Origin of the sequence: Sulfurospirillum cavolei, from assembly GCF_001548055.1 — a bacterium.
Taxonomy (GTDB): Bacteria; Campylobacterota; Campylobacteria; order Campylobacterales; family Sulfurospirillaceae; genus Sulfurospirillum.
The window spans coordinates 2,589,330-2,645,376 of sequence record NZ_AP014724.1; the positions used below are offsets into that span (position 1 = coordinate 2,589,330).

The 56,047-nt window shown below is 43.2% G+C and carries 64 protein-coding genes (1 of these 64 running past the window's edge); 23 read left to right on the forward strand and 41 right to left on the reverse strand.

Features of this window, described 5'->3' with window-relative positions; all coding sequences use genetic code 11:
• The 15 genes from nuoI to UCH003_RS13050 all read right to left on the reverse strand — a co-directional run.
• Positions 1-257, reverse strand: the 5' portion of a protein-coding gene (gene nuoI / locus UCH003_RS12980; protein ID WP_060826816.1) for an NADH-quinone oxidoreductase subunit NuoI. The gene continues 358 nt to the left of window position 1, outside the view; the window shows 257 of its 615 coding nt (coding positions 1-257); the start codon lies at positions 255-257; the stop codon falls past the left edge of the window.
• A 9-nt stretch (positions 258-266) separates the two neighbouring features.
• Positions 267-1,259: an NADH-quinone oxidoreductase subunit NuoH gene (gene nuoH, locus UCH003_RS12985; protein ID WP_039671904.1), complete on the reverse strand. Its 993-nt coding sequence runs from the start codon at positions 1,257-1,259 to the stop codon at positions 267-269.
• Positions 1,252-3,729 carry an NADH-quinone oxidoreductase subunit G gene (locus UCH003_RS12990; RefSeq protein WP_060826817.1) on the reverse strand — a complete coding sequence of 826 codons (2,478 nt, stop codon included), beginning with the start codon at positions 3,727-3,729 and terminating at the stop codon, positions 1,252-1,254. Before UCH003_RS12990 ends, nuoH begins: the two co-directional genes overlap by 8 nt.
• 7 nt (positions 3,730-3,736) lie before the next feature.
• Entirely contained in the window at positions 3,737-4,573 is an 837-nt protein-coding gene (locus UCH003_RS12995) for a hypothetical protein (protein ID WP_144441018.1), read from the reverse strand.
• Complete coding sequence (locus tag UCH003_RS13000) at positions 4,566-4,808, reverse strand: NADH-ubiquinone oxidoreductase subunit E family protein (protein WP_060826819.1); 243 nt, start codon at positions 4,806-4,808, stop codon at positions 4,566-4,568. The genes UCH003_RS12995 and UCH003_RS13000 overlap by 8 nt, the downstream gene beginning before the upstream one ends.
• Before the next feature lie 8 nt (positions 4,809-4,816).
• Positions 4,817-6,043 (reverse strand): NADH dehydrogenase (quinone) subunit D, encoded by a 1,227-nt coding sequence (nuoD, locus tag UCH003_RS13005; protein ID WP_039671900.1) that lies wholly within the window; start codon positions 6,041-6,043, stop codon positions 4,817-4,819.
• Positions 6,044-6,045: 2 nt separating this feature from the next.
• Positions 6,046-6,843 carry an NADH-quinone oxidoreductase subunit C gene (locus UCH003_RS13010; protein ID WP_060826820.1) on the reverse strand — a complete coding sequence of 266 codons (798 nt, stop codon included), beginning with the start codon at positions 6,841-6,843 and terminating at the stop codon, positions 6,046-6,048.
• Entirely contained in the window at positions 6,843-7,352 is a 510-nt protein-coding gene (locus UCH003_RS13015) for a NuoB/complex I 20 kDa subunit family protein (protein WP_039671898.1), read from the reverse strand. The genes UCH003_RS13010 and UCH003_RS13015 overlap by 1 nt, the downstream gene beginning before the upstream one ends.
• Positions 7,334-7,723 carry an NAD(P)H-quinone oxidoreductase subunit 3 gene (locus UCH003_RS13020; protein ID WP_039671896.1) on the reverse strand — a complete coding sequence of 130 codons (390 nt, stop codon included), beginning with the start codon at positions 7,721-7,723 and terminating at the stop codon, positions 7,334-7,336. The genes UCH003_RS13015 and UCH003_RS13020 overlap by 19 nt, the downstream gene beginning before the upstream one ends.
• A gap of 81 nt (positions 7,724-7,804) precedes the next feature.
• Positions 7,805-9,538, reverse strand: a complete 1,734-nt coding sequence (locus UCH003_RS13025; protein ID WP_039671895.1) for an ATP-binding protein — start codon at positions 9,536-9,538, stop codon at positions 7,805-7,807.
• A 96-nt stretch (positions 9,539-9,634) separates the two neighbouring features.
• Positions 9,635-11,206, reverse strand: a complete 1,572-nt coding sequence (locus UCH003_RS13030) for a fatty acid--CoA ligase (RefSeq protein ID WP_039671894.1) — start codon at positions 11,204-11,206, stop codon at positions 9,635-9,637.
• Positions 11,207-11,208: 2 nt separating this feature from the next.
• Positions 11,209-12,450: an OmpP1/FadL family transporter gene (locus tag UCH003_RS13035; protein WP_060826821.1), complete on the reverse strand. Its 1,242-nt coding sequence runs from the start codon at positions 12,448-12,450 to the stop codon at positions 11,209-11,211.
• Positions 12,447-13,310 (reverse strand): deoxyribonuclease IV, encoded by an 864-nt coding sequence (gene nfo, locus UCH003_RS13040; protein ID WP_060826822.1) that lies wholly within the window; start codon positions 13,308-13,310, stop codon positions 12,447-12,449. Before nfo ends, UCH003_RS13035 begins: the two co-directional genes overlap by 4 nt.
• A gap of 10 nt (positions 13,311-13,320) precedes the next feature.
• The gene (locus UCH003_RS13045) at positions 13,321-13,803 is read right to left on the reverse strand and encodes a hypothetical protein (RefSeq protein WP_039671891.1); all 483 of its coding nucleotides are present in this window, start codon (positions 13,801-13,803) and stop codon (positions 13,321-13,323) included.
• Entirely contained in the window at positions 13,800-14,171 is a 372-nt protein-coding gene (locus UCH003_RS13050; RefSeq protein WP_060826823.1) for a Fur family transcriptional regulator, read from the reverse strand. The genes UCH003_RS13045 and UCH003_RS13050 overlap by 4 nt, the downstream gene beginning before the upstream one ends.
• Before the next feature lie 194 nt (positions 14,172-14,365).
• Between UCH003_RS13050 and UCH003_RS13055 the strand changes: the two genes are divergently transcribed.
• The 3 genes from UCH003_RS13055 to UCH003_RS13065 are packed head-to-tail and all read left to right on the forward strand — an operon-like array spanning position 14,366 to position 16,817.
• Positions 14,366-15,250, forward strand: a complete 885-nt coding sequence (locus UCH003_RS13055) for a metal ABC transporter solute-binding protein, Zn/Mn family (protein ID WP_060826824.1) — start codon at positions 14,366-14,368, stop codon at positions 15,248-15,250.
• Between the two features lie 11 nt (positions 15,251-15,261).
• Complete coding sequence (locus UCH003_RS13060) at positions 15,262-16,023, forward strand: metal ABC transporter ATP-binding protein (protein WP_060826825.1); 762 nt, start codon at positions 15,262-15,264, stop codon at positions 16,021-16,023.
• On the forward strand, positions 16,020-16,817 hold the full coding sequence (locus tag UCH003_RS13065; RefSeq protein ID WP_039671887.1) for a metal ABC transporter permease: 798 nt from the start codon (positions 16,020-16,022) through the stop codon (positions 16,815-16,817). The genes UCH003_RS13060 and UCH003_RS13065 overlap by 4 nt, the downstream gene beginning before the upstream one ends.
• Here UCH003_RS13065 and UCH003_RS13070 read toward each other — a convergent pair.
• Entirely contained in the window at positions 16,804-17,715 is a 912-nt protein-coding gene (locus tag UCH003_RS13070; protein ID WP_039671886.1) for a DMT family transporter, read from the reverse strand. The genes UCH003_RS13065 and UCH003_RS13070 overlap by 14 nt on opposite strands.
• 182 nt (positions 17,716-17,897) lie before the next feature.
• Between UCH003_RS13070 and UCH003_RS13075 the strand changes: the two genes are divergently transcribed.
• The 5 genes from UCH003_RS13075 to UCH003_RS13095 all read left to right on the forward strand — a co-directional run bounded on the left by UCH003_RS13075 (position 17,898) and on the right by UCH003_RS13095 (position 21,202).
• Positions 17,898-18,224 (forward strand): c-type cytochrome, encoded by a 327-nt coding sequence (locus UCH003_RS13075; RefSeq protein ID WP_060826826.1) that lies wholly within the window; start codon positions 17,898-17,900, stop codon positions 18,222-18,224.
• Positions 18,225-18,249: 25 nt separating this feature from the next.
• Positions 18,250-18,570, forward strand: coding sequence for a hypothetical protein (locus UCH003_RS13080; RefSeq protein ID WP_060826827.1), 321 nt, complete (start codon positions 18,250-18,252; stop codon positions 18,568-18,570).
• Positions 18,571-18,657: 87 nt separating this feature from the next.
• The gene (locus tag UCH003_RS13085; protein ID WP_039671884.1) at positions 18,658-19,398 is read left to right on the forward strand and encodes an amino acid ABC transporter ATP-binding protein; all 741 of its coding nucleotides are present in this window, start codon (positions 18,658-18,660) and stop codon (positions 19,396-19,398) included.
• A gap of 34 nt (positions 19,399-19,432) precedes the next feature.
• Entirely contained in the window at positions 19,433-20,233 is an 801-nt protein-coding gene (locus tag UCH003_RS13090) for a transporter substrate-binding domain-containing protein (RefSeq protein ID WP_039671883.1), read from the forward strand.
• A 3-nt stretch (positions 20,234-20,236) separates the two neighbouring features.
• Positions 20,237-21,202 (forward strand): amino acid ABC transporter permease, encoded by a 966-nt coding sequence (locus tag UCH003_RS13095; protein WP_060826828.1) that lies wholly within the window; start codon positions 20,237-20,239, stop codon positions 21,200-21,202.
• Between the two features lie 28 nt (positions 21,203-21,230).
• Here the strand turns inward: UCH003_RS13095 and UCH003_RS13100 are convergent, their stop codons facing one another.
• From UCH003_RS13100 to pyrC, 4 genes are read right to left on the reverse strand one after another with little or no spacing between them, the layout of a single operon-like run.
• Positions 21,231-22,379: a PilZ domain-containing protein gene (locus UCH003_RS13100; RefSeq protein WP_060826829.1), complete on the reverse strand. Its 1,149-nt coding sequence runs from the start codon at positions 22,377-22,379 to the stop codon at positions 21,231-21,233.
• Between the two features lie 36 nt (positions 22,380-22,415).
• A complete protein-coding gene (locus tag UCH003_RS13105) occupies positions 22,416-23,216 on the reverse strand; it encodes a sensor histidine kinase (RefSeq protein ID WP_231964784.1) in 801 nt (266 codons plus the stop codon).
• Between the two features lie 34 nt (positions 23,217-23,250).
• Positions 23,251-23,916, reverse strand: a complete 666-nt coding sequence (locus tag UCH003_RS13110; RefSeq protein WP_039671879.1) for a response regulator transcription factor — start codon at positions 23,914-23,916, stop codon at positions 23,251-23,253.
• Positions 23,906-24,913: a dihydroorotase gene (pyrC, locus tag UCH003_RS13115; RefSeq protein WP_060826831.1), complete on the reverse strand. Its 1,008-nt coding sequence runs from the start codon at positions 24,911-24,913 to the stop codon at positions 23,906-23,908. The genes UCH003_RS13110 and pyrC overlap by 11 nt, the downstream gene beginning before the upstream one ends.
• Before the next feature lie 81 nt (positions 24,914-24,994).
• On the opposite strand from pyrC, the gene UCH003_RS13120 reads away from it, so the two are divergent.
• Positions 24,995-26,014 (forward strand): aldo/keto reductase, encoded by a 1,020-nt coding sequence (locus UCH003_RS13120; protein WP_060826832.1) that lies wholly within the window; start codon positions 24,995-24,997, stop codon positions 26,012-26,014.
• A 49-nt stretch (positions 26,015-26,063) separates the two neighbouring features.
• Here the strand turns inward: UCH003_RS13120 and UCH003_RS13125 are convergent, their stop codons facing one another.
• From UCH003_RS13125 to UCH003_RS13150, 6 genes are all read right to left on the reverse strand, one after another.
• The gene (locus UCH003_RS13125) at positions 26,064-27,248 is read right to left on the reverse strand and encodes an ammonium transporter (RefSeq protein ID WP_060826833.1); all 1,185 of its coding nucleotides are present in this window, start codon (positions 27,246-27,248) and stop codon (positions 26,064-26,066) included.
• A 90-nt stretch (positions 27,249-27,338) separates the two neighbouring features.
• Complete coding sequence (locus tag UCH003_RS13130) at positions 27,339-27,677, reverse strand: P-II family nitrogen regulator (RefSeq protein WP_039671875.1); 339 nt, start codon at positions 27,675-27,677, stop codon at positions 27,339-27,341.
• A 47-nt stretch (positions 27,678-27,724) separates the two neighbouring features.
• Positions 27,725-28,249, reverse strand: coding sequence for a peptidylprolyl isomerase (locus UCH003_RS13135; RefSeq protein WP_060827003.1), 525 nt, complete (start codon positions 28,247-28,249; stop codon positions 27,725-27,727).
• Complete coding sequence (locus tag UCH003_RS13140) at positions 28,249-28,911, reverse strand: response regulator (RefSeq protein ID WP_060826834.1); 663 nt, start codon at positions 28,909-28,911, stop codon at positions 28,249-28,251. The genes UCH003_RS13135 and UCH003_RS13140 overlap by 1 nt, the downstream gene beginning before the upstream one ends.
• Positions 28,912-30,534, reverse strand: coding sequence for an ATP-binding protein (locus UCH003_RS13145; RefSeq protein ID WP_039671873.1), 1,623 nt, complete (start codon positions 30,532-30,534; stop codon positions 28,912-28,914). It lies immediately after the preceding gene.
• Complete coding sequence (locus tag UCH003_RS13150; RefSeq protein WP_060826835.1) at positions 30,527-31,687, reverse strand: ABC transporter substrate-binding protein; 1,161 nt, start codon at positions 31,685-31,687, stop codon at positions 30,527-30,529. Before UCH003_RS13150 ends, UCH003_RS13145 begins: the two co-directional genes overlap by 8 nt.
• A gap of 128 nt (positions 31,688-31,815) precedes the next feature.
• Between UCH003_RS13150 and UCH003_RS13155 the strand changes: the two genes are divergently transcribed.
• Positions 31,816-32,454 (forward strand): class I SAM-dependent methyltransferase, encoded by a 639-nt coding sequence (locus tag UCH003_RS13155; RefSeq protein WP_060826836.1) that lies wholly within the window; start codon positions 31,816-31,818, stop codon positions 32,452-32,454.
• A gap of 37 nt (positions 32,455-32,491) precedes the next feature.
• Here the strand turns inward: UCH003_RS13155 and UCH003_RS13160 are convergent, their stop codons facing one another.
• Together UCH003_RS13160 and UCH003_RS13165 are read right to left on the reverse strand one after the other, a co-directional pair.
• Positions 32,492-32,812 (reverse strand): hypothetical protein, encoded by a 321-nt coding sequence (locus UCH003_RS13160; RefSeq protein ID WP_060826837.1) that lies wholly within the window; start codon positions 32,810-32,812, stop codon positions 32,492-32,494.
• Positions 32,813-32,882: 70 nt separating this feature from the next.
• Positions 32,883-34,067: an MFS transporter gene (locus UCH003_RS13165; RefSeq protein WP_060826838.1), complete on the reverse strand. Its 1,185-nt coding sequence runs from the start codon at positions 34,065-34,067 to the stop codon at positions 32,883-32,885.
• 108 nt (positions 34,068-34,175) lie between these two features.
• Between UCH003_RS13165 and UCH003_RS13170 the strand changes: the two genes are divergently transcribed.
• Both UCH003_RS13170 and UCH003_RS13175 read left to right on the forward strand, forming a co-directional pair.
• Positions 34,176-35,867, forward strand: coding sequence for a methyl-accepting chemotaxis protein (locus UCH003_RS13170; protein WP_060826839.1), 1,692 nt, complete (start codon positions 34,176-34,178; stop codon positions 35,865-35,867).
• Between the two features lie 11 nt (positions 35,868-35,878).
• Positions 35,879-36,487, forward strand: coding sequence for a MarC family protein (locus tag UCH003_RS13175; RefSeq protein ID WP_197653520.1), 609 nt, complete (start codon positions 35,879-35,881; stop codon positions 36,485-36,487).
• A gap of 71 nt (positions 36,488-36,558) precedes the next feature.
• On the opposite strand, the gene UCH003_RS13180 is transcribed toward UCH003_RS13175, so the two are convergent.
• Entirely contained in the window at positions 36,559-37,371 is an 813-nt protein-coding gene (locus UCH003_RS13180) for a hypothetical protein (RefSeq protein WP_060826840.1), read from the reverse strand.
• Positions 37,372-37,516: 145 nt separating this feature from the next.
• Here UCH003_RS13180 and UCH003_RS13185 point away from each other — a divergent pair, with 145 nt between their 5' ends.
• Entirely contained in the window at positions 37,517-37,864 is a 348-nt protein-coding gene (locus UCH003_RS13185; protein ID WP_060826841.1) for a hypothetical protein, read from the forward strand.
• 456 nt (positions 37,865-38,320) lie between these two features.
• Here the strand turns inward: UCH003_RS13185 and msrA are convergent, their stop codons facing one another.
• A complete protein-coding gene (msrA, locus tag UCH003_RS13195; protein ID WP_060827005.1) occupies positions 38,321-38,881 on the reverse strand; it encodes a peptide-methionine (S)-S-oxide reductase MsrA in 561 nt (186 codons plus the stop codon).
• A gap of 140 nt (positions 38,882-39,021) precedes the next feature.
• Here msrA and UCH003_RS13200 point away from each other — a divergent pair, with 140 nt between their 5' ends.
• The 9 genes from UCH003_RS13200 to UCH003_RS13240 all read left to right on the forward strand — a co-directional run bounded on the left by UCH003_RS13200 (position 39,022) and on the right by UCH003_RS13240 (position 45,189).
• On the forward strand, positions 39,022-40,155 hold the full coding sequence (locus tag UCH003_RS13200; protein WP_060826843.1) for an ABC transporter permease: 1,134 nt from the start codon (positions 39,022-39,024) through the stop codon (positions 40,153-40,155).
• Positions 40,156-40,163: 8 nt separating this feature from the next.
• On the forward strand, positions 40,164-40,886 hold the full coding sequence (locus tag UCH003_RS13205) for an ABC transporter ATP-binding protein (RefSeq protein ID WP_060827006.1): 723 nt from the start codon (positions 40,164-40,166) through the stop codon (positions 40,884-40,886).
• A 7-nt stretch (positions 40,887-40,893) separates the two neighbouring features.
• Positions 40,894-41,835 (forward strand): MlaD family protein, encoded by a 942-nt coding sequence (locus UCH003_RS13210; protein ID WP_060826844.1) that lies wholly within the window; start codon positions 40,894-40,896, stop codon positions 41,833-41,835.
• A gap of 15 nt (positions 41,836-41,850) precedes the next feature.
• Positions 41,851-42,450: an ABC-type transport auxiliary lipoprotein family protein gene (locus UCH003_RS13215; RefSeq protein WP_039671867.1), complete on the forward strand. Its 600-nt coding sequence runs from the start codon at positions 41,851-41,853 to the stop codon at positions 42,448-42,450.
• Positions 42,451-42,455: 5 nt separating this feature from the next.
• On the forward strand, positions 42,456-42,701 hold the full coding sequence (locus UCH003_RS13220; RefSeq protein ID WP_039672430.1) for a DUF1104 domain-containing protein: 246 nt from the start codon (positions 42,456-42,458) through the stop codon (positions 42,699-42,701).
• A complete protein-coding gene (locus UCH003_RS13225; protein WP_060826845.1) occupies positions 42,673-43,347 on the forward strand; it encodes a response regulator transcription factor in 675 nt (224 codons plus the stop codon). Before UCH003_RS13220 ends, UCH003_RS13225 begins: the two co-directional genes overlap by 29 nt.
• Positions 43,304-44,491 carry a sensor histidine kinase gene (locus UCH003_RS13230; RefSeq protein ID WP_060826846.1) on the forward strand — a complete coding sequence of 396 codons (1,188 nt, stop codon included), beginning with the start codon at positions 43,304-43,306 and terminating at the stop codon, positions 44,489-44,491. Before UCH003_RS13225 ends, UCH003_RS13230 begins: the two co-directional genes overlap by 44 nt.
• Positions 44,485-44,820 carry a hypothetical protein gene (locus UCH003_RS13235; RefSeq protein ID WP_060826847.1) on the forward strand — a complete coding sequence of 112 codons (336 nt, stop codon included), beginning with the start codon at positions 44,485-44,487 and terminating at the stop codon, positions 44,818-44,820. The genes UCH003_RS13230 and UCH003_RS13235 overlap by 7 nt, the downstream gene beginning before the upstream one ends.
• 72 nt (positions 44,821-44,892) lie before the next feature.
• Entirely contained in the window at positions 44,893-45,189 is a 297-nt protein-coding gene (locus UCH003_RS13240) for a c-type cytochrome (RefSeq protein ID WP_060826848.1), read from the forward strand.
• Between the two features lie 90 nt (positions 45,190-45,279).
• Here the strand turns inward: UCH003_RS13240 and UCH003_RS13245 are convergent, their stop codons facing one another.
• The 4 genes from UCH003_RS13245 to UCH003_RS13260 all read right to left on the reverse strand — a co-directional run bounded on the left by UCH003_RS13245 (position 45,280) and on the right by UCH003_RS13260 (position 50,652).
• The gene (locus UCH003_RS13245; RefSeq protein WP_060826849.1) at positions 45,280-46,473 is read right to left on the reverse strand and encodes a hypothetical protein; all 1,194 of its coding nucleotides are present in this window, start codon (positions 46,471-46,473) and stop codon (positions 45,280-45,282) included.
• Between the two features lie 9 nt (positions 46,474-46,482).
• Entirely contained in the window at positions 46,483-47,820 is a 1,338-nt protein-coding gene (locus UCH003_RS13250) for a cytochrome ubiquinol oxidase subunit I (protein ID WP_060826850.1), read from the reverse strand.
• 230 nt (positions 47,821-48,050) lie between these two features.
• Positions 48,051-50,222 (reverse strand): malate synthase G, encoded by a 2,172-nt coding sequence (locus UCH003_RS13255; RefSeq protein WP_060826851.1) that lies wholly within the window; start codon positions 50,220-50,222, stop codon positions 48,051-48,053.
• Positions 50,223-50,286: 64 nt separating this feature from the next.
• Positions 50,287-50,652, reverse strand: a complete 366-nt coding sequence (locus UCH003_RS13260) for a diacylglycerol kinase (RefSeq protein WP_060826852.1) — start codon at positions 50,650-50,652, stop codon at positions 50,287-50,289.
• A 118-nt stretch (positions 50,653-50,770) separates the two neighbouring features.
• On the opposite strand from UCH003_RS13260, the gene UCH003_RS13265 reads away from it, so the two are divergent.
• Positions 50,771-51,208, forward strand: coding sequence for a hypothetical protein (locus tag UCH003_RS13265; protein ID WP_060826853.1), 438 nt, complete (start codon positions 50,771-50,773; stop codon positions 51,206-51,208).
• A 32-nt stretch (positions 51,209-51,240) separates the two neighbouring features.
• Here UCH003_RS13265 and UCH003_RS13270 read toward each other — a convergent pair whose 3' ends face one another.
• The 7 genes from UCH003_RS13270 to rpsU all read right to left on the reverse strand — a co-directional run bounded on the left by UCH003_RS13270 (position 51,241) and on the right by rpsU (position 55,883).
• Positions 51,241-51,483 (reverse strand): hypothetical protein, encoded by a 243-nt coding sequence (locus UCH003_RS13270; protein ID WP_231964785.1) that lies wholly within the window; start codon positions 51,481-51,483, stop codon positions 51,241-51,243.
• 72 nt (positions 51,484-51,555) lie between these two features.
• Positions 51,556-52,053 carry a YajQ family cyclic di-GMP-binding protein gene (locus tag UCH003_RS13275; RefSeq protein ID WP_060826855.1) on the reverse strand — a complete coding sequence of 166 codons (498 nt, stop codon included), beginning with the start codon at positions 52,051-52,053 and terminating at the stop codon, positions 51,556-51,558.
• 9 nt (positions 52,054-52,062) lie between these two features.
• Entirely contained in the window at positions 52,063-52,995 is a 933-nt protein-coding gene (locus UCH003_RS13280; RefSeq protein ID WP_060826856.1) for a D-2-hydroxyacid dehydrogenase, read from the reverse strand.
• Between the two features lie 3 nt (positions 52,996-52,998).
• On the reverse strand, positions 52,999-54,180 hold the full coding sequence (locus tag UCH003_RS13285; protein ID WP_060826857.1) for a glutathionylspermidine synthase family protein: 1,182 nt from the start codon (positions 54,178-54,180) through the stop codon (positions 52,999-53,001).
• 2 nt (positions 54,181-54,182) lie between these two features.
• Positions 54,183-54,821, reverse strand: a complete 639-nt coding sequence (locus UCH003_RS13290; RefSeq protein WP_060826858.1) for a UPF0323 family lipoprotein — start codon at positions 54,819-54,821, stop codon at positions 54,183-54,185.
• 7 nt (positions 54,822-54,828) lie between these two features.
• Entirely contained in the window at positions 54,829-55,536 is a 708-nt protein-coding gene (locus UCH003_RS13295; protein WP_060826859.1) for a helix-turn-helix domain-containing protein, read from the reverse strand.
• A 134-nt stretch (positions 55,537-55,670) separates the two neighbouring features.
• Positions 55,671-55,883: a 30S ribosomal protein S21 gene (rpsU, locus tag UCH003_RS13300; protein WP_039671852.1), complete on the reverse strand. Its 213-nt coding sequence runs from the start codon at positions 55,881-55,883 to the stop codon at positions 55,671-55,673.
• Positions 55,884-56,047 lie beyond the last annotated feature (164 nt).

Below are 56,047 nucleotides of genomic sequence, written 5' to 3' on the forward strand. Positions count from 1 at the left end.
TCAAACAAACGTAACAAACGATGAATCGCACGGTATCTCGGGCTCATCTCGATCTTTTCCAAAGGATACTGCAAGGTGTGAATATCAAAACGGATCATCTCTCGTAAAACGATCCAAAGACCGACGAAAAGCTCGCCTTTGAGCGTTCGCTTAACAAAACGTTTGAACGCTTGCCAGCCGTCGGTAGGCGTCGCTTCGGTTTTTAAAAAAATATACGCGGAACCGACATCCCTGCGTTTGAAATCTTTAAGCTCCATCATCGCCTCCTAAAGTAGCGCAAAGCCGGTAATGACAATATTGACGACCGATAAAGGCATCAACACTTTCCAGCATACCCACATCAATTGATCGGGACGTACATGCGGCCATGCGGCTCTAACCCACAAGAACAGAAAAATCCAAAACGAGACCTTAAGAAGCATCATAAGACCGCCGGGGATAAACCAAAACGCATTGTATCCGCCCATAAAAATGATGCTGACTAACACCGAAATCGTAATCATATTGGCATATTCGCCGATAAAAAAGAGCCCCCAACGCATACCCGAATACTCCGTCGCATATCCGGCGACGATTTCGGCTTCAAACTCGACCGTATCGAAAGGTGCGCGGTTAGTCTCCATAAAACCCGCAATTGCAAATAGCACAAACGCCAACGGTTGCTTCCAAATCAACCAATCGCCGATACCGCCCGTTTGCGCATCGTTAATATCGATCAAGGAGAGCGAACCTATCATCATAATCGGAGCTAAAACGGAGAGTCCGCTGACCACTTCAAACGACAACATCTGCACCACGGCACGTGCCGCACCCAAAAGAGACCATTTATTGGCACTGCTCATGCCCGCAAGCAACGGCCCGTAAATACCGACCGACGCTACGCCCATAACGTAAAGCAACGCAACGTTGATGTCGGAGATAATCGGATGAATCGTGTATCCAAAAAGCGTAAATTCCGGAAAATAAGGAACCGCCGCCATTGCGACGAATGCCGTCGTTGCGGCAATAACCGGAGCGATCATAAAAATCGGCTTGATGGCATTTTGAGGAATAATATCTTCTTTCGTAAACAGTTTAATTCCGTCCGCCGCCAATTGCAATAATCCGTAAGGTCCGACGTGCATCGGGCCTAAACGACGCTGCATAAAGGCCAAGACTTTACGTTCGATAAACGTCGCAAACCCCGCCAATGCCGCGATAACGGCAACGACGATAACGGCTTTTACGACGGTTTCAATGATAACGGCCGTATCAAACATGACTGACTCCTTTGATCGTTACGTCGGCAAATCGATACCCCGTTTTGAAAAACGGCGTCGTATCGATTTTCGTATCAAAACTCGGCAAATAAGGGATCATTCCGCCGAGTGTTTTATCTTCTTTCACGGCGATTACCAAACGATCGCCTTCTTTATTTTCCAGAACGACCGTATCGTTATTTTTTAAATCTTTTGCTTCTAAAAACGCCGCCGAAGCATACAATGCTCCCGCTTCGTTAAGTTGGTGCGCTCGGTTCGTAAAAGCACTAAATTGGTGTACGGGATTGGCGTTATACACAAAATCGCTTCCCTGACATATAAGGTTTTCGATCGGCTCGACCTCATCGTGACATGTAAGATCGTGCGTCGTTAAAAGATACCCTCTTTGTTCCGTTCCGTCGTTTTCGAAACGATTGGGTAAAGCATCGAATTTTTCGGCTTTGAAGCCTTTCTCGCTCGGTAAAAGAGGCGTATAATCGATCGTCCATTCCGCCTCCAGCCCCAACGCGTTGGCTACGTCGTTCAGACAATATCCGTTAAACGCCAACGCGGCATTGGTCGGAACGACGCGCTTGTTCATCGACGTAAACGTACCTTCTTGCTGATTTAACGCGGGCATCGCCAAATCGCCTTTTCCCAAAGCACTCAACGTGACGTCGCCTTGAACGTTGTAGCCGAGCGTAAAGTTACCCTTTACGTCTTCAAGCTCACATGTCAAGGCAACGCCTAACGTGTTGGTGCGTGAAGGAACGATTAAAACCTCAAACGGCGTCAATCGCTCGATCAGTCCGAGCAGTGCGGCAATATTGTTTGCACGCGGATGCGTGTACAAGTCGGCTCCCGCAATCAAACTGAAACGATCTTTCTTATCCGACAACTTTGTTATCGCCTCAAGAAGATCGTCTTGCGCTCCGATCATAGCGACCAAAGCGTTGGTATCGACTTCGATCTCTTTTTCGATCGTTTTCGTCACGCTTTTGACAACCTCTTTTTCTTCGCCGCTCTCTTCGTCTTTGAGTATCTCTTTGATCTCTTCTTTGACGCTCTCTTGAACTTTCTTCTTTTCTACCGTGTGAAAGGAATCCAAATAGGTCTTCAAGCCCTGCGGCATACGCTCTTTATCGCCGAAAAGATCGAGTAACAGATAGGCGATTGCTTCTTCGGTGCCGATCTTGTGCGTAATACTCAGAAGGTTTTTTGAATAGCCCGCAACGATAGGGTCGAAAATCGGATGAAAATAAAGCCCCGCTCCTTTGTTCATCACGAGTGCATTGTTCATCGCATAACCGGCATTGGGACTGTCGGTTTTGATCGCACCGCCGAAACTAACAACGAAATTGCTTGCTTTAACGCTCTCTAAATCTCCGCCGTAGAGGCTTTTCCCCGAAGTGCTAGCATACGCTTTTAAAAAATCTTGATAGGCTTTAGCGTCTTTGTTGACGAGTTGGTATCCGTACTTTTCTTTGAGTTTTTGTAAAATCAACGCTTCTTCGTTGGTAATGTAACTGTCAAAGGCAATCGTATCGACTTTTGTTTTGAGCAACTCGACGACCTTGCAAAATGCCGCTTCGTCTTTACCTTCCGCTTCGTTTTGAAAATCAAACCCGTAACGTGCCGCAGCATGAAGCGGTGCATAATTGTGTTCGCTGCTCACGCGGTAAATTTTCGGTTTTGCATCGTGAATGCCGGTATGTTTGACGTCGTAATATAAAAGCGAACAATCCGAACTGTGCGGATTTGCCGCAGGGATTTTTTTCAGCTCCCACGCATTGGAAGTGTATTGAAAATCCGTTCCGACCAAAGCACCCACCGGACAGACCGCCGTACATTCGCCGCACTGCGTACAGTCCAAGCTCTCTGCACCGCTGGCAACGCCGATAATGGATTTTTGCAGTTTGTTCCACATCGCGTATGCGTCTTTTTCGGTTTTATCTTTCCATGCCTTATCGAGTTCCGCTCCGCCTCTTGGCGTCGTTTTCAAAGCCGATTCGCCGATCATGTCTTTACAGACGGTCACACAGCGTTCACATACGATGCATAACGAAGCATCGTAATGAATTTTACCCCAGTTTTTAGTCGGTCGATGCGTATCGGCGATACAATGGCGTTGGCTATCGACGCCCATATGCAAAGTATAATTTTGCAATTCACACTCACCGCTTTGATCGCATACGCCGCACTCTAGAGGATGGTTAATATCGTAAATCTCCATGATCGCGCGACGCTCTTTTTCGATCTCTTCGCTAGAGGTCATAATTTGCATACCCTCTTTGGCTCGGGCGTTACAGCTATAGGCTCTTTTGCCGTCGATATCGACCAAGCATAAACGACATGCAAGCGTAGGGGAACATCCCGTCACATAGCATAAAGCGGGAATAAAAATCCCGTTTCGGCGCGCGACACCTAAAACATACTCTCCCTCTTGGGCTTTGCACTCTTTCCCGTCAATCGTAATGACTACTTCGCTCATGGCACTCTCACTTCACTATTTTTGTTACATGGTAAGGATAAGCGTTGTTCGCTTTGACTAAAGGCAATAAAGCGATGACGCCTTTTAGACGCTCGTCGCGTACGAAAACGCGAGGATACGTTTCGCGCTCGAAAACGACGTGAATCGCATCGTCGTGTTGAACTTTAGCGGCCACTTGAAATTGAGAAGAGCCGATTAAAAAACGCTCTTCTTCCGTATCGAGGCACGGACATTCATACACGACGACGCCGTCAAAGCTGGCAATATCTTCCACCTCTTCGACCATCGTCTCTTCCGCAGCGATCCAATCGTGTTGCGTTGTACCCGAAATTTGAAGCTTTATCGGCGTATGGCGAGCGATTAATCCCGCAAAACGTGCGATCTGCTCGGCTCTTGGATGGTAAAAAAGGTCTTCTCCCAAAATCAAAACGCCCTTTGTGACACCGGCGCATAACGTTTCGATCTCTTCGATCTCTTCTTCTCCGATATTACTCTCGGCACTGACATAACCGTCGTCCAAGGTTGAAAAGTAGGTTCGATAGGCTTCAGAAAGGCTATTCTCGGCTAAAAAGCTTTTGGCAAGCAAGGCCAAAACACCCTCTTCCGAACCGACTTCGTAACGGCTAAAAAATGTGCTTTTCGGGCTTAAAATCGGATCTTCCATCGTAAAAAGATAGATCAATTTTGCACCCGAGTCGACGCACGAAACAATCTCTTGGGCTAAAGCAAGATTATGACGCGAAGGCAAAGAGCCGATCAGTAAAATAACGTCACAATCTTTACATGTCGTTGTAAAACGGGATAAATCGCTTTGACCTAAAGCGCTTAAAAATGCTCTATTCACCGTTTGCGACCTTGACTTTTTTGACCACGATCGTCCAATCGGTCTCATTAAATTTCAACGAATTTAAAAGCGTCCAACCCGCTTCCTTAATCACGTCGGCACTCTTTTGTACCGCAGAAAAATCGCCGATTTCAAACATGAAGATAGACACTTCGCCTTCACTCGTTTCATCGATAATTTCGAGCATTCGCCCGTAAAAATCATCTCCTAAATGACGTAAATCGTAACGTTGCATCCTCTCTCCTATCTGTCGATTTCGCCGAAGACGATATTGGCGTTACCGATAATCGCCACCACGTCTGCTAAATACTCTCCTACAAGCATCTCTTGCAAGAGGGCCGTATGAAAAAAGCTCGGCGCGCGAAGTTTTAAACGGTACGGATACGGATCGCCTTGTGAATTGATATAAAAACCGAGTTCCCCTTTGGGCGATTCGGTCGGTACGTATACTTCTCCTACCGGCGGTCTCATACCTTGCGTTACTAAAACGAAATGTTGCATTAGCGAATAATTTTGCGTCATAATCTGCTCTTTGGGAGCCGAAACATACTGCGGCGCATGCGCGATAATTTCCGGTGCAGTTTCGTCGTACATCGGCATCAATTGTTTTAAGATACGAATACTTTGACGCATCTCTTCCATATGCAGTTTATACCTTCCGTAGCTATCGCATGTCGTACTGACGGGTACGTCGAACTCCACTTCGTCGTACAACTCGTAAGGCTCTTCTTTTCGAATATCCCACGCAATGCCGCTTCCGCGAAGCATCGGACCGGAACAACCCCAACTTTGCGCTTGTTCGGGCGTTACGATACCGACACCCTCCAAACGCATTTTCCAAATACGGTTTTGATCCAGCAAACCTTCGTAATCTTCGATGTCGTACGGTAAACGGTTAACGTAGGCGTTGAGTTTTTCGAGCCAACCCTTAGGCAAATCAAGCGGTACGCCGCCGATACGAACGGAAGAATGCGTTAAACGTGCTCCGCAATAGTCCTCAATCAAATCAAGCGCATACTCTCTTTCTCTAAACGCATACAAGAAAATCGTCATCGCTCCGACGTCTAGGGCATGCGTCGCAAGCCAAAACAGATGCGAGGTAATGCGGTTGAGCTCTAACAACAACATACGAATGACTTTTGCACGTCTTGGCACTTCCAAACCGATCAGCGTTTCGACCGCCAACGCAAAGCCGTAGTTATTAGACGTCGCCGCGATGTAATCCATACGGTCCGTCGTCGGTAAAAATTCGTTGTAAATCATATTTTCCGCCATTTTCTCCATACCGCGGTGCAAATAGCCGATGTCGGGAGTGGCTTTGGAGACTTTCTCGCCGTCCAATTCTAAAATCAACCGCAACTGTCCGTGCGCGCTGGGGTGTTGCGGACCAAAGTTGACGATCATATGATTGTCTTCGCGTTCAAACGCGATGTTTTCGAAAAAGGGCTTTAAACGATTAACTTTTTGCATATTTAGGGCCTCTCTTTCACAATTTTACTCTCGCTTTTCTTGAGCGACTTCACGATCGTTACGCCGCCTTCTTCTTGGTAATCATGGAAGGTTTTTTCACGGCTCGGTTCGGCACCGAAAGGCACTTCATGTCCCAAACGCGCAAAGCGATACGTATCGTTTTCGTCCACACGGGCACTATCGCGCTCTTCAGGACCGATAATATCGCGATACTCTTTACCGAAAATCTTATCGATTTCATACCAGCGCGCCGCTTCGTCGCCGTGTAAAGGATAGGTTTTTAAGAGCGGATACCCGAACCAATCGTCCGGCATTAAAAGACGTTTCATGTACGGGTGTCCGCTGATGACGATACCGAACATATCGTACATCTCGCGTTCCGCCCAATCGGCACTTTTATACACGCCGTAAACACTTTGAAGCACCTCTTTTTCGTGAATGAAACATTTGACGCGAAGGCGTTTACGTTTGGAGGTTGAAAGCAGTTGATAAAAAAGTTCGAATTCGTTACTTTTTGCCAACCAATCAATCGCACTGTGTTCGCTCAGAATATTGTAGGCACACTCGTCTTTCAACGTCTGTAAGAGCGCGACATTGTCCCTCGCATCGATATAAACGACCAATTGTCCGCGTTGAATATACGCCTCTTTAATTTCGAATTTCGATTGGAGCACTGCAAGGTCTTGTGCAAAAACTGCGTCGCCCTCTACCGCTTCTTTGGGTATTTGCGGTGCTACGAAATAGCGATCCGAATAGTAAGGTTTTTTTTGTACGTTTTGTTTATCGCTGTACGGTCTCATTACACTAACCTTTTGGGAGCTAATTTGCGTGATGCTTTTTCGGAGCGAATTTTCTTTTGTAACAACATCAACGCATATTGAAGGGTTTCGGGGCGTGGAGCACATCCGGGTAAATAAATATCGACCGGAACGATACGATCGGCACCTTGAACGGTAGCGTACGTATTGAACATACCGCCGGTATTGGCGCAACTGCCCATACTAATAACCCATTTGGGATCGGGCATTTGATCGTACAAACGGCGCATAAACGGCGCGTGTTTTTTGGTCAGTGTTCCGGCAATAATCAAAACGTCCGACTGTCTCGGACTCGCTCTAAAAATCGTTCCGAAACGATCGAAGTCGTAACGGCTTGCACCCGTCGCCATCATTTCGATCGCACAACAGGCAAGTCCGTACGTAAGCGGCCAAAGCGAGTTACTACGACCCCATTGCACCAGTTTGTCAACCGTCGTTAAGGCAACGGGAAGACCTGCTTCTTGAAGGTAATTTATTTTATGCTGTGCCATTCAAGCGCTCCTTTTTTCCATGCATAGACAAATCCGATCGTTAAAATAACGACGAAAAGAATCATTTCGATAAATCCGAACATTCCTAAAACCTTAAAGTCGACCGCCCACGGAAACATAAAAATAATTTCCACGTCAAACAAAATAAAAAGCACGGCAAAAAGGTAAAAATGCGCCGAGATTTTATTGGGTTGTTTGGTGACCTCAGGGCCGCATTCGTAAATCGTCAGTTTCAATTTTTCCGTATCGAGACGTGCCATATTGCGACTGACGCGACGCGCTAAAACCGTAATGCCGTAAAAGACGACCGCACCGAAAACAAAGAGGAAAAACGCTCCGAAATAGGGATGCGCAAAATCCATATGGGTCATACCAAATCCTTCGATAATTTTTCAAAACAACGCTGTTGCCAAACTTACATGTAAGCTTCGCAATAGCACGTTTGACGTGCCTTAACTCATAAAACCGACCGACTTCGTGTCGCCGAAAGCTCCTTTGGTTTCACGATCGATCGAGAGTTTAAAATCTTCATAAGTAAAAAGCGGCTCTTTTTTGATCGCAACGCGCAAAGCCGTATTTTTGAGCACCACGCGAATTTGTCCGCCCGTCAGTGAAAAAGTCGCCAATTTCTCGACATCAAAGCCCTCTTCGTAAGGGGCATTGTCCGGCAAAAGTTTTTTCCATAACAAAACGCGTTGAGCAAAATCGGGTTTTTCAAACGCGATCTTGTAATCAAAACGCCTTGAAAACGCGGGGTCGATCGTTTCCAAAAGATTGGTCGTTGCAATAAGTAGTCCGTCGAAACGCTCAATCTGCTCTAGAAAAATATTTTGCATTTGATTGTGCATTTTATCGGCACTCGCCCCGCTATCGGTAGAACGCGCGCTTAAAAACTGATCGGCTTCGTTGAGAAGCAACAAAGGTTCGCTTTTCGTTTTTTTACACAACTCTTTATAGGTGTCAAAAATATTGCGTACGTTTTTTTCACTTTCTCCGACGTATTTGGAAAGAATTTTTGAACAATCAAAACTCAAAACTCTCTTTTTCATCGATTTTGCCAAAGAAAGTGCCGTCATGGTTTTACCCGTACCCGGCGGGCCGTATAAAATGACTTTGGCATCGATACCGCTACGTCGCTCTTTGATGCCCCACTCTCGCAACAGTTTTACGACGCTTTTATCGATTTGCTTGAGTAAATTATCGAGCACTTCCTTGGTTTTAGGATGCAAAATCACGTCGTCTAAATTGGTTTTAGGATCGATCAATTCAAAAAGCTCTTGCTCGCCGATGAGCATATCCAGTTTAATTTTCTTGCTTTTCTTTTCTTTATTAGGGTGCATAATTTTTTGCAAAATTTCTTCGGAAATGAAAAAACTTCGCGTTACGCCGCCGAAAGTACTCAGCATCTCGTCGTAATCGATGATCATATTTTCGATAAGTTTGGAACCCTCTTCCAGTAACGAGCGATTTTTGATCTTTTCGTAATCGTCCATACTAATCAAGCTAATCAGCGTATTCATATCGCGCAAACTCTCAAATTCGCCCGCATACTCCTCTTTTAAAAGTGCTAAAAAAATTAACTGTTCTTTGGGGTTTAACTCGTTCTCTTTGAAAATCGACTCGACGATAATGTCGTTTTGCGTTACTTTTAAGCGCTCGCTGATACGGCTTTCCAAAAGTTCCAATTTATTTTTGAGTCGCCCGAGACTCGGAGAACTCTCCGTCGCACCGTGTTTGGTTTGCGTAAACTTTTGATACAGTTCGATTCGGTAAAATTGATCTTTCAAATATTCAAGATGATCGGCATAAGGCGTAACGTCAGGTAACACTACCTCGAGCGTTCCCTCTTCCAACAACTTTAAAAAAGCGGAACTTAACGTAACGCTACTGTTTAGAAGCTCTAAATTCGAAACGTCGACGATCTTTGAGTTTAAAAAACTATTTTGAACGATCCATCCTTGTTCGATTAATTCCTTGACCACGGAAAGATGGTGTAAATGTGCATAGTTTTTATCGCCGAACAGTTTAATCAAAATATCCGAAACAACGATGTCTACGTTACCTATAACGTACTCTTTCGTCATCATTTTTAAGAAATTTAATTCGTCGGGAGAACATTTTAAATGTTCATAAATCTGACACGCTTGTACCTCTTTGTTTTCAAGAAAATCAACCAAATACTGCAATGAATACCCTTTTGAGCCTATGGAAAAAGTGTCGTACTTTTATATAAGGTTTATATAATGACAAGATGATAATAAAATAACCCTTTGACGAGAAAGTTAATTTGGGTGTTTACGTATGAATCCGCCGGCTTCGATTTTCTCTTTTAACACACGTTTTAGGACTTTTCCCGTCGCATTTTTAGGAAGCTCTTCTACGAAATAGATCTGTTTTGGGAGTTTAAAATTTGCCAAATGCGTTTTCAAATAAGCACGTAATTCATTCTCTTTTAAGCTTATACCGTCTTTAGGCTGAATAAAAGCAATGACCTCTTCGTCTTTGGTTTCATCTTTCAGTCCGATAACCGCGACGGCATCCACGCCTTCAAATTTGTAAATTAATTCTTCGATTTCTCTTGGATAAATATTGATTCCTTTGGAGATAATCAAATCTTTTTTACGATCGACGATGTAAATAAATCCGTCATCGTCCTTTTTACCCAAATCACCCGTTAAAAGCCATCCGTTCATAATCGTTTCGTCGGTGGCGTCGGGATGATTCAAGTAGCCTTGCATAACGCAATCGCCTTTGACCATAATCTCGCCGACCGTGCCGTTTTTCACTTCTAAGCGCTCTTCGTTGACGATTTTTACATCATAACTCGGAAGCGGCAAACCGACTGAAAGCGGCTTTTGACGATCCAAACGATTGACACACACCGCAGGCGAGCACTCGCTGAGTCCGTAACCCTCCAAAAGTTTTGCTTTTTTAAATTTAGCGTTAAACTCGTTGAGCGACTGTTCGCTTAACGGGGCACTTCCCGAGATAAAAATACGTACTTTATTAAACCACATAAAATACCACGGAATTTTTGCCTTTAAAAGCGCGTTGTAAAGGGTAGGTACGCCTAAGAAAATGGTCACTTGTTTGAGCAAGGTTTGTTTTAAAACTTTAGCAAACGGAAAAACGGAGCGGACGATCACGATCGAAGAACATGTATACATCGGCAAAAGAACCATGATGGAAAGCGTAAATGAGTGAAACATCGGTAAAAAGACGATAAAACGATCTTTATCGGTAATCTGAAACGACTCCGCTCCGCCGATCGCGTTGGAGAAAATATTGCGGTACGAGAGTTGTGCACCTTTGGGTTTTCCCGTTGTGCCCGAAGTATAGACGATACACGCGATATTGTCCAAAACGGGTCGCTTGGAAAAACGCTCCAATGCTTCCAAAGAGCTATCGATTTCCGCAAAGCTGTAATTACGCTCGTCCAAACCGTCGTTTTTATCGGTCCAAACGATTTTCTGGATCTTCGTCGTATCCAAAAGGGTTTGCGTCTCTTTGGCATACGCCGAAGAACACACCAGCATTTTCGCACCGCAATCGTTTAAGATGTACTCGAACTCTTCTTTTTTCAAAAATGTGTTGAGCGGAACGGCGATCGCACCGATTTTGGTAATCGCAAAGAGTGCGATGAGAAAATCCTCAGAGTTGCCGACGATCATGGCAACTCTGTCTTGGTGCTGAATACCGCTAAATTCTAAAAAGCGCGAAAACGTATCGATGCTTTGTTTGAGCTTCAGGTACGAAATTTTGTGATCTTCGATAAAAATAGCCGTTTTTTTAGGCGCATTTTTTGCATTCGCTTCGATAATCTCGTAAAAATTTTGATACGTATACTGTAACATCGCTAAAACTTATACTTAAACGATGCCGTTAAAAGATGTGCGGAAGAATCGGTAAACGTTCCGTTGACCGTACCGTTTGAAACCGTTCTTTCTTCTTTATCGTCATACAAATAGGCCAAACCGACACTTGTTTTTTCATTGACTTTGTATTCAAAACCGATCGAATAGAGCTTGGCATCGGAATCTGGAAGTTCAAATCCTAAAGTCGAATCGGGCGTCGGGCTTTTATCGATCGCAAAACCGAGCATCATTTTAAGATTATCGGTGCATTGATGCGTCACGCCGATACGATACGCATTGGCGTCTTTCCAATTTTTAGGCTTTGCCGTACCGAAAACCGCGTTGGTAATACTATCGCCGTAATCAAAATCCAACTCTTTATAGCTTGACCAATACGTTCGCTCAAAGACAAACTCGACCGTCGTTTTTTCATACGTATACGCCGTTGCCAACGCAAGCGATGCGGGAAGCGGAATTTCGACCGAAGCATTCGTACTAAAAGGAATGCGTGTCGCCATATCCGCAAGGGAATGCGTTAAAAGGTATCGGCTAATGTAACCGCTTGCATCGCCTTTAACCGTTAAGTCGACTTTAGAGCGATACGTTGCGGCAAAAGTGAGATCTTGAATCGGTTTATAACTCAATGCTAAATTGTAACCGAAGTCAATCGAATCTCCCGTTAATTCTTGCGAATATACGGGATTTTGGATTGCTGCAACCTTACCGTCGGTGTAAACACCCCTTAATCCAAAACCGAGTGCAAACTGATCGTTCACTTTATAGCTTGCCGTCGGATTAATTTCGATGACTTTGAGCGTAAACTCTTCGGCACTGCGCATCTGGTAAGCTTCATTCCAACGTTTCGACAACCCTGCCGGTGCCGTGATGGAAAGACCGTAACGCCAATTACCGACGCTTGGGGAGACATAATGCAAGTTAGGCATTAAAAAATTTTCTTCTTTCGAATCGCCGTCCGCATTGCCGCTTGGCGTCGTTGATGCGGCATCATAGTTGACTTGCGGCAAATTAATATAGGTTAATGCAACTTCGCTGTAAGCACCTTGTGCCATAAACGCCATATTAGCGGGGTTATAATAACTCGCATCCGCACCGTTTGCGCTAGCAACGTATGCCGCGCTCAAAGAGACGGAATTGAGTGATTGCTCGGGAATGCGGTATCCGGAAGCAAGAAGGCTCGCCGCACAAAGGCTTAGAGTCGTAGCGATTCGTAAAGAGTGTATCATGCATGTTCCTTAAGAGGTGATTTCATTAGACGATAAAGCATAGCAATTTCGTTTTCCCAAAGCGATTCGTCAATGGTTTCAAGTACCAAAGGTATATCATCCATCCGCGGATCGTTCATGATAAACGCAAAGGGATCGAGTCCCAATTTACCCTTACCGAGACTCTCATGGCGATCGACGCGCGTCCCAAGATCGGGCTTGGAATCGTTGAGATGCATTCCTTTGAGGTACTTAAATCCGACGATTGTATCAAATTTTTCCATCGTTTCGCTATAGCACTCCTCGGTTCGGATATCGTAACCCGACGTAAAAAGATGACATGTATCGATGCAAACCCCGACACGCTCTTTGTCGATCGAATGTTCCATCAAATAGCCCAAGTGTTCCATTTTGTAACCTAGATTGCTACCTTGACCCGCCGTATTTTCTACAACCAGCGTGACGGACTCGCTTTGGCGCAATACGTTGTTCATCGCGGCACTGATGTATTCCAAACAGGCTTCTTCACTGATTTGTTTTAAATGGCTACCGGGATGAAAATTGAGCTTGTCAAGACCCAAAGCTTCGCATCGCTTGACTTCGTCCAAAAACGCCTGCAACGATTTTTCACGCGCTTCACGTTCGGGATGACCGAGATTGATTAAATAGCTATCGTGAGGCAAGACGTATTTGGGTAAAATCTCCGCCTTGTCCAATTCGTTTTTAAACCGCAAAATCTCTTCTTTTGATAAGGCTTTACCTTCCCATTGGCGTTGATTTTTCGTAAAAAGGGCAAAGGCTTTCGCATGGATCGCTTTAGCGTTAATCGGTGCGTTAAAAACCCCGCCGCTGGCACTGACATGTGCACCGACGTATTTCATTGAAATTCCTTTAAGGTAGTGGTTTGAGGCGAAACAAAACGCCGTTTTTCGTATCTTTAAACAGTACGGAATCGTGATCGACCGCATAAAAAATATCCGCCGAATCGAGTTTAAGGGATTGTTCAAAGCCCGAAGCGGTTTTTTTCAATTTTTCACCGTGGTAAATCGGTTCTTTATTGAGCAGTTCTTGCATCAATTCTGCGTAATGTTCTTGCATAAAAAACTGTCGGTTGAATGCCACTTTATCGAGGCATTTTCCCTCTAAACAGATATACTCTCCCATCATTTCCAGATGAAACAACACGTTACCTGCCGCAAAAATTTGAACGCTCGTATAATGAGGACCTTTGTTCACAAAGCCCGTATCGGAAAGTGCAATCGAAGGGTTTTTGACGGTGATCACGTACGCTTGGGAACTCTCAATCTCTTTTTTCACGGCACAACCGCTTAGGATCAACGCCGTCGCAACAATGATTGTCCACAGCCGTTTCATTGATGACACTCCTTGCACAAACCTTTCAAAACGATACTTTTCACTTCCCCTTCAACCTTGCCCAAATCAACCTCCATACATGTAATTTGATGACAGTGCTCGCAAATAAAATGTGCGTGTGTCGTACCGGAGAGCTCAAAATACCATTTACGATCGTCCGATTCAAACTTATGCACGATGCCCGCTTCTTCAAACAAAGCGATATTGCGATAAAACGTCGCTTTATCCATCGAAGCGTTCATTTTATCTTTGATTTGTTCGTAGCTAAGCGGATGCGACGCCCTCTTCAGCACTTCCAAAATCAAAGAGCGCGCGGTCGTCAATTTGATATTGTGCTCTTTACAAAGCGTTTGTATCTGCTCATTCATCTTCAACTCGCTTACATGTAAAAATTATCTTGAATGGTATCTAATTTTTAATTAGAATTTTTGGAGTGCTTCTTTGGAAGACAATCTTAGCAGAAGAGCTCCAACACCGTTTAGCGCAGAGCGTTAAGTCACGACTAAGTTGCAAAAGACTAAGATTCCACAAATTTATGCAACTTAGTCGCAAAGGATCTCTTATGAAACGTTTTCTATTTCTATTCGTCCTCTTCTTAGGTTCGCTTTTATGCGCCAAACCGACCGTTACGGTCAGCATTGTCCCTCAAAAGTACTTTGTCGAACAAATCGCCAAAGATTTTTTAAACGTGAACGTGATGGTCACTCCGGGCTCAAGCCCTCATACTTACGAGCCGAAACCTTCTCAAATGAAAGAGTTGGCACAATCGGACGCTTATTTTAGTATCGGCGACGGTTTTGAAAAAGCATGGCTTCCGAAGTTCAAAAGTAGCAATCCGAAGTTGATGATGGTCGATACGGTTAAAGGTATCGAAAAAATTCCGATGGCGGAACATCACCACGAAGACGAAGGCAAAGAACATAAAGGTCATGCGCATCACGACCATGATCACGAGCAGGGCGAACTCGATCCGCACGTTTGGCTTGATCCGATTTTGGTCAAAACCCAAGCACACACTATCTATGAAGCTTTGGTAACGCTTTATCCCGAACAAAAAGCACTCTTTGCTCAAAACTATGAAGCCTTCATGACATCGCTCGATGCGTTAGACGTTTCCATTCAACAGACCCTTGCCGATGTTAAAAATCGCAAATTTATCGTTTTCCATCCTTCTTTCGGTTATTTTGCCAAACATTACGGCTTAGAGCAAATCCCCGTTGAAGTCAGCGGTAAAGAACCAAAACCGGCAGAACTTGCTAAAATTATCGACGAAGCAAAAGAAGAAGGTGCCAAAGTCGTTTTCGTCTCTCCTCAATTTTCTAAAAAAAGTGCCGAAACGATTGCGAAACAGATCAACGGAAAAACTTTAACCATCGATCCTTTGGCGTACGAATGGAAAGAGAATATGCTCAGCGTTGCCAAAATCTTTCAATCAGAACTAAAATGATATAATGCTTTATGCATTACGACATCGAAATCAACAATCTTAGCTTTAATTATGAGGGTACGGACGTATTGGAGGGAATCAACCTCCGATACGCCAAAGAAGAGTTCTTGGCAATCATCGGTCCTAACGGCGGCGGAAAAAGCACGCTTTTAAAATTGATGATCGGCCTTTTAGAACCTTCGTGCGGCGAAGTGCTTCTCTTTGGACAAAAACCCTTACATGTAAGTTCTCAAATAGCCTATGTTCCGCAAGATACGATGGCAAACAAGGATTTCCCGATCAGCGTTTTAGACGTTGTTTTAATGGGCAGGCTCTCTCCTAAGAGTACCGGAAGGTATTCTAAAGAAGACAAACAAATCGCACGAAGCATGTTGGCACATGTCGGTATGAGCGATTTTGAAACCCATAAAATCCATGCGCTTTCCGGAGGTCAACGCCAGCGTGTTTTTATTGCACGTGCCCTTGCATGCGAAGCCAAAATCATCTTTTTAGACGAACCGACGGCGAGCATCGATACGGCAGGGCAAATCGCCGTTTTTGAGCTGCTTAAAGAACTCAACCGCACCATCGGCATCGTCTTGATTAGCCATGACGTCAACGTCGCGTTAAATTATGCAACCAAAGTAGCACATGTCAACAAAACGCTCTACATGCACGACGTTCCCAGCGCACACGATTTTAAACTTTTCCAAAACCAAAAAGCCCACGTATGCGACATCGAACTGATTAGCGCGACACGATGCAACCACCTTCATCCAAAGCAAAACCTATGAGCGACATCCTTCACTTCGAATTTATGCAATACGCGCTTTACGCTTCACTGATCGTAAGTTTTATCTGCGGCATTATCGGAACGTTGATCGTCATTAACCGTATGGTGTTTATTGCAGGAGGTATCGCGCACGGCTCTTACGGCGGAATCGGATTGGCACTCTTTTTAGGCATATCGCCGCTTTTAGGCGCTTCGTTGTTTGCGCTGGGTTTAGGCGGCATTATGGCATACCTTACGCATCGAAACAATACGAGACTCGACTCTCTCATCGGCGTTTTATGGGCGTTCGGTATGGCATTCGGCATTATTATGACCGATTTGACGCCGGGGTACAACGTCGATTTAATGAGTTATCTTTTCGGGGCGATTTTATCGGTCTCTTTAGAAGATCTTTACGGTATGGGATCCATTCTAGCACTTGTTTTGGTGTTTGTTCTCGTTTTTTACCGCCAGTTGATCGCGATGAGTTTTGACGCCAAATTTGCAAAACTTCGCGGCGTCAATACCGAACTGCTTTATACTTTGCTGATCTTAATCGTCGCGCTTGGCGTCGTGATGAGTATTCGTGCGGTCGGACTGATCTTGGTCATTGCCCTCTTAACGATTCCGCCTTATATCGCCGAAAAATTTACCGCTTCGATTGCGGGGATGATGACGCTTTCAAGTTTTTTGGCACTGGTATTTTGCGGTATAGGACTTTTGTTGTCGTATCATTTCAATCTAAGTGCCGGTGCTTCCATTATCCTTGTCGCGACAAGTGCTTTTTTACTTCAATTGCCTTTTAAAAAACGCTAGGTTTACTCCGACGCGTTTGATACCATGCGAATGCATACGAACCGACCTCGGCAATCAGCATTCCCGCAAGAATCAAACCCGCGCCGCATAGTTGAGAAAAGCTCAAAACTTCTGCGGCGAACCAATATCCGAATGCACCGGCACTCACGGGCTCCATCGTAAAAATAATGGCGGTTTTCGCCGCGGTCGTAAAACGTTGCATCGCCGTTTGAACCCAAAATGCAAAAATCGTGGCGAATAGCACCGTGATCATCACCGCTTCAACGAACGTGTCGTTAACGTGCGGAGGCGTAATGCTTCCTTCTTTCCACAACCCCCCGATGAGAGAGCATACGGCAACGGTTAAAAACTGAATGCTGACTAAAAGATAAACATTGTTTTTGCGTGAAAGATGCCCCGTACACACGATATGCAAAGCAAACATAATGGCACATACGAACGCATAAATTTCACCCCAAGAAAAGCCGATCTCGCTCTTAAGCGTCAAGAGGTAAAGCCCGATTGCGGCGATAACCGCACCGGCAAGCGAAAAAAACGATGCCTTGTGTTTAAATAAAAGATACGATCCAAACGGAACGATAATCACGCTTAATCCCGTAATAAAACCGACCGTAGAAGAGTACGTATACGTTAACGCAAAAGTCTGAAACGCATAGCCTAAAAACATAAAAAGTCCGAGCAGTACGCCGGCTTTGATAACTTCGTAATTCAGGTATTTCCATTGCTTATACGAAATCAATCCCATTAAAAGTGCCGCCGAAAAGAATCGCCAAAATAAAAATGTGTATACCGGCGTTTCGTCTACGGCCGTTTGGACGACGACAAAGGTACTCCCCCATGAAATGGCGACCAACAGTAATAAAAAATCGGCTCCCGCTTCTTTCCATCGATAATGCATTAGACTTTTCCTTAATTACATGTAAAGGCGTTATTGTAGCATAAGCGATAGGAAAAAATGTGCCAAAATCCCGTCAATACTTGCTAAAAGGAAATATTTATTTAAATCTCTCAGAATAACATGCTATAATCCTAACTTAGTAAAATATTTTTATACTCATTTAATATTTTGGAGGTTTTTCTATGCTGCGTCTCCTAAGCTATTCATTCGGAACACTCCTTTTTCTCTCCTCAATCGCCTGTGCGCAAGAGCCCTCCGTCGAACACGGGGCACAACTTTTTAAACAATGCGCAGGATGCCACGGAGCCGACGGTCGCAACAAAGCTTTCGGTAAAAGCGGTATCATCGCGGGACAAAGTGCCGAAGATTTGATGGAAAGTATTAAATTTTACCGTGAAAGCGAATTCAAAGCACACGGTACGTCACTGGTAATGTCAAAACAAACCAAAAATATGAGTCCGCAAGATATTAACGACGTTGCGCATTATATTTCTAAACTACCGAAATAAGACGTAAAGAGAGGCTTTGCTACCGATGAAAAAAATGACTTATTTTTGCTTAGTGCTCGTATCTTTGTTTTTGATCCCTTCTTCTTTATCCGCAAGCACCGTAAAAGGTAAAATTTTTTATGCAAAAATCCTCAAACCCGTATGCGGTTTTAACGGCGACGTTATGGGTAAAAAACATACCGTCAGCGAATGGAAGCAATTCTACGAAAACAATCAACTTTCCCTTGCCATAAAAGTGCTTTGTCCACAAGCTCCCGATATTACGGAACAAAACGATCTTTTAAACCTCTACCACTTCCTAAGCTCGTTTGCAAGCGATAGCGGTAACGTGCCTTCGTGCAATTAAAAATCTTGGCATAGGGGCTTTATCTTACTTTTATATTCTATTGATACAATTATGGTTTGTGCGAGATATACGTAAAGAAAGGTTTGAATGAGCCAAGCAATTGTGCGTATGGAAAACGTCGATAAATACTACGGCGATTTTCATGTCCTAAAAAATATTAATTTTTCCGTTACCGAAGGTGAAATCGTCGTTATATGCGGTCCAAGCGGTAGCGGTAAATCAACCCTAATTCGTTGCATCAATAAACTCGAAGAGATCGATAGCGGCGATATTTTTGTCGACGGATTTGATCTTTACGATAAAAAAGTAAACATTAACCAAGTACGTGCCGAAACCGGCATGGTTTTTCAGCACTTCAATCTTTTTCCCCACTTAACCATTTTAGACAACATCACGATTGCGCAACGTAAAGTGAAAGGTGCTTCAAAACACGAAGCCAATGAATTGTCCCTCAAATTATTGGAACGTGTCGGGCTGGTGCATAAAGCGCACGGGTATCCCAACGAACTGAGCGGCGGGCAAAAGCAAAGAGTTGCCATTGCAAGAACACTGGCTATGAAACCTAAAATCATTCTTTTCGACGAACCGACTTCCGCGCTTGATCCGGAAATGATCGGAGGCGTCTTAGACGTTATGCGAGAATTAGCGCATGAAAATTATACGATTATTTGCGTAACCCACGAAATGGGTTTTGCCAAAGAAGTGAGCGATCGCGTGATTTTTATGGACGAAGGGGTGATTATCGAAGAAGCCAGCCCCGAAGCATTTTTTGCCAACCCGAAAACCGAACGTGCTCAAAAATTTTTACAAGAAGTGCTTACCCATTAATCATTAAAAAATCTATTCTTTAAGGAGAGTGTCAATGAAAAAAATTCTTGCCGCATTACTCGTAATGCTCGGACTTAATGCCATGGCTGACGATATCAACCTTTGGCAAAAATCAACCCTCAACTCCATCTTGCAAAAAGGTGAATTAACCGTCGGATTAGAGCCCGGTTATATGCCTTTCGAGATGAAAGATAAACAAGGCAATATTATCGGTTTTGACGTCGATTTGGCAAACGAAATGGCAAAAGCGATGGGTGTTAAACTCAAGCTGGTTCCAACAGCATGGGACGGTATTATTGCGGGATTGCTTACGGGTAAATACGACATTATTATGTCCGGTATGACGATTACGCAAGAGAGAAACCTCAAAATCAATTTTGCAAACCCTTATATTAGTGTCGGACAAACGCTTCTTGCTACCAAAAAGCATGCGGGCAAAAAATGGAGCGACTTGGATAAACCCGAATACACTATCGTGACGAAAATCGGCGTAACCGGCGAAATCGCAACACGTAAAATGTTCAAAAAAGCCAAAATCAGAACGTTTGAAACCGAAGCGGATGCCGCACAAGAAGTTCTTAACGGCAATGCCGACGCTTTAGTATACGACAAGCCGTATAACGCTATCTTCTTTGCCGAAAAAGGTGCAGGCAAACTCGTGCATATGGATGAAGAACTCACGTACGAACCTCTTGGTTTTGCCATTCGCAAAGGTGATCCGGATTTCTTAAACTGGCTTAACAACTTCCTAAACCAAACACAACACGACGGTACGTATCAAAAAATTTACGATCGTTGGTTTAACGACTCTTCATGGCAAAAAAAGGTAATGTAACCAGTGGCAAAAGAGAAACAACCACTTTTACACAATAAAACATTCGGCCACGTCGTGGCCGTTATGTTTTACGTCACACTAGGCTATCTCCTTTTTACGGCTGCTTCCAATATGAACTATATTTGGAAATGGACCAGCGTTCCCAAATATTTTGCTTATGAACAAACCGATACGATTGCTTCACCGATAGACGGTACGGTACGCGTGAACAACAATACGATCATCGTTCAAGGTACGAGCGATAGTAAAGAAGTCATTATCGAACCAGGATTTTCGTCAAAAGTCCAAGAAGGCGATCATATCTACGAAAACGACGTTATTGCATCTAAAACCTACTTAAAAGCCGGACCGCTGATCGAAGGTTTGATCGTAACGTTGGAGGTTTCGGCATTAGCCGCAATCCTTGCATTTGCCATCGGTGCACTTTTAGCGTTTATGAGAATTTCCCATTTACAGTTTCTGAAAGATATCGCTACGGTTTACATCGCGATTATTCGCGGAACGCCTCTACTCGTACAAATTTTTATTTTTTATTTTATTATTGCGACAATCTTTGAATTGGAACGCTTTTTAGCGGGAGCCGTTTCACTCGGTCTTTTCTTCGGCGCTTATATCGCAGAAGTATTGCGAGGAGCGATTCAATCGATCGATAAAGGTCAATACGAAGCCGCTAAATCACTCGGTATGAACTACACGCAAACAATGATTTATATCATTATGCCCCAAGCATTGAAACGTGCTTTGCCTACGTTGGTAGGAGAGATGATAGCACTTGTCAAAGACTCTTCGTTGGTTTCGGTTATCTCCATTACCGATTTGACCAAAGTCGGACGCGAAATCGTTGCCAATACTTTTTCGCCGTTTGAAACATGGCTAATCGTTGCGGCGGTTTATTTTACGATCACATTTACGTTAACGGCACTCGGACACAAAATCGAATCTCGAATGAAAAAACAAGGCGGTATGTAAGCTTTCCCGGCTTTCATACCCGTATTGTTTATACGCTATACGCCTCCAACTCTTGGTTTAAATCTTCCAAAATCTCTTTTTCTCGTTGGGAAATATAATTTAAAATCTTTTTGCTCATAATGCGATCGGGAAAAATTCGCATACAGTAACGAAACGAGCCTTGATAATCGATAATATTGACGATTTCACCTTGCAGTTCAATCGTTTTATCTCCGTCAATTGCGATTGTAGCACTGTTAAGCTCAAACGTTACGCTTACCTTTGCGCCGACATAAATACCGTTATTTTCGTTGCTAACGACACCCAAACCGTTAATTGAAAGATCATATAGCCGTCCTGACGTTGGTAGGCTATGGGAAGGACGTAAATAGACTTTCGCCAAAATATCGGGATGAACGCGCACAAATTCTCTTTGAATAGCCGGCATGTTTAAAAGGTAGGTAAAATTACTGAGCACAATCGTATTGGTTTGAAAATTACTCTCGATAATATCGGCTTTGAGGTGTTTACTCAACCACTCATTTTTGACGATAAACGCTTGCGCTTCAAGTTTCATCGCTATTTCTTGCAGTCGATCGATCTTAAATGTAACGTTTTCGTCTTCTATTTCTATAATTTCCGCTTCCGAGCTGATAGGCACGCCTTTATAGAGATTTAAAAACGTGATTTTTTGCTTTTCCCCTCGCATACGTTGAAACACGTCAATCAGAGTGTTACTCGGCGTGAATATACTCTCTTGACTAAAGCCCGTATCAAACGACGCGTCGCAGGGTTGACATGTCGTGCTCTCAAGAAGACCGCTTGGCAGGGCATCGACAAAACGGTTGACGTATCCGATCAAAATCCCAAGTTGCGGACACTTGACATGCCGCTCGCTTAATTCGCCGTATTTTTCAAGAAGAAACAAAAAACTCCTTGCAACGACATAATGCAATTCACGACTACCGCAACGTAAATGCTCCAAAAGTTCTTGCGGAACTTCGTTTTCGCATTGGAGCAAGCTTCGATACGTCGCCAAAGCAACCTTTTTTGCTTCGAGAGGTGAGACCTTTGTATCGCTATTAGTATAAAGACACGCGAAATAATCGCAAAAAACCGTTTCTAACTCCTGATCAAACGGAGCGAGGTTAATAAGAAAAAGTTCTTTTTCGTCTTGAGAAATACTCTTTTTTTCCATGAAAATGTTCCTCTTACGGTAAATTTAGTGGAGCTATCATTCGGTATCGACGAGACGTGAAATATCTAAAACAACGCTGGTTCCTTCCTCTTTTTTGGAAAAAATACGCAAAGGAATTTTACATTCATCGCAATATGCTTTGACAAGACTCAATCCTATGCCGTACCCTTCTTTGCTCGTATCGGCTTGGTAATAGCGATCAAAAGCCAAGAAAAGTTCTGCTTCGCTCATCCCGATTCCCTGATCCCGAATCGTTAAGATTCCGGCATCAAATACGATAGAGATCGGACGATTATTTCTGTTATATTTAACGGCATTATGCAATAGATTCGAAACGACTTTGCCTAATCCGTGTTTATCCGCATAAAGTTGTACATGTACGTTTTGCGTTTGAATAACAACGTCTTGCGCCATCTCTTTTTGCTTTTCAATAATGCGATTGAGCAAATCTTCCAAGATAAAATATTCTTTTACCACTTCTTGTATCTCTTTTTTGATGTAATAATCCACTTCTTTGTAAAGCGCATACAAATCATCGCTTGCCAATGCAATCCGCTCCAAACGCTTCTGCTTTTTCGGATCGTTTTCGTTGTCTCTAATCATTTGCAAATTTGCTTTAATCACCGAAAGAGGAATATTGAGCTCGTGTAACGTATCTTTGAGCAAAATATCCAAAAAATGGTTGGTTTTCAAAAATGCAGAGAGACAATACGTTACGGTTACATAGCCGACGATGCTTGCAAAGAGTAGACTAAGCACAAATATCCACATCCATGAATCGATCCACAAACACAGGATAAAGGTAAAGCTCATCGAAATAAATAAGCTGATGCTCAAACTTATCGCCGTTTTGATGAGAAATTTTCGATCGTTACTTCTCAAAACGATACCCGATTCCTCTGATATTGGAAATGCTCTCTTTACCGAAGATTTTTTTGAGATTGTTGACGTAAACGCGAATCGACCCCTCGTTCATCTCTTCGCTACTGCTCCACAATCGCTCATGAATCATCTCTTTGGTGACTACGTAGCCTCTTTCTTTTACTAACAGATACAACAACTCAAAGTCTTTGAGATGCACATCCAACTCTTCGTCGTCGAAAAAAAGACGCTTACGCGCTAAATTGAGCTTATAGTGTTCATCGATAACGAGCCAATCGTCTACAATCCCTTTTGCACGTGTTAAGATGGCGCGAATGCGTAACAAAAGTTCACCCAAATCAAAAGGCTTTTTAATATAATCGTCGCCTCCCAAAGTAAACCCCTGCGTTAAGCTCTCTTGATCGTTTAAAGAAGTGACGAAAATCGCGGGCGTTCTGTCTCCCGAAGCTCTCAGCTCTCGTAAAAAATCAAATCCGTTCATTTCGGGAACCTTCACGTCCAAAAGATACAGATCAAACTTCTCTTCGTAACAACGTTTCAGAGCTTCTTTACCGTTTTGAACCAACACACAGGTGTAATCGTTTTCGCTCAAAAAATCTTCTAGCGTATTGAGCAAAAGCGCATTATCCTCTAAGATTAAAAGTTTATACGACATGTTGAATACTCCATGCCAATGTTTCGTTTGCAAACATCGGAACAACGTTACTGTAACCGTGTGTTACCTTCATAGGAGTTTTTTCTAAAACAACCTCTTTATGAAGGGCTTTATAGCCGTAAATGGTTTGTGCATTGTTACTTACAAACGCTTGTAACGAAGCTAATGCGTTATGTTTGTCAAAGAGTTCCGTGAGCACTTGCAAAGCGATGGGTGCGGTAAAAACACCTGCCGCACATCCGCAACACTCTTTCTTGTGAATCGGATGCGGTGCCGAATCGCTTCCGAACATCACTTTAGGATGCGCCGCGAGACTGACATGTAAAAGGGCTTCTCGATCTTCGTAACGTTTGGCGATCGGCTTGCAAAAAAGATGCGGTTGAAGCATTCCTCCGGCAACGTCGTCCAGCGTAATCAACAAATGATGCAACGTTACCGTGGCATACAAATTTTCATAGCGATCAAGAAGGGCTACGCTCTCTTGGGTAGTGATATGTTCCATAACGATCTTGAGCTTTGGAAACGCTTCGGCAAGACTTTCGTAAATCGAAGCAAACTCTTTTTCTCGATCCATCACAAAACCGTTCGTTTCTCCGTGAACGCATAAGACGAGTCCCAAGTCGCTCATTGCTTCTAAAACGGGACGCAGTAGCTCGATGTCCATACTCGCCACGCCGCCTTCGGAATTGGTCGTAATGCCGGATGGATAAAGTTTTAAAGCCTTCACATGTAAAGCGGCTTTTTCTAAAAACTCCCGCGTATAATCGCTACGAAAAAAAAGCGTCATTAAAGGCTCAAAATGATTTTGTCCGATTGCGCGTACGATACGTTCTTTGTAAGCAAGAACCGCTTCAATCGTCGTAATTGGAGGAACAAGATTTGGCATGACGATTGCTCCGGCAAAACCGTAAGCACTTAAGGGTGCTACAAGATTAAGCATTTCTTCGTCGCGTAAATGCAGATGCATATCCAAAGGAGAAATCAGCGTATGGGTCATCGAAAAGTCCCTTTTTTGTTTTAATTATAGCAAAGCAAGCCCAAAATGTTATACTTTCAGCAAAAATGTTAAGGTATCGTCATGGAATATCGCTACATCGGTAAGACAGGTTTACGAGTAACCCCTATTTGTATGGGAACGATGAGTTTTGGAAGTTGGAGTGACAAGGCAGAATCCTTTAAAATCCTCGATACTGCGTATGAGCGGGGTATCAACTTTTTTGATACCGCTGAACTCTACCCTGTACCTCCACGCAGTGATTACGCGGGCGAGACCGAGCGTATTATCTCCGAGTGGCTTGCTACCAAACCGCGTGAGAGCATCATCTTAGCGACGAAAATAGCGGGTGCGGCAAACGGTTGGTTTGTACCGCCCATTCGTCACGGCTACACGGCGATCGATCGCTTTCACATACAGAGAGCCGTTGAGGGAAGTTTGAAACGCCTTAAAACCGACTACATCGACCTTTATCAAGTTCATTGGCCTGATGAAATCGTGCCCAAAGAAGAGTCGATGCGTGCACTAGATGAACTGGTCAAAAGTGGAAAAGTACGTTACCTTGGAACATCCAATGATACGACGTATGGACTCACCAAATCCAACACCATCGCACAGTATGAAAAGCTTTCCCGTTTTGAGTCTATTCAAAACAATTTTTCACTGTTAAACCCTCGTTTTCTAGACGAACTTGCCAATGCGTGTCGTAAGGAGAAAATCTCTCTTTTACCCTATTCTCCCATCGGTGGCGGCGTTTTAAGCGGTAAATACAACCAAGCGTTTATCGACCCCAAAACACGTTTTGGTGAATACCTCAATGCAGGCGAAGCGCGACAAAGAGCGATGTATAGCCGATTTGTCAATGAAAAATCCCTCGCGGCGACGGCAAAATACATCGAAATCGCTCAAAAATACGGCATGAGCCCTGTAACACTTGCGGTTGCTTGGAGTATGCATTTTGATTTTGTCGCGTCTACCATTATCGGCGCGCGTTATGCGAGTCAACTTGAAGAGAGTTTCAAAGCCTTTGATCTCAAACTCAGCCCTGAGATTTTAAAGGAATGCGAGAAAGTTCAAAAAGAGATTTTATACCCTTTGGGGTAAGGAAAGGAGACTTACATGTAAGAAAAAATCCTTACATGTAAGCGTGTGTTTAAGCTTTGGATTTTACAAATTCGGGATAGGCTTCTAAACCGCACTCTTCAACGTCGAGCCCGACGTATTCGTGTTCTTCGTCGCTTCGTAGTCCCACGACTTTTTGAATGCCTCTGAAAATAACGTAGGAGAGAGGGAAAACGAACACGCCCGTCAAAACGATGCCTTTCAGTTGCGTCGTCAATGAAAAATCGGCAAAAATCGCCACGGCAATCGTACCCCAAATTCCGTTGACCAAATGTACCGACAACGCACCTACCGGATCGTCGATTTGAAGTTTATCGAAAAGCGGTACGGCAAACACGACCAATGCTCCGCCGATAGCACCGATGAAGATCGGCTCCCAAAGACCTACGACGTCCGCTCCGGCGGTAATGGCAACCAAGCCGCCTAACGCGCCGTTTAAAATCATCGTAATATCCAGTTTTTTATATTGAATATAAACAATGCATGCCGCGACGATCGCTCCGGCAAGTCCTGCGGTATTGGTATTGACGATAATCAATCCTACCAAATCGGCCGCTTCTTTATCGGTTGCGATATGAAACGCACTTCCGCCGTTAAAGCCGAACCATCCGATCCAAAGTAACATCGCACCGAGCGTCACGAGTGGGATATTCGATGCCGGAATCGCACGAACTTGCCCTTCCTTGCCGTAACGACCTCTTCGTGCGCCCAAAACCAAAATACCCGCTAAAAGTGCCCAGCCGCCTACGGAATGGATGACCGTACAACCGGCAAGATCGTGAACGTCGCTTAAAAAGCCTCCACCCCAAATTGCACGCCCGACGACCGGATAGAGAAATCCGCTCATACAGACCGCAAAAATCATAAACGGAATGATACGAATACGCTCGCTTACGCCGCCGCTCATAATTGAAACGCTCTTGCTCACAAATGCCATCTGAAAGAAAAAATAGGCATATGCACTATACCCCTGCGTCGAAACGCCCGAGAGGAAAAATCCGTCTCCGCCGAACATAACGTTGTAGCCCCATAGCAAAAAGACAAACGACGTAATGGCGTACAAAAGTACGTTTCCCGTCAAGACCGCCGAAACGTTTTTACCGCGAACAAGCCCCGCTTCCAGCATAGCAAATCCGGGAACCATCAAAATAATTAAAACCGCCGTGAAAAGTAAAAAGAGAGTATCGATAATATACTGAAGATGCGAGAGTTCCATTACACGTGCCCTTAAATAAAATGTAATGGAGGATTGTACAAAAATGCAGGAAGTTCGAGTGATTAAATTTTAATCACTCGGTACTCGTTTCTAGATAGCGTCCTCGTTTTCTTCACCGGTTCGAATACGAATAATGCGCTCTACTTCGCTTACAAATATCTTGCCGTCGCCTATTTTACCGGTCTTTGCGGCTTCCGTAATCGTTGCGATGACTTTGTCTACATTTTCATCAGCCACGACGATGTCGATTTTAATTTTAGGTAAAAAGTCTACCACGTACTCCGCACCTCTGTAGAGTTCGGAATGACCTTGTTGTCTGCCGTAACCTTTGACTTCATGAACGGTCATACCGGTTACTTCGATGCTTCCCAATGCATCTTTGACCTCTTCTAGTTTAAAAGGTTTAATAATTGCTTCGATCTTTTTCATCCTTATTTCTCCTCGTAACGTTCAAAATTGAGCTATTGTATCTTAAATTATTTTAAATACGCTTTGAGAATTTTTTGTGACTCAAGCGGTCTGTCTTGTCGATCCGTCGCAACGTTTTCCAGTTTTTTGAGTGTTTCTATTCCCTCGACGACCTCTCCAAAAATCGTATGCCTTCCGTTAAGGTGAGGCGTTGGTACGGTCGTAATGAAAAATTGACTTCCGTTCGTATTGCGTCCGGCGTTTGCCATCGCCAAAATACCTGCTTTGTCAAAAACAACGTTCGGTTTAAACTCATCCTCAAACGCATGTCCGTAAATCGATTGACCGCCTCTGCCCGTTCCGGTCGGATCTCCACCTTGAACCATGAAATTTTTGATAATACGATGAAAGATGATGCCGTCGTAGTAGCCTTTTTTGACCAAACCTTCGAAATTTTCACACGCTTTTGGCGCAATCTCGGGTTTTAACGCAAAAACGATTTTGCCTTGCGTCGTTTCAAAAACAACTTCATGCGCCGCCGATGCCAAAGTCAAAAAACCCAATAACGCCGAAATCACAAATGCTCTTACCATCATAAAGATTCTCCGATCAGTTTCGTATTGCGAAAACGATACATTTTATTTTTTACTTTTTCCAAAATACCGACTTTGATTAACTGTTGAAACATATGAACCACCGTCGGCTTACTCACACCGATATTATCGATAATGTCTTGATACGAACCGTTAAAAATCTTATTTTCGTCCAAATGGTTAATGATGTACCGTAAGATTTCAATTTTTTTACCTCCGATCAACGCCGCAAGCCCTTCAATAATAAACAAACATCCTTGCAGCTCTTTATTGTGAAGTTTCGGTAACATCGTGGTGTAAATATTGCTAATTAAATCTTTCACGTTAATCGGCTTCATAATAAAGCCGTCTACTTTAAGCGCAATCGCTTCTATCAAATACTCCGTCTCCGTAAACGCCGTCGTGATAATCGCCGGAATCTCGCGTTGATGCTCGTTTTTGAGCTTTTTCAGCATCTCGATACCGTTCATCTCCGGCATTAAAATATCGGTCACGATAATGTCGATCTCTTTTTCAAGGGCAATTTTTAACCCTTCCGCTCCGTTGTTTGCCAAATAGACTTCTTTGACGAAATCTTTTAAAATCATTTGCGTTTGCGTCTGTACCGATTTTTCGTCTTCGACGTACAAAACAACGCAATCTTTTAACCCGTTAAAATCCATTTATGACTCCTCTTGTTTATCTAAAGGGATGACGATCGTAATCATCGCACACTGCTCGTAATGTTGTGCATTTTGAAACGTATAAGCGATGTTCGCTCCGTTGATGGTCCCTTGCATCTGTTTTTCGATAATTTGTTTTGACATGTAAAGCCCGATTCCCGTTCCCGAAGATTTGTGCTTGGTCGTAAAATACGGTTCAAACATCCGGTCTAAAACCTCATCGCAAATGCCGCCGCCGTTGTCGATAACACCGATAAGCGCATTATCGCCCTCTTTCGTGATAGAAACTTCGATCAGTTTCGTAGCAATGCCTCGCTCTTCCAAGGCATCTTTGGCATTGGAGAGCAAATTCATCATGACTTGCGAAAATTCATTAGGATAGCCCCTCACTTCAACACTTGCACTATCGTATAACAAAATTTCGATCCCCGCTTTTTCGTAATACTCTTTCACGAGATTGATGCTGTATTGAACGATCGATTTGACGCTAAAACGCTCTTCACTGTGATTGGGCTTGAAAAAATTACGAAAATCGTCAATCGTGTGCGACATCAGCGAAGCCAATTCGATACCTTCTTTGACTTGTTTATCGATAAACGCGTCGCTTAGTTCCAATCCCGCCATTCGTTTCATCTGAAAACTCTGAACCACCAAAACGATCGCGTTGAGAGGTTGCCGCCATTGATGGGCGATATTACCGATCATTTCACCCATAGAAGCCAGTCTTGATTGGCGAAACATGATTTGGTCTTTTTTACGACTTTGTTCAACTTCGTACTGGACTTTGAGTTCCAAATCGCGGTTCAGTTGTTGCAGTTCTTGCGTCTTTTCGTCTACCATCTTGGCAAGTTTCGTATGCAATAAACGAATATTTTGAAGCAACACGATGGCGAGCAAGGCGGCAAAAGCGATCGTACCGATCGTTGCAACCACGATCCATTCAAAAGTATTATCGTAGACTTTTTCGGTTCGAGCGTAACCTTCTTTGGCATTATCAAGATTCATATTGATCAATCCCGTCAAGTCGATATTGATCGAATAGACGCTTGGATACAGTTCGTTTTGCAAGGTTTCAATCGCTTTAAACGTCTGCTTCGTCTCAAAATAACTGAACATTTTTAATAAAATACCGTCAATCGTGTGGATTTTTTGTTCGATTTTAGATGTGAGAACGTCGTCTTCTTTTGTCGGAAAATGGTTCGGATGGTTTTCTTTAAAAATGCCCCACGAACGCGCCAATTTAATCAACCAATCGCTCTCGTCGATACCCAAACTACTTTTATATTCTTGCAGTTCGATCTGAATCAACTCTTGCGCTAAAGCGATGACGACCTTTCCCTCATGTGCGGAAATATTGCCCTTTTCGATGTCGCGAATCGTATCTAAGATATTGACCGTGTAAATGTCTTTCAAGTTTTCCAATCGAATCGTCGGAAGCATTCGCTTCGTATACAAAATATCGAAATTATTTTTAATACGGTTGATGCTCATATGAGCAAAACTCCCGATAAAAAACATCCCTACGACCATAATCAAAAAAAGAAGCGTTGTTTTTTTAGCAATCGTCATCTCGTCGATGCTACTCATAAAATCATGAAAAGGCGTGCGGGTATCGTTACTCATCGTCTTTTCCTACCGAATAAAAATCATCGTCGACGTATTCGCTCAAATGCACGCGATGCAAGCACTTACAACGTTCGTCCCTGTTTTTAGAGATGCCGTCTTCATCCAGAGTTTTGGAAAACTCCCCCAAGGCCTGAATAAATTGGTCTTTCGTAAATTCCGGCCCTAAGGTTTTAAACACTTCGGCAATCATACGTGCCGCAAAATACCCCTCAAGCGAGACATGGCTTAAACGCTCTTTAGGATAATATTGGCGCATCAACGTACGATAATTTTCAACTTCGTCGACATCGGATGTCCAAGGCGAAGGAACGACTTGCGCGAAGACGATGCCCTCTCCGTTACCTTCCAAAAGATCAATGAGCGGTTTTGGCTCCATAAACGACGAGAGTCCAAAACGTACCTCTTTTCTGATTTTGTGACTTTTGCGCGCACGCTTGATAAACTCGGCGGCGGCATTGGTCGATCCGATCATTAAAATAACTTCCGGATTGCACTGTTCTATTTCATAAAGCGCATTGCCTACCGAAAGCGTGTTACGCTTATAGCTACCCTCTCCTACCAAGACAAGATTGCGCTTGGCAAGTGCGGTTTTAACGCCTTTAAGTCCGGCTCTCCCGTAACTGTCGTTTTGGTAAAAAAGCGCAAATCGCTTGTATTTTTGCTCTTCGGCATAATACTTAACCAAACGTTCAATCTCATCCAAATCGCCGGCACGTGCGTTTAAGACGATCGGATTGGGAGGATTGCGTAAAAACTCGGCTCCAGAATAAGCACCCACAAACGGAATGCGTTTTTCCACGGCGATGGGAAAAATCGCTTCGGCAACGGGCGTACCGATAATGCCGAAAAGTGCAAAAATTTTCTCTTTTTCAATCAACTCGTTCACGTTTTCCACGGCAATTTTCGGCTCATAACGATCGTCTTTAGCAATAATCTCTATTTTGCGACCGTACACGCCGCCTTTATCGTTCAAATTTTTAAGATAAATTTCCGCGCCGAGGAGAAATTGGTTGCCTACGCTATTAAGTCCACCGCTAAAAGGACCGCTCATGCCTAAACGTATGACATTACCTTCAAACGTAACATGTGAAAGATAGTAAGGTATCAATAAAAAAGAAGCGACGAGAAGCGCTCCGATGAGTCTACGCATCTGGTTTGATGTCCGTAAAAAATATTTTAACGGCTATAATAGCAATTATTTTTTATAGAAGTGCTTAATTTAGTAAAAAAATATTTACTTAAAGCGTTTTTTTGCAAAAAACCGTAAAGAGTTAAAAAATGAGATGTAAAATTTGCAATTTTGAAACCGTATTATGGAAAGATCCGCGATACAAGCACGCCTATTATACCTGCCCGCATTGCGAAGGTGTTTTTCTTGATGCGCAGTTTTATCCTTCGTCAGAAACGGAACAAAACGTTTACGCGAACCATCACAATTCATTGGAAAACGAAGGCTACGTGCGTATGCTCGAAAACTTTATCGATTTTTTTTGGGATACCTTACATGTCAAAGAGAGTTTGCTGGATTTCGGTTCCGGCCCGACTCCCGTTTTAAGCGAACTTTTGCACAGACGAAACGTCCGCGTCGATTGCTACGACAAATGGTATCAGCCGAAAAAAATCTATACCGATCGAATCTACGACGGCATTACTTCAACCGAAGTTTTCGAGCACCTCGACGATCCGATTGCGATTTTAAACGAATTGAATATCCATTTACATCAAGGCGGAATCGTTGCTTTGATGACGCTGTTTCATCCAAAAACGCAAGCGGATTTTTTTCAATGGTGGTATCGTCGCGATCCGACGCATATTACGTTTTATACTCCAAAAACAATTGGAATAATGGCAGAACAGTGCGGTTTTGAAATGATTAAAGATGATGGAAGACGGATAGCGGTTTTAAGAAAAAGGTAGCTTGATGGGGCTACCTTTTGCGGTGAGCAATTTTGGATTAACGATAATAAGGGCGATAGTATTCGTCATGATAACGATGAGACGGTCGATCGATCACAATAACTCTCTCTCTGACATACGGTTCTCGATACACGACAGTCGGTCTTGTCTCGTAATAAACGGGACGACTTTCAACGTAAACGGGGCGGTTTTCAACATAGCGAGGTTGTTGAGAGGCATTATTAATCATGCTTCCCAATAAAATAGCGGCTCCCGCACCGATAAGTGCTCCTTGTTCTCTATCACCCCATGCATAAGAGCTTGTACTTGCACTGAGTACCAAAAGGATTGAAACTAAACTCATTTTTACGATTTTCATTGGATACTCCTTTTTAATTTTTACAGTGAAATTCTAGCGTAAAATCGTGAACTATTCGTGAAATTTGAAATTATAACCGTTGAATCCATCGCCAATAAAACCCAAACACAATGAATCCGACTCCCAAACAACATGTAATCATCCACAACGCCATTCCCCACTCAAAAAGTGCTCCGATTGCAAATGAAACAAGCGTACTCATCCCCATAAAAACCATATCGTTATAGGCAACGACTCTACCGTAATACGCTTCGTGCGTCTCGTACTGTAAAAGCGTATAGGTATACGACCAAAGTGCCGTTGTAAAGAGTCCGCACAAGACGACGCCGAGGAAACTCCAATAAAAATCATGTTGCAACAAACCCCACACGATAATACTGACACCTTGCAACACCAAAGCGTAAAAAAGCGTCTTTTGACTCATCCAGCGTCCCAAGATAAACTGACCCGCCACCAACGAAACGGCGCGAGACGCATTGATAAAACCCATCACGAGAGGAATCGACAAAAGATGTTTATATTCATAATCCGCCAATAAGGCAATCAGAGCATCGTAAGCACTTAGCCCGACGCTGGCATGCAAGGCGATCAGGTGCATCAATTTCGGATGCGCTTTGAGATACAAAAATCCGCCGACGATCATCTCTTGAATAGAAAAGAGCGTGTGAACTTTAAGCGTAGGAAGTTTAAGCCCCATGAGCAAATAAAATCCGACGCAATACAAAAGCATATCGGCGACAAATGCGCTCGTCGTTCCAAAATAGTGAATATAAAATCCTGCAACGGCCATACCGAGCGCATATGAAATCGACCAAATGATAGAGTGAATCTCATTGGCGATTTTAAGATCGTCGTTTCCTAAGAGCTTTGGTAAAAGCGACATTTCCGTTTGAAAATAGATACTTCCTACACCCATACGGATAAAAATAAGAGCTAAAAGCCACCACAACATCTCTAAAGAGTCGATAAAAAGTAAGAAAAAAACCGTGACGATTTCAATGATCGTTAAACTTAACATCAATCGTTTCGTGTCGACTTTATCGATAATTGCTCCGCTAAAAGGAGCTAAAAGCATGGAAGGTAAAAACGTAAATGCTGCCGCCGCACTTAAAGCCCAAACCGGAGCATGCAGTTCGATGAGCAACGTGTAAATCGCCATATGACTAAACCATGCGCCGAAATAGCAAATCAGCTGAATTAAGCTTAATCGCCGTAATGCCGCATACGAATATAACACGTTAACGTACCGTTTCATTTTTACCTCTTTTTTTCAAAACGCTATTGTATCGCTTTTCGCGCACGAGGGCTATGCCGATTTTATGCTACAATGAAACGGCTAATACCCTCGAAAAAGGAATCGAATATGAAAATTTCAACGCGTATTTTAATCTCGCTGATTCTCTCGTTAAGCTTTCTCGGCGGTTCTATCATTGCTATGACTTACTTCGATACGCAAAAAAATGCTCGATTTTTTCTTGAACACTATCAAAAAAGTGCTTATGCGTTTCATGAAAACGAGCTCAAAACCATTATGGATTTAATGCGCCAAACGGCTATGTCTATCTATAATTCTCAAAAAGCTAAAGGCATTAGTGATGAAAAAATCAAAGAAGCTATTTTAGAAAAGCTGAACGATCCTCGCTTCTTTAACGATAAAAGCGGTTATTTTTTTGTCTATCAACAAGACGGTACGAACGTACTTTTGCCGACCAATAAAACCTTGGAAGGAAAAAACCTTATCGGATTGAAAGATTCCAAAGGTATTCCTTTTGTTCAAGAGCTTATTCATGCGGCGCAAAAAGGCGGAGGATTGGTCAAGTACGAATTCCCCAAAAGCAAAGACGGACAACCTCTTTTAAAATTTGCTTACGCTATGCCTTTTGAACCTTACAACTGGACAATGGGTACGGGTATCTATGTCGATAACGTGGAAAAGGAGATTGCTATTTTACAAAAAGAGATCGACGATACCCTCTCCTCACAAATCAAAACCTTCTTAGCGATTGCGACCGTCTTAGTGCTTGTAAGCGTTTTTTCAACCGTATTTATTATCAAAAAGACGATTTCAAATCCATTGGTACGATTGATGCAACGAGCCGACAATCTTTCAAGCGGCGAGGGCGATTTGACGCGAAAACTAGACATTATCGGTAACGACGAAATTGCTCAAGCCAGCCGTAGTATTAATGCGTTTATCGAAAAAGTACGCCTACTGATCAGTGAAGCGAAAGGGCTTTCTAACGAGAACTCGTCCATTTCGCACGAACTCTCCTCTACTTCTTTACAAGTCGGACGAGCCATCGAGACGTCCATGCAAATCGTCGGCGACACCACAACCAAAGCACTCGGTCTTAAAAATGAATTGAGTACGGGCATTCACGAAGCAACAGAGGGGAAAGAGGAGCTTACCAAAGCCAATGCCTTCTTAAAAGACGCAAACCAAGCGATTTTAACGCTCACGCAAGAGATTCAAAACAGTGCCCAAACCGAAATCGAACTCGCACAAAAGATTCAACAACTCAGCCATGACGCCGAACAAGTGAAAGAGGTCTTGGTCGTTATCGGCGATATTGCCGATCAGACCAATTTACTTGCTCTCAATGCCGCCATCGAAGCGGCACGCGCGGGAGAACACGGACGAGGCTTTGCGGTTGTCGCCGATGAAGTGCGCAAGCTTGCCGAGCGTACGCAAAAGAGCCTTCAAGAAATTAATGCGACGATTAACGTTATCGTCCAATCCATCGTCGACAGTAGCGAACGTATGACGAGCAACTCTCAAAAAGTAGAATCATTAGCGGAAGCCGCAAGCACGGTTGAGGTCAAAATTAACGGTATGTTCTCCGTGATGAACAACGCAACGCTTGTCTCCGATAAAACAACTCAAAATTACCTTAAAACCGGTTCGGACATCGAAACCATGATCGCCAACGTCAATCAAATCAACGATATTTCAAGCCAAAATGCCAGAAGCGTCGAAGAAATTGCCGGCGCGGCAGAGCATCTCAGTCGCATGACCGAAACCTTAAATCTTAAACTCTCCGAGTTTCGAACGTAAGGACTTCCATCGTGCTGAGTGCTGAATTTTCAATTGTTTCGACGGCTATCGTCCTGATCTTCGTTATCGACCCTTTCGGTGCGGTTCCCGTCATTTTGTCCATTTTAAAAGACGTTCCTTTTGCAAGGCGTAAAGCCATCATTATGCGTGAGATGCTATTCGGTTTGGCAATTTTAACGCTCTTTTTATTTGCCGGCGAACTCTTTTTAAATATTTTCCACCTTGAAACCGAAGCGGTGCGCATCGCAGGTGCCATTATCTTTTTCGTCATCGGATTAAAGATGATCTTCCCGGGCGATGAGGGCAGTAGCGGGCTGTATGGCTCTTCCAAAGAGCCTTTTATGGTGCCCATCGCCATGCCGCTCATCGCAGGACCTTCCACGCTTGCCACACTTTTAGTGCTGGGTAAATCCCACACCAATGAGCTCGGAAGCGTCTTTGTCGCACTGGTTTTAGCATGGCTGATCTCCGCACTTATCATGTATCTCTCACCTTTACTCTACAAACTCCTAAGAGATAAAGGACTCTCAGCCCTTGAACGCTTGATGGGCATGCTCCTTTTGATGATGTCAGTACAGATGTTCATCGATGGTATAAGAGGCATTATCCACACGTTTTAGGTTTACATGTAACGTTATTTTGTGCGCTTACATGTAAACCTAACATATAGCTTTTATTGACTCGATTTTTTTTATTTTTTGATTGCCTCTTTAATGGCTTTTATCTTGTCTTGAATGATGGATTGCGCTTTATCAATATTTCGAAGATCAGAACAAGCTTCTATATAAAAATAATTTTCCCAAGGGTTAAAGTCATTTTCCTTGAGTGCTTCTTTTAATTCGTTTTCATTTTTCTCGTATACGTCTTTTGAAACAGCAATGATCAACGGTACATGGTGTTTATCCCAATACGCGTAATCCACGCCAAACCAAATATTTTCATCAATATCAAAGCCATAATACTTCTCTGTATCTTCTATTTTTGTATCAGGCGAATACTTATCTCTGATTTTTTTAACAAGTTCATAATTTGAATCTATATTATTCCACCATCGCATACTTGAGAGCTCGGGCAAAAGCGAGCGATAATTATTCAAATTATAAACTGTAAATTTTTGCTTGCATAACTTTTCGCTGACACTATTGATATAAGAAGAATTGAGAGCGGGTGTCATAACATTGATAAGAAGGGCTTCGGCTTGTACAATTTGTGCTTTTTGTTCATCTTCAGCTAGCGTTTTATTGTTAGAAAAAATCGTACCCAAATAGATATTGTTAATAACCCATCGATCTTTTAACCGATTTTGAAAGCCAGCGAGTGTCATCCCGATATACAATAAAACATCTTTCCCGTACACAATATGATTGCCATAGACTTGATATAAACCTATTTTTTGGACACTATTATCTTGATTTGGGATATCTTTGGATTTCTCTTTTTGCATGATTTGATCGTATGTAAAAGGCCCTTCCCACCAAATTTGAATCGTTTCTGGATTTTCCATTGTTATTTCCTCCTGTTCTGTTAATGTTTAATCTCTGTGTTCCATCACATTCTATACAAATTAAAATTAAATAAGTTCATCCTAATGAACTTTTTGTGAGTATTTTTGTATTACCTTGAACTATTTACATATCTAAGGAAAAAACATGATCAATCGGCTTCAACATCTTTTAACCTCTTGCGAAATACAAGACTTTTTTTTGATGTTTTCACAACAAGGGAATATGATAGGAAAATGCGGTAGTTGCGCAGTGGAAGAACTACCTAACTATTTTTCTGACGCATTTAAGGCATCGCTCAAACAAGCTAAAAGCGTGATGATCGCCGTGGGATATTCTCAAAAACTGTCTCACAATGTCTCTGATTTTTTAACGTTTTTAATGGATGAAATCAATGAAAATGCAAATATCTTATGTATCACAACCGATAGTATTTCGCTTTACTCTGACGTCGTGGATTGTATCGTTTTCATGACAGGCATTAATGACGAATAAGCCAGGTCAGCCTGTATGAATATGGTCTTTTCAAACTTTACATGTAACATCAATATGAACACTTAAAATTGAAATTATTTTGATATAAAAAAGGAGTTACTATGGGATATATTTGTCAATGTTGCGGGCACAAAAGTATGAGTGCAAGCAGTGGGAATTGCTCTTTCTCGCCAAGCCAAAGGCATATTTATATGAATGAAAATCCAAAGGGCTATCTATGCCAATATTGTGGACATTCCAGCTCTATTGCGAGTGCAGGAAGTTGCTCGCCGAGTCCTCATAAAAAACATCTGTATATTGGGAAACATGGAGGAAATTATACATGTAAGTTTTGCGGGCATTCAAGTTCCGTTGCCAGTTCAGGGAGTTGTTCAAAAAGTCCCCACGGAAAACACGAATATATTTGACTATTTTTCATCGTAAAAGTTAAAACAACGTTACATGTAAAGGATTTGGCTACTTGACCAAATCCTTATATTCATATTTGAAATGCTCAACTTTTGGTGAGACAACAAACATGCAATAACCTTGATTGGGGTTGTTTTTAAAGTAATTTTGATGGTACGCTTCGGCTTTGTAGAATACCTCTAAGGGTTTAATCTCCGTTACGATCGGCTTAGTAAATTTACCGGCAAACGCCTTCATAGACGCCTCGGCTTGCGCTTTTTGCGTTTCATTGTGGTAAAAAATGACCGAACGGTATTGGGTTCCCACATCGTTGCCTTGACGATTCAATGTGGTGGGATCGTGAATCAACCAAAAGATTTTCAAAAGTGCTTCATACGAAATGAGCTTAGGATCAAACGTGATTTGCACCACCTCGGCATGTCCGGTATTGCCGCTACACACCTGTTCGTACGTTGGACTTGGCGTTTGCCCTCCTGCATACCCACTGATGACATCAACCACGCCCCTTGTCTCTTCAAACACCGCTTCCAAGCACCAAAAACAGCCGCCGCCGAATGTCGCTTTTTCATAAACCACGCTATTCTCCTGTGCATAAAGTATGTGACACATGCCTAAAACAAAGGCTACGACTCGGAACCATTTCATAATGCGCCCCTTTTTGGTACGATTATAACACGGTGCGCTGAAAACTTTCCTCTTACGACCGACATAATCGATTTATGTTATAATACTTCAAAAAAAGAGGTCGTATGAAACAAAAACCCTCTTTGCGCCTTGATATCCAAGAACAAACTGCTCTTGTGCTCTTACAAGGCTCTTGGGTTAAAGAGCGTATAGCCGCTTTATGCAAAACCGACATACCGATCACACCGTCCCAAACAACGCATTCGTACACGTTTGACTTTTCTGCCGTTACCGATTTTGATACGCACGGTATTATGCTGATTTTGCACTTCGCTAAAACATTGGAGAAGCAGGGTCAAAGCGTCGTTTTTCAAGGCGAAAGCCCTTCCATGCAACAACTTCTACACATTTGCGACACCCACTATCCCCTCGAAGACATTGAAGAAAAAAAAGGCATTTTTATCCTCGATTCTCTTGAAAACGTAGGACGACAGAGCGTCGAAGGATACCGCACGCTCGCCTCGTTTTTCTCATTTACGGGAGAGCTTACGCATGCATGCATCGCCGCCGTTCTCAAACCACTTTCCATTCGATGGAAAGCCACGCTCTATCACATCGAACAAAGCGGAGCCGGAGCGATACCGATCATTTTACTCACCTCGTTTCTGATCGGTATCGTCATCGCCTACCAAGGAGCGACGCAACTTGAAAAATTCGGAGCCAATATTTTTATCGTCGAGATGGTAACGATCTCTTCCGTGCGCGAATTAGCCCCCTTACTTACCGCCATCGTCGTAGCGGGGCGAAGCGCATCATCTTACAGCGCGCAAATCGGCGTTATGAAAATTACCGATGAAGTCGATGCCATGCGTTCAATGGGTTTTTCGCCGTGGGATTTTTTGGTATTGCCCCGATTGTTCGCTCTCGTGGTTTCGCTTCCCCTACTTGTTTTTTTTGCCGACATCGTTTCGGTTTTCGGCGGTATGGTCATCGCTTCCACTAAGCTTGACGTTAGTTTTGTCGAATTTATCGATCGTATCAAACAAACCGTCGCTCTCAAACACCTCGTGATCGGCTTCATCAAAGCACCTATTTTTGGAGCGATAATCGCTACGATCGGATGCTTTCGCGGGTTTCAAATCGATAGTAGCACCGAAAGCGTCGGCAAATACACAACGATTAGCGTCGTTAACGCTATTTTTTGGGTTATCGCCGTCGATGCGTTAATTTCGGTTTTACTGACGGAGATGGGATTGTGAAAGAGCGCATCGTCGTCGAAGCTAAAGATATTATTACCCGTTTTGGGGAACATACGATCCATAACGGCGTGAGTTTTAAAATCCAACAAGGCGAAATTTTCGGACTTTTAGGCGGTAGCGGTAGCGGAAAAACGACATTGCTTCGAGAGATGATTATGCTTCAAAAGATCCAAGGCGGGCAGATGAAAGTGCTAGGCGTCGACGTCTCCAAAGCCTCACATGTACAAGCACAAAAGCTCATGCGTCAATGGGGCATTTTGTTTCAATTCGGCGCACTCTTTACGTCACTAACCGTGTTAGAAAATGTTATGATAGCGATGCGCGAATATACAAACCTTCCGGATTGGATTATTCAAGAGTCTGCGCGCATGAAACTTTCCATGGTGGGGCTTCCGACAAAGGTCGCTACGATGTTTCCCTCCGAACTGAGCGGAGGTATGAAAAAAAGAGCGGGGTTGGCGCGGGCGTTAGCCTTAGATCCTAAACTTCTTTTTTTGGACGAGCCGACGTCGGGGCTAGACCCTAAAAGCGCACGTGCGTTTGACGAACTCATCGCAACCTTGCGAAAAACACTCGGTATCAGCGTCGTCATGGTCACGCACGATAAAGATACGATTGAAAACGTATTGGATCGTTTTATTATTTTGGGCAATCAAAAAGTACGGTTCGAGGGGTCAATGGAAACATTGCGTCAAACGACCGACGAAGAGCTCAAAAATTTTTTAAATTGAGGGAAAGATGGAAAATCGCTTAAGTTATATCTTGGTAGGTCTCTTTCTGTTTGTCTTGCTGATCGGCGGCGTCGTTTCTATTTTGTGGCTGGGAAACTATTCGGAAAAGGGAAACTTTAAATTTTACAAGATTGCAACGAAAGAATCGGTATCGGGACTCAACGACAAAGCACCCGTCAAATTTAAAGGCGTTCAAGTCGGAGAGGTCCGCGGCATCGCCATTAACCATAAAAATGCCGAAGAAGTCTTAGTTACGATTCGCATCCAAGAAGACGTTCCCGTCAAAGAAAACACCTACGCATTGATCGAAGCGCAAGGCATTACGGGCTTAAGTTACATTCAACTCCAAGGCGGTACGAACGACGCTAAAGAGCTTAAAACAAACTCCAATCCGGAAGAGTACGCGCTCATTCCGTCGTATCCTTCCACTTTTTCAAGGCTCGATAAAACCGTGACGTCTTTGAGTGAAAAAGCAGAGGTTATTTTTAGCCGCATCGAACAGGTTATGAGCGATAAAAATATTAAAAATATTGAAGCCATTATCGAAAACAGTGCTAAAATTACCGAATCTACCAGTAAAACGTTGGCCAATCTCGAAGCGCATAACAAAGAGATCGATCGTCTTTTAGCAGAATCCGTCGCGGCGGTTCAGGGGATTAAAGAGATGTCCTATTCGTTAACCCGCGCGGTCGATACGACGGGTATAGAAACGATGAAAGGCATTAAAGACGCCTCTATAAGCGTCAAAAACGTGATGGGCGGATTGCATCAAAAAATCGATTCGGGAGCATTTGACGTTAAAGAGACGCTCATGCCTTTGCAAAGTACGTTATACGATTTAGAAGTCGTACTTGCCGAAACAAAAGAGCTGATCGCAAACTTGAAAGACAGTCCGAGCGATCTTTTATTTAAAGCCGAGACCGTTGCTCCGGCACCTCACGAACGCTAAACCAAAGGAGTTAATATGAAAATAGTCGGATTTTTGAGCTTAGTCTTCATGCTCTTAGGCCTCAGCGGTTGTAGCCTCAAAGAGACGAATCTAAAGCCTTACACCTATTCTTTAGAACCTATGCTCAATCTTACGCGCGCCAGTACCCCTACGCACGACGTTTTAAAGATCGCGCGCATCGATGCTCCAAGCGGACTGAACAGCCGTGCGATTCTTTACAAACAAGAAGGGGCGATGCTCCCCTATAAATACGGTACGTGGAGCGAAACGCCTCCGCTCAAACTCCAATACCTCATCGCCGAAGCCCTTCAAGATCAAAACCATTTTGAATCGGTTATCTCCGGTACCTCAATGGCATCGAATAACTTGGTACTTGAATCCGTTTTACAAAATTTCGAAGAGGTTTTCGATGCTAACGATAATTCTTATGTTTACGTCAATATCCGCTTTCGCTTAATCGATATTAAAAGCGGTAACGTACTCGGTACGACACGTATCGCTTCGAAAAAAACCGTGACGAAACAAAACGGAGCCGAAGGTACGGTCGAAGCCTTTAATCTTGCTACCAAAGAGCTTATCGAGCACCTCGCCGCATGGATCAATACGGTACGGTAAACACGATGAAACGATTTTTCTCTCTTCTCGCGTTGAGCGTGTCTTTACTCATCGCAAAAGCCGATTTTAGCGAGATGAGCACCGAAGAGCTCATTGCGCTGATCGGTTACGTCGATGCGGAAAAAGAAGAACCTTTCTACCGTGAACTTGAAAAACGCGTTTCGCAAATGGACGAAGCGCAAAAAACACTTTATGAAAACGACCAATCCCAAAGGCGCAAAGATGCCCAAAGCCAAACTCCTACTCCTTGAAGACGATACCAGTCTTAGCGAGACCGTATGCGAATTTTTAGTCTCAAAAGACTACGACGTCATACCGGTTTACGACGGCAAAGAGGCGGAAGTTGCAATTTACGAAACGCGTTTCGATCTTTTATTGCTCGACGTGAACGTTCCTTTGCTAAACGGTTTTCAGCTCCTCTCCCAACTTCGCTTGGAAGGTAAAACGACACCGGCTATTTTTCTCACCTCGTTAAATGCGATCGAAGACGTCGAAGAGGGTTATGAAAGCGGTTGCGACGATTATCTGCGCAAACCTTTTGCGCTTAAAGAACTCTTGTTTCGCATCGAAACCTTGTTAAAACGTGAATTTTTTCATACGCCTCAAGCACGCTTACGCATCGATGAACATGTCGAGTACGATACCGCGACGCATCAGCTTTATATCGATCAAAAAATCGTACAGTTGCAAAACAAAGAAGCCAAACTTCTAAAGCTTTTTTTGCAAAAAAAGAACGAAATTATCAGCCATGAAACATTGATGGAACATTTATGGGATTTTGAGGAAACCGGCAGTGACGAAACCCTTCGTACCTACATTAAAAACTTACGCAAAATCATAGGGAAAGAGCGCATTGTTAGTCTTAAAAAACTGGGATACAAATTTACGCTCGCGTGAGAAAAAGACGCTTTGGTCGTTTCTTTTTCTCTATGCTTTTTTGGTGCTTATTAGCCTTTTTTTTGTTGCGTTTTTATACTACGACCTCCAACGGGAGCTCTTTTTACAACACCAAAAAGAAGCCCTTTCCAATCTGACCAACGAACAGATTAACCGTTTAAGAACCTTACATGTTAACTTTGACAAAGAGCGTCTTTATCCACGCGACGAACGGTTTAACTCAGCCATCTACGACAGCGGTTTGCATGAAATCTTTTCGACTTTACGTTCGCAAAACGTCAATCTTTACGACGATATTTATATCAAAGAGCATAAAATCTACTTTATCAAAGAGCTAGAGTCTTACTACCTCGGCGCACGTTACATCGCACTGGAAGTACCCGAGCCTGCACATTGGGATAAGAAGATTTACCGCACGCTTTTTCTCTACGGCGGTATTATTTTTGCCCTTACGGTATTGATCGGTTATTTTTTATTGAAACTCTTATTACGCCCAATGCGAGATGCTATCTCGTTACTGGATCGTTTCATCAAAGATACGACGCACGAACTCAACACGCCGGTCAATACGATTCTCTCGAATATCGAGATGATCGATCCGAAACAACTCGATCCGTCACTTCTGAAAAAAATTAACCGTATTACGATCGCATCCAAAACCATTTCAAATTTATACGACGATTTAACCTACTTAATCCTTTCGCACCGTTTATCGTCTCATGATGAAACCGTTGATCTTAAACTATTGCTTGAAGAACGACTGGAATACTTCTCTTTGCTCTGCGAATCAAAAAAAATCCGTGTCGGCGCGTGCCTAGAAGCAAACGTCGTTATGTCGATCGATCGTAAAAAAATCACGAAATTGCTCGACAATATTCTCTCCAATGCCGTTAAATACAATAACATCGGCGGAACGATTGACGTCGAGCTCCACGATAAACTGATCCGAATTAGCGATAGCGGACGCGGTATGGACGCATCAAAAACTAAACATGCGTTTGAACGTTACGTTCGATTCGATCGAAGCGTGGGCGGATTTGGCATCGGACTGAGCATCGTAGCCGCGATCGCTAAGGAGTACGGACTCAGCGTCGATATCGAATCCAAACGCGACGAAGGTACGAAAGTGAGTATTTCATGGTAAAAGCAGTCGGTCTCTTTTTCATCTGCGTTGCATGGGCTTTTGGTAGCGAAAGCGTTTATGAGCGTCATTGCGTGCCTTGTCATAAAGATATGCCGGTCAAAATCGACAAATTTTTTTACCGCTATTTATTAAAATACAGCAGTGAAACCGAAGTCAAACGCGCTATGACGCACTATCTCAAAAATCCCACCAAAGAGACTTCGATCCTCACCGACGGATTGATTAACCGTTTCGGCGTTAAGAAAAAAACGATGCTCAGCGATGTAGCTTTAAGTGAAGCTTTAGATACCTATTGGGAAACGTATAAAGTTTTCAATAAATTGAAATAGTAACACTTTTGTTTCACTATAAATTCACTTTTTTTGTATATAATAACGTTAATTATTTAATAAGGAGTCACTATGAAAAAGGTCTTAGTCTTAGCTAGCATTCTATGCGCTACCTCAATTTTTGCCGCTGATGGGGCAACACTTTATAAAACCTGTGCTACATGTCACGGTGCAAAAGCGGAGAAAGCCGCTTTGAATAAATCTCAGATTATTGCCGGATGGAGTGCCGATAAAATTACTGCTGCGCTCAACGGTTATAAAGCAGGTACTTACGGCGGTCCTTTGAAAGCAACGATGGTAGGACAAGTTAAAAATCTTGACGCCGACGCAATCGCTGCACTATCCAAATACATCGAAGGTCTTAAATAATACAGTACATGTGCCTCTATTGAAGACAACAGAGGCACGATCTTTCGATCAAAAAGCGCCGATTTGCAATAAATCGGCGCATCACGCGTTTTAGAGAATATTTTTAAACAAAGTTGTAATTCCCCAAGCAAAATAGATAGCCATCCACGCAATCATAATATAAAGCGTTGCTTGACCCAATTTCGTGACCACGACATCTTTAGAGCCGTCAAAAACGCCTTCGCGTTTACCGACTTTCCATGCCATCGTTAAAAGATACGCCACGCCGACAAATCCCATAATCAAGAATGTCGATAAGAACATAACGATAGAAGGAATTTCCAAATTCATCGGATAGTCGTAAATGCTGTATCCTAAAGCCGACATAATGTCAAAACGAATCAATTCTCTCATGGTGGAGATCAACAGTGCTACGACGACTAAAACCAAGGTCGTATAGTAGCTATTGCGATTCGTTTTTGCCATAGCAAGCAAAACCAATACGCCGATAATCGTCGCGATCGATACGGGATGAAAAAGGTATTTGATTTGCAACATCCACAAAACGAACAAGACCGCACTGATCAAAAGCCCTACAACCGCAAAATTGGTTCCTAGTTTTGCGCTGTAGCTGATAAACGAAGCGTCAAAATCTTTTCGTGTCGACAAAAAGCGGCTGTAGTTTTGCAAGAAAATACCTACGACGGGAATAGCTAAGCTTACCATAAACGCCAATCGGATAATGTCCATATTAAACGTCCATCCGCTCGTATTGACGATACCGTTAGGTGCGTACATGTTCATCCAATCGTGCGGCATAATCGACGTAACCGCAAAACTGTGCATCAAAATTCCGGCAAATACCAAGATACCGAACGATACGAAACCGATCAACGAATGTCCCGTTCGTTGCGCTTTGTGCGCATAATAGTACCAATAGTACATACAATAACCGACGATCATCGTATACACGAAGATAAAAATCCACATACCCGATAACGTATTGGTGACATACCAGTTCGGATCATAGATAACTTGCGTAAAAAGAAGCGGTGCTACACCTAAAACGATCAAGATAGAGACACTGATCTTACCCGTTTGAATCAAATGCGGCGTAAGGATACTCCAATGTTTGTCCTGATTTCCTTTTGCCGAACCGTAAAGCGACAGACCCATAGCACCCAATGAAAGCAGTACGAATGCCGCATGCAACGCCCACGTTAAAATATAAAGTATTTGAAAAACTATGGGATAAAATGGAACTCCCGCGGGATCCCTAAGCGCTAATAATACTGATGCGTCCATTATTTCTCCTTAGTAGTGTAACGATGCAAAATATTCCGCGATCGCATCGTATTCTGTTTCTGGTAATTTAAGTGTCGGCATATAGCTCATACCACCTTCTCCGATGACATATAGAATGGATTTAATTCCCTCTTTGTCCATACCGGTCAATCGATCTTTCAATGGTCTAAATACGCCTGTTTTTTCCAAAGAGTGGCAATTAGAACATGCCATTTTGGCTAAAAGTTCACCGGCTTCTCGCTTGTTTTCATCGGTAATCGTTTTAAGACGAGCAGGGACGAAAGGATTGAGATGTAAAAGTCCTTTCTCGGCAATAATCGGAAGCTCGCTTTTGATGTTTTTACCGGGAACGTCTCGGCTGATAATTTGATTGGAATAGATGTATTGTCCAGCAACGTAAGGCTTACGCATGGACTCTCTTAGCTTCTCTCCAGACCATAAACCGGAAATCAAAATAACACCGATCATCACGCTTGCAATAACGGGATTGATCAATTTTGGCTTAATAATCGCAATGGCAAAGTAAGCGATAAATACCATCGTCAAGATAATTCTATTTTGAATAATGGCGTCTTTTGAGAAAGCAAAAACCGCATGAGCGTTTTCGGGAAGCGTACCCATATACCAAACAAAGAAAAACATGGTTATGAAGCCGCCGATAATGCTGATATAACCCATCTTTCGGCTGAGCTCGTTGGAGAGTTCTTCATTTTCTTTGCGCATCGAACTGGAAATAACCAAACCGATAACGCCCGACATCATAATCATGAAGCCTATACGTAAGAACATATGCGGGAACGTATTGATACCGAAGAATGCATCGCTTGCGCTTCCCGTTGCATAGAAGGCTTGCGTTCCGGGCCACATCATAAAACTGATAATACCGATGATAAGCGCCAAAGTTCCGACCGAAGCTAGCGCAAACGTATAGGTAAGTTTGAGGTGTGTTTTTCGATCTATTCTATCGATAAAGTAGACCAGCACGAAAACACCGATGACTTCATAGATAAAAAAGACCCATTCCGTTGCCCATACCCATACGAAGTTATGAATAAGCGCACTAATACCTCTCGGGCTTGCCGCCGTTGCGGTATTCCAAATACCAGGTCCCGTGATGGAACCTAAAACATACGAGAAAATCAGCAAAAACATACCGTATTTTTTCATATACGGATAATAATCGCTTCGATTCTCTTTGTACGCTTTGTGCGCTAAAAAGGCAAAAAGCATCGCCGCACCGACCGACGTATGCGAGAATAAGATGTGTATCGTACCCGTTATACCCATCATCCAAGCACTTCCATATTCAGGAAAATAAAACAACGGGAATTGCCCTATTATATCCATGAAGTCTCCTTTGTGTAAAATTTTTAACAACTAGGATTATAGAAGCACCGTGTTAAATAAGTGTTAATTTTAATTTTTTTTAATTTTTTATATCAATAATGAAACAGAATATTTTCTTAAAGAATCATTTTTGGAAGCTTACATGTGAAGAACTCTCGAGAAAGAAGAAGGAAAAAAGAAAAACATTTGCGCCAAAGTGCGACCTTGGCGCATTGCGAAGAAAGAACGTTTTACGGATATTCGGGCAACGCTTGTTTGACCTCTTTGCGCTTCACATGTAAGATAAATTCCGTATAGCCGTTCGGCTGGCATCGACCTTTAAAAATAAGTTCGCATGCGGCTTGAAAGGCGATGCTCTTGCTAAAATGCGGTGCCATCGGGCGGTATTTTGGATCATACGCATTTTGGGTATCGACGACGCGTGCCATTTTTTCCAAGATTTCTTTGAGCTCTTTCTCGTCGATGATACCGTGGTGTAACCAATTGGCAAGATGTTGGCTCGAAATACGAAGCGTCGCTCGATCTTCCATCAACTCGATATTATGAATATCGGGAACTTTGGAACAACCGATACCTTGCTCGACCCAACGCACAACGTAGCCTAAAATACTTTGGACGTTATTTTCGACCTCTTGCGTCACCTCTTCGCGTGAAAGCGTACGATCTAACAACGGCGGCGTTAAAATGTCTTCGACGCATGCAATTTTGCGCGTTCTAATTTCTTCAAGCTTTTTAAAAACATTCACGTCGTGATAATGCAATGCGTGTAATGTCGCTGCCGTCGGGGAAGGAACCCACGCCGTCGTAGCACCTGAGCGCAGATGAGCGATTTTTTGCGTTAGCATTTTTTGCATCGCGTCGGGCATCGTCCACATGCCTTTGCCGATTTGCGCATGCAAAGCAAATCCGGATTCAAGTGCGATATCGACGTTACGGTTTTCATACGCTTTGAGCCAAATGCTTTGTTTCATCTCCTCTTTGGGTAAAACCGGGCCGTACTCCATACAACTGTGGATTTCATCGCCCGTTCGATCTAAAAAGCCCGTATTGACAAAAAAGACACGCTCTTTCGCTCGCCTGATACATTCTAAAAGATTGATGCTCGTGCGTCTTTCTTCGTCCATAATGCCCATCTTAATCGTATACGCAGGTAGTCCTAATACCTCTTCGACGCGTGCGAAAACTTCATTGACGTAGGAAATTTCTTCAGGTCCGTGACATTTGGGTTTGACGATATAGATATTAGCGGCAACGCTATTACGCAATCCGCTCTCTTTTTTAAGGTCGTGAAGCGCGCACAATGCCGTTACAAATGCATCTAATAATCCTTCGGCGATCGGTTTTTCGTTACATGTAACGCAAGAACTCATCATATGAAGCCCGACGTTTCGAATCAATAAAAGAGCGCGTCCTTTGAGAACAAACGGCGTACCGTCTTTGGAAAGAAACGTTTTGTCGGGGTTGAGTGCACGTACGATCGTTTGAGCTTTATGTTCAAAGCTGACGCTTAAATCACCTTTCATCATTCCGAGCCAATGACGGTAAATGCGAATTTTATCTTCCGTATCGACCGCGGCAACGGAATCCTCGCAATCTTGAATTACGCTCAGCGCCGATTCGAGTATTATATCTTGAATACCCGCAAGATTTGCCTGGCCTATCGTGCCGTTACGATCTAAACGAATTTCGACATGTAAGCCGTTATTTTGCAATAAAAGACTGCTTGGATCACAACGTTCTCCCGTATATCCAACCCATTGTTCAGGTTCGCGAAGCAAAACGTCGTTTCCGCTTAAACATTGTGCCGTTAGTACATTTCCTTCCAAACGAAAGGCTTCAACGTCGGCATAGCTACCTGAGCTTAAAGGAAAAGTGCGATCTAAAAAAGCATAAACGAATTCAAAAACTTTTTCGCCGCGCTTGGGATTATAAGAGGATCGTTTTTCGTACGGTTCGGCATCTTCAATGACATCCGTGCCGTACAGTGCATCGAGCAAACTTCCCCATCGCGCGTTAGCGGCATTGAGCGCATAACGCGCATTGTCTGCCGGGACGACTAACTGCGGTGCGGCAATCTCGGAAATTTCCGGATCCATCATGCCGACGGTAATTTCAAACGGCTCTTTTTCATCTAAGTAATAGCCGATCTCTTTTAAAAAAGCGATATGTTCTTCTTGATTGAACGTTTTTTGATGGTTCTTATACCACATGTCAAGTTGGGACTGAAATACGTCTCGTTTTCGTAGTAGTTGGATATTACGAGGTCCAAAATCCAACACCGCCGTTTCAAAACCGTTCCAAAAAGCTTCAACGCTTATGCCGGTGTCGGGTAAAACTTCATTACCGATAAAATCGTACAATGCCGTATCAATCTGCAATGTTCCGTACGCGATGCTTTTCATTTTTCTTCCTTTTAATCCGTTAAGATTACCACAGCCTTATGATATTAATCTGTCAATCCATTGCTCAGTGCTGTGCCCATTGCCATAAGCCGAAGCACCAAATCACTAGGCATACGCCGATGCTCAAAAAAACGACGGTACTGCCCATATCTTTAGCGCGTCCGGCCATTTCATGATGCTCGAGCGTCACCAGATCGGTTACGCGTTCGATCGCACTGTTAATCGCTTCGGCAATCAATATGCCCGTCAGTGAAGAAAACATGAGAAGTTTATACCACAACTCTAACGAGAAGAACCATAAAAGAGGAAGCAATACGCACACGGCAACCAATTCGATTCGAAACGAAGTTTCCGTTAACAAAAGATCTTTAAGCCCTTTAAGCGCATACGAGGTATTTTTAATAAAGTGGTATTTGGGTTGATTTCTCACGTGTATCCTTTGCATCGATATCCAAAATAAAAGCAATCATTTCAATTATTTTTTTTAATATTACGGTACGAAAACGTATCGTATAATAACGCCATCTTCAACCATAAAGGAGCCTTCAATGAAAGCATCTCGTTTATTTTTAGCCGCGCTGGTCGCCGCGATTCCTTCGTATCTTTTATCCTCGGAGATCAAAGGCTTAAACGTTTTAATGACCTCTGCCGATGCCCAAACCCAAATGATGGGAATGGTGCTTTCCAACAGCGTCCTTAACGACCAGAAAAAAGCGGTTACGATCACGCTTTGCGGACCTGCCGCCAACTTGGCTCTTAAAGAGTTTACCTCGCCGAATGTTAAAAAACCCGACGGAAGCGAAGCCAATCCGAAAACTGCGCTTCAAGGCTTGATGAAAGCCGGTGCTAGCGTTTCCGTTTGCCCTCTTTTCTTACCGAATGCCGGTAAAGAGGCTTCATCTCTCATCGAAGGCATCAGCGTCGCGAAACCGCCGATGGTAGCGGCCGGTTTGACAAATCCGGAGTTTCATACCGCCAGTTTCTAACATCCTACTTGGTCGTAACCGCATCAATGCGTTTACGACCGTTCCTCAAAACAGATATTTTTTGCCACATACCATTTGACGATAGCCAAAGTCGAATAATTCATCTCCCGCTGCACCAGAGGAATGGAAGCTATACGCATCTTAGAACTCACGATGCCGCTAACCAGTGTTAAAAATAGAAAAAAAGCAATGCCGATCCATACGTTGTACGTATATCCCAGCCAACTGCCTAAAAGAAGCGGCGTAAAACTGATTGCCGTATACACTACAATCATAATCAAACGACACTTAAAACCTCGAACACGAGGAACCAACTCGATGAGAGGCGGTAAAGAATCGTCGCTCATCTATTTTAAATTGGTAAAATTAACCGGAAAATCAAAATCGCACGCACGAATCGCCTTAATCGCTTCTTGCAAATCATCGATCGATTTACCTTCGACCCTTACGACGTCGCCGCGAATCGAAGCTTGAACTTTGACTTTAAGCTCTTTGATCTCTTTAACGATTTTTTTGGCATCGTCGCTTGAAATCGCATCGACAATCGCAACCGTTACTTTCGTATTGCCGCCGCTTGAAGGTTCGCGTTTACTCTCTTTTAACGCTTTAGCGGAAATATCGCGTTTGATCGCTTCAGAAATCAAGGCATCGACCATCGCGTCGGCTTTGTTATCGCTGGTCGTAATCAGCGTAAACGCTTTGTTCTTTTCGTTATAATCAAACTCACATGTAATCCCTTTAAAGTCCCAACGGTTGGTGATCACTTTTTTTGCTTGTTCGTAAGCGTCTTTGAGTTTTTGTTTATCGATCTCGGCCGTAATATCAAAACTGTGTTCTTTCGCCATACGTTCTCCTTATCGGTTTAAAAATGTTTGAATGTTTTGAACAACCAAGTCCATAAGCTTTTTGCGTGCTTCCATGCTTGCCCACGCAATATGCGGCGTGATGATGAGGCGTTCTTGATGTTTAACATGTAAGAGTGGATGATGCGCTTTCATCGGTTCGATTTCTAAGACGTCAAGCCCGACGTACAGCTCTTTTTCATCGATAATTTTTGCTAACGCCGCTTCATCGACGATACCGCCGCGACCGACGTTCACAAGTACGCTACCCTCTTTGAGTATCGCTAACGCGTGTGCATCGATTATGTTTTTCGTTTGAGGATTCAAGGGTGCGTGAATCGTGATAATATCGCACGTTTTAAGCATTGTTTCCAGCGGCAAACGCTCGTACGCGGCATCGTTGTTGGCACCGCTTGTCGAATAATACGCCACTTCCGCACCAAACGCCGTCGCAATTTTGGCAACCTCTTTGCCGATAGTTCCAAGACCGATAATGCCCCAACGTTTTCCCTTGATTTCCCAAAACGGTTTTTCGATATGCGTAAAACTTGCGGCTTTCACCCAACCGCCTTTTTTGACGAAATCGTTATAATATGCACTTTTACCGATGAGATCCAACACTAACATAACGGTCGTTTGTGCAACCGAAGCGGTCGAATATCCTGCTACGTTTTTGACCTCAATGCCTTTGACCTTAGCATATTCCAAATCCACGTTGTTCGTTCCCGTTGCGGTCACGCAAATCAGTTTAATATTGGGACATGCATCCATCACTTCTTGATCAATCACGACTTTATTGCTCAAAACGATCTGCGCATCCGCAATATGGGCTATTCGCTCGTCCGTACGCGTCGTATCAAATGTTTTGAACTCGCCCAATGCATGAAATGCACTTAAATCGATATCGTTTCCCAATGTTCCGGCATCTAAAAAAACTATTGTCATACCCTAATCCTTAATACGATGTCCTACGAATTTCGAGAAGTTTTCCATAATGAGTCCACCGCGTCTAAAACCAAGACCGCATCCCTCATATGCAAAGAAAACACCCGCTTGGTAAGAACGGTTTTCATTGTCTTTGGGGAGTTCAACGTATTCTTGATAAATCGGTTTAAACCCTTTATAGTCGCCTTCCGTTTTTTCGATGACGTTCATCGCTTCGTCAAAAATAACGGTGTTAGCACCCTCACGTCCGAAAGCACGTTTTTCAACCTGTTTTTTACCCTTAAGCGGCTCGAACGACGTTTCTAACAATAAAGGATGGTTCGGGAAAAGATCCCAAAGAATTTTCATAAACGCCTTACTTTGAAACAGAAGGGTATAGGCAGGATTGAGAATAATCGCTTGTTGTTCGCGGACGATCTCGTCTAACAACAACGCCAAGTCGCCCTCTTCGATCGCAATATTTTCCCACGGAACGAGTTTAAACCAATACTCGAAATTTTCGTCGCCTTTAAAAATACCTTCTTTGCCGTTGAAGCCGACCTCATCGACATACGCAAAGTCGGTATGAAATCCTGCTTCGTTGGCGGCGATTTGTAAAAAACGAACCGTATTTTCATCTTCAATACTTCCGCGAATCGATGAAAAAAGAATTTTCCACCCTTCATAATACTGCGCAAAATCTTCCGTGTCGCCGCCTAAAACGACCAAGCGTTTAAAATTTTCTTTAAGTGCTTCAAATACGGTGTTGAACTGCTGGGCTTCGTCCATTCCGTTTGCTTTGAGCATCGCCCACTGAATAATCGCCGTTTCATACAACGAAGTCGGCGTATCGGCGTTAAATTCAAGCAACTTAATCGGTTTCCCGTCCACGCCTCCTGCGAAATCGAAACGCCCGTAAAGATGCCAATGCACGTCGTTTTCCCACGAATTTTTGATCAGTTCCACCAAATTAAAAGGGATATTGAGTTCATGAAAAAGATTGTTATCGATAACGTACTGCCCTGCTTCCGCGTACATGTCGTACAATTCGTTCGCTGCTTCGTAGTACGCTTCCGCCTCTTGCGGCGTAATCATGACCAACTCGTCCGCAACATACGACGTTTTGTCTTGATCCGTGTGCCAATAAAAACCGATGGATTCTAAAAATTCTTTGCTTAAAGGTTTAATTTTTTCTACATGTAACATGATTAACTTCCATAACTGCTAGGGGTACTTGAACTTGACGATCCGCTAGACGATGAGCCTGACGTTCCGGAGCTTCCGCCGAAAAATCCGCTGCTTTTCGTCGCACTGCTGCTCGGAGTCGTCGTAGCGGCAGGCTTGTTAAAACTGGTACTGCTTCGCGTATACGCTTGGGGTGTTTTATACGTCGTGGCACGCTGGTTTTGATAATTGGCATTACCGAAAAGTTTGTTACCGATCCAACTGCCGATCATCGCTCCGGCGATACTGGAGAGCAATACACCGCCAAGTCCCATACCGCCGGAACTCATTTGAGGATTGGTCAATGCCGAAGTGTTGTTGTCGATTTTTTTGGCTTCATCTTGAACTAACGCGTCAATTTCCGATTGAGATAACAAACGCTCGGTTCCGTCTAAGCCTCGAACAACGACTCGCGTACCGCCGGAACTCGGGTACTCTTCGGCAATTTTATACACGCCCGGAGCCGTTTCGTCGACGATCACGGTTGCACCCTGCGTTTTCGCCGCTTCGGCTAACGCGTTTTTATTTTCGTCTTTGCTATCACATCCTTGTAATCCTGCGATAACAAGGACACCGAGCCCTCCCGCGATCATATAATCAGATATTTTTCGTACATATTTCATTCGCGTTTTATTCTCCTAAAATTTCTTTGAGTTTCTTACCTTTTTTAATAAAGATTTTTCCGTTTTTGTCTAAAACGTCATTGAGCTGACTCGCTTTTTTCGTTAATACGTCGTTGATTTGCTGTTTTTCTTTCTTCGAAAACCCTTTTTCCTTTAAATAACTTCTCAAATCGCGCCAATCGCTGTACGATTCTAAAAGTTCTTCTTCCTCTTGAACGCTCTCATCCTCTTCTTCGTCCGTTATATCGACTTCTTCTACGTATCCGTGTTCCGCCGCTGTGCGTTGAAACGTATTTGACGGGGGAGAAGTCACTTCTGAAGCAACACCGATTTGCCGATTGGCGAGTGCTAAAATTGCTTTGAGCTGCTCGTCTCTTTCTTTATAAATCATCTCGATTTTTTCTTTCGACTCGATCAACAAACGTTCTTTGTCGGCGACCAAACGCTCTTTATCGCTTTCTAACTTCTCGTTTTTTTGTTTGAGTTCTTCGACTTGATTTTTGAGCAGTTCAATATAAGCACTCTCCGCCGTATTATTGTCCGTCGCTTTACGAGAAGAAAGGCTCTCTTTTGAAGACGTTTTCGTTAGTAAAATATATTTCACACCTTCTTCGACGACACTTTGTAAAGAGCCTCGTCGCAATCGGTTGTATATCGCCTCTTTACTCACGCCTAAAAGTTTCGCCGCTTCGGTAACGGTTAGTTTTTTTTCCATAAATTACGACCTTTACTAACGAAAAGAAGTTGATTGGTGCTGTATGGTATCATAGCTTTAATTAGTTTTATTTTAGACAGAAGATTTGAAGCGATAAAGAAGAAGCCAAGAAGCTAACTTCTTGGCCGTGTGTGTTAGAGTCTTGACTCGTAACGGCGAAGCATATAAAGTCGTTTAAGTTGTTTTTTACGAGCACTGATTTTATCTTTTTTGCGTTTTTCAGTCGCAGTTTCATAAAAGCGTCTTGCACGTACTTCCGTAACAACTAAGTTACGATCAACTTGTTTTTTAAACTTACGATACGCCTCGTCAAACGATTCATTAGGATGTACTTTAATTCCCGGCATACTCTATCCACCACCTTTCTGATGAATTTGAGAAGGCATTCTATCTAAATTTATGTACATTTAAGCTTAAAACATCGTGTTACGATTAATTGATTTAAAAAAGTAATTTTTTAGAAATTTGACGATAAAAATCGAAAAAGGCTTGACTTTCTACGTCAACATTG

Bases quoted from the DNA above. Each gene is read 5' to 3' on its own strand.
- nuoH (WP_039671904.1), bottom strand. From the start codon at position 1,259: ATGTTTGATACGGCCGTTATCATTGAAACCGTCGTAAAAGCCGTTATC.
- UCH003_RS12990 (WP_060826817.1), bottom strand. From the start codon at position 3,729: ATGAGCGAAGTAGTCATTACGATTGACGGGAAAGAGTGCAAAGCCCAA.
- UCH003_RS13000 (WP_060826819.1), bottom strand. From the start codon at position 4,808: ATGCAACGTTACGATTTACGTCATTTAGGAGATGATTTTTACGGGCGA.
- nuoD (WP_039671900.1), bottom strand. From the start codon at position 6,043: ATGCAAAAAGTTAATCGTTTAAAGCCCTTTTTCGAAAACATCGCGTTT.
- UCH003_RS13010 (WP_060826820.1), bottom strand. From the start codon at position 6,843: ATGAGACCGTACAGCGATAAACAAAACGTACAAAAAAAACCTTACTAT.
- UCH003_RS13015 (WP_039671898.1), bottom strand. From the start codon at position 7,352: ATGGCACAGCATAAAATAAATTACCTTCAAGAAGCAGGTCTTCCCGTT.
- UCH003_RS13020 (WP_039671896.1), bottom strand. From the start codon at position 7,723: ATGACCCATATGGATTTTGCGCATCCCTATTTCGGAGCGTTTTTCCTC.
- UCH003_RS13030 (WP_039671894.1), bottom strand. From the start codon at position 11,206: ATGTTACAGTATACGTATCAAAATTTTTACGAGATTATCGAAGCGAAT.
- UCH003_RS13035 (WP_060826821.1), bottom strand. From the start codon at position 12,450: ATGATACACTCTTTACGAATCGCTACGACTCTAAGCCTTTGTGCGGCG.
- nfo (WP_060826822.1), bottom strand. From the start codon at position 13,310: ATGAAATACGTCGGTGCACATGTCAGTGCCAGCGGCGGGGTTTTTAAC.
- UCH003_RS13045 (WP_039671891.1), bottom strand. From the start codon at position 13,803: ATGAAACGGCTGTGGACAATCATTGTTGCGACGGCGTTGATCCTAAGC.
- UCH003_RS13050 (WP_060826823.1), bottom strand. From the start codon at position 14,171: ATGAATGAGCAGATACAAACGCTTTGTAAAGAGCACAATATCAAATTG.
- UCH003_RS13055 (WP_060826824.1), top strand. From the start codon at position 14,366: ATGAAACGTTTTCTATTTCTATTCGTCCTCTTCTTAGGTTCGCTTTTA.
- UCH003_RS13060 (WP_060826825.1), top strand. From the start codon at position 15,262: ATGCATTACGACATCGAAATCAACAATCTTAGCTTTAATTATGAGGGT.
- UCH003_RS13065 (WP_039671887.1), top strand. From the start codon at position 16,020: ATGAGCGACATCCTTCACTTCGAATTTATGCAATACGCGCTTTACGCT.
- UCH003_RS13070 (WP_039671886.1), bottom strand. From the start codon at position 17,715: ATGCATTATCGATGGAAAGAAGCGGGAGCCGATTTTTTATTACTGTTG.
- UCH003_RS13075 (WP_060826826.1), top strand. From the start codon at position 17,898: ATGCTGCGTCTCCTAAGCTATTCATTCGGAACACTCCTTTTTCTCTCC.
- UCH003_RS13080 (WP_060826827.1), top strand. From the start codon at position 18,250: ATGAAAAAAATGACTTATTTTTGCTTAGTGCTCGTATCTTTGTTTTTG.
- UCH003_RS13085 (WP_039671884.1), top strand. From the start codon at position 18,658: ATGAGCCAAGCAATTGTGCGTATGGAAAACGTCGATAAATACTACGGC.
- UCH003_RS13090 (WP_039671883.1), top strand. From the start codon at position 19,433: ATGAAAAAAATTCTTGCCGCATTACTCGTAATGCTCGGACTTAATGCC.
- UCH003_RS13100 (WP_060826829.1), bottom strand. From the start codon at position 22,379: ATGGAAAAAAAGAGTATTTCTCAAGACGAAAAAGAACTTTTTCTTATT.
- UCH003_RS13110 (WP_039671879.1), bottom strand. From the start codon at position 23,916: ATGTCGTATAAACTTTTAATCTTAGAGGATAATGCGCTTTTGCTCAAT.
- pyrC (WP_060826831.1), bottom strand. From the start codon at position 24,913: ATGACCCATACGCTGATTTCTCCTTTGGATATGCATCTGCATTTACGC.
- UCH003_RS13120 (WP_060826832.1), top strand. From the start codon at position 24,995: ATGGAATATCGCTACATCGGTAAGACAGGTTTACGAGTAACCCCTATT.
- UCH003_RS13125 (WP_060826833.1), bottom strand. From the start codon at position 27,248: ATGGAACTCTCGCATCTTCAGTATATTATCGATACTCTCTTTTTACTT.
- UCH003_RS13130 (WP_039671875.1), bottom strand. From the start codon at position 27,677: ATGAAAAAGATCGAAGCAATTATTAAACCTTTTAAACTAGAAGAGGTC.
- UCH003_RS13135 (WP_060827003.1), bottom strand. From the start codon at position 28,249: ATGGTAAGAGCATTTGTGATTTCGGCGTTATTGGGTTTTTTGACTTTG.
- UCH003_RS13140 (WP_060826834.1), bottom strand. From the start codon at position 28,911: ATGGATTTTAACGGGTTAAAAGATTGCGTTGTTTTGTACGTCGAAGAC.
- UCH003_RS13145 (WP_039671873.1), bottom strand. From the start codon at position 30,534: ATGAGTAACGATACCCGCACGCCTTTTCATGATTTTATGAGTAGCATC.
- UCH003_RS13150 (WP_060826835.1), bottom strand. From the start codon at position 31,687: ATGCGTAGACTCATCGGAGCGCTTCTCGTCGCTTCTTTTTTATTGATA.
- UCH003_RS13155 (WP_060826836.1), top strand. From the start codon at position 31,816: ATGAGATGTAAAATTTGCAATTTTGAAACCGTATTATGGAAAGATCCG.
- UCH003_RS13160 (WP_060826837.1), bottom strand. From the start codon at position 32,812: ATGAAAATCGTAAAAATGAGTTTAGTTTCAATCCTTTTGGTACTCAGT.
- UCH003_RS13165 (WP_060826838.1), bottom strand. From the start codon at position 34,067: ATGAAACGGTACGTTAACGTGTTATATTCGTATGCGGCATTACGGCGA.
- UCH003_RS13170 (WP_060826839.1), top strand. From the start codon at position 34,176: ATGAAAATTTCAACGCGTATTTTAATCTCGCTGATTCTCTCGTTAAGC.
- UCH003_RS13180 (WP_060826840.1), bottom strand. From the start codon at position 37,371: ATGGAAAATCCAGAAACGATTCAAATTTGGTGGGAAGGGCCTTTTACA.
- UCH003_RS13185 (WP_060826841.1), top strand. From the start codon at position 37,517: ATGATCAATCGGCTTCAACATCTTTTAACCTCTTGCGAAATACAAGAC.
- msrA (WP_060827005.1), bottom strand. From the start codon at position 38,881: ATGTGTCACATACTTTATGCACAGGAGAATAGCGTGGTTTATGAAAAA.
- UCH003_RS13200 (WP_060826843.1), top strand. From the start codon at position 39,022: ATGAAACAAAAACCCTCTTTGCGCCTTGATATCCAAGAACAAACTGCT.
- UCH003_RS13210 (WP_060826844.1), top strand. From the start codon at position 40,894: ATGGAAAATCGCTTAAGTTATATCTTGGTAGGTCTCTTTCTGTTTGTC.
- UCH003_RS13215 (WP_039671867.1), top strand. From the start codon at position 41,851: ATGAAAATAGTCGGATTTTTGAGCTTAGTCTTCATGCTCTTAGGCCTC.
- UCH003_RS13220 (WP_039672430.1), top strand. From the start codon at position 42,456: ATGAAACGATTTTTCTCTCTTCTCGCGTTGAGCGTGTCTTTACTCATC.
- UCH003_RS13225 (WP_060826845.1), top strand. From the start codon at position 42,673: ATGCCCAAAGCCAAACTCCTACTCCTTGAAGACGATACCAGTCTTAGC.
- UCH003_RS13235 (WP_060826847.1), top strand. From the start codon at position 44,485: ATGGTAAAAGCAGTCGGTCTCTTTTTCATCTGCGTTGCATGGGCTTTT.
- UCH003_RS13240 (WP_060826848.1), top strand. From the start codon at position 44,893: ATGAAAAAGGTCTTAGTCTTAGCTAGCATTCTATGCGCTACCTCAATT.
- UCH003_RS13245 (WP_060826849.1), bottom strand. From the start codon at position 46,473: ATGGACGCATCAGTATTATTAGCGCTTAGGGATCCCGCGGGAGTTCCA.
- UCH003_RS13250 (WP_060826850.1), bottom strand. From the start codon at position 47,820: ATGGATATAATAGGGCAATTCCCGTTGTTTTATTTTCCTGAATATGGA.
- UCH003_RS13255 (WP_060826851.1), bottom strand. From the start codon at position 50,222: ATGAAAAGCATCGCGTACGGAACATTGCAGATTGATACGGCATTGTAC.
- UCH003_RS13265 (WP_060826853.1), top strand. From the start codon at position 50,771: ATGAAAGCATCTCGTTTATTTTTAGCCGCGCTGGTCGCCGCGATTCCT.
- UCH003_RS13270 (WP_231964785.1), bottom strand. From the start codon at position 51,483: ATGATTGTAGTGTATACGGCAATCAGTTTTACGCCGCTTCTTTTAGGC.
- UCH003_RS13275 (WP_060826855.1), bottom strand. From the start codon at position 52,053: ATGGCGAAAGAACACAGTTTTGATATTACGGCCGAGATCGATAAACAA.
- UCH003_RS13280 (WP_060826856.1), bottom strand. From the start codon at position 52,995: ATGACAATAGTTTTTTTAGATGCCGGAACATTGGGAAACGATATCGAT.
- UCH003_RS13285 (WP_060826857.1), bottom strand. From the start codon at position 54,180: ATGTTACATGTAGAAAAAATTAAACCTTTAAGCAAAGAATTTTTAGAA.
- UCH003_RS13290 (WP_060826858.1), bottom strand. From the start codon at position 54,821: ATGAAATATGTACGAAAAATATCTGATTATATGATCGCGGGAGGGCTC.
- UCH003_RS13295 (WP_060826859.1), bottom strand. From the start codon at position 55,536: ATGGAAAAAAAACTAACCGTTACCGAAGCGGCGAAACTTTTAGGCGTG.
- rpsU (WP_039671852.1), bottom strand. From the start codon at position 55,883: ATGCCGGGAATTAAAGTACATCCTAATGAATCGTTTGACGAGGCGTAT.